Genomic DNA, 57,671 nt, shown 5'->3' with positions numbered 1-57,671 from the left:
ACCTGCTGGATGACAACAATCCACTGGGTCTGAACACCGACGACACCGTGGCTGTAGGTCTGGTTTACCAGTTCTAATCAAGCAATAAATCGTCTGGCGGGGCCTCGGCCCCGCTTTTTTATTGTCTGCACCTTCGCTTTTCTCTGCCTGCCCTTATTCCCTTCCTGACTTGCCCGTGCTGCTAAATAAAACCTGCCGCTTCCCTGGGTAATTTCTTTTTCCGTTTCATAAAATTTCGAGCCATGCCGCAGCGTTCCTGAAAAATTTCCAAAAGTGTTTGTTAGCCACGCGTGAACATGAAAAAATCAGTCTGGATTTAGCTTAAGGAGAGCCAATATGGATAGGGACAGCCCTCTTCTGCTAACGCTGTCAAACCACAGCAACCAGCAGGAAAAAAAAGAAACCGAGACGGAAGCGCGCTTTACCCGTATCGAAATGCATATCGCCTGGCTCAGACATGACGTTAACGATATCAGAAACGAGCTCCATGATATTCGTGGGGAAATAAAGGATGTACGCGGCGAGATAAAGGACGTGCGCGGTGAGATACAGGACGTGCGCGGTGAGATACAGGACGTGCGCGGTGAGATGAAAGATATCCGCAAAGATATGCAGACTGATTTTCGCCTGATGTTTAGCGCGCTGATCGGCGTTGCGCTGGGCCTGGCCTACATTATGGCCAGAGGTTTTCATTGGCTATAGGCCCCGTGCGCCAGGAAAGCGGCCGCGCTTATTTTACCTTTACAGGTGTTTATAGCAGCTGGCTGCCGCTACCTTTATCCAGGGCATTCTTTCACTGTTTTTAGCGCAAACGGTTGGCATTTTTATCATAGTGGCGGTACCCTGAATTCTCATTTCGTTTCAGGTTATAACGGACTTTCATTATGTTTGAACGCATTGCAGCTGCACCCGCAGATCCTATCCTTGGCTTAGCCGACCTTTATCGTGCGGACGACCGTCCTGACAAAATTAACCTTGGCATTGGCGTTTACAAGGACGAAACCGGCAAAACGCCGGTGCTGACCAGCGTGAAAAAAGCCGAGCAGTATCTGCTGGAAAATGAAACGACCAAAAATTATTTGAGCATTGATGGCCTGGCCGATTTTGGCAAATGTACACAGGTGCTGCTGTTTGGCAAAGATAACGCCATCCTGCGTGACAAACGTGCGCGTACAGCGCAAACGCCTGGCGGTACGGGCGCGCTGCGCGTAGCGGCGGATTTTATCGCCGCACAAACCGGTGCCAGGCGCGTTTGGGTCAGCAATCCCAGCTGGCCTAACCATAAAAATGTGTTTCAGTCCGCCGGACTGGAAGTCTGTGAATATCAGTATTACGATGCGCCCAGCCATTCGCTGGATTTCGACGGAATGCTGAACGCGCTGCGTGAAGCGCAGGCGGGCGATATTGTGCTGTTCCACGGCTGCTGCCATAACCCTACCGGCATCGATCCTACGGCCGCACAGTGGCAGGAGCTGGCCGAGATGTCGCTGGCGAAAGGCTGGCTGCCGCTGTTCGACTTTGCCTATCAGGGCTTTGCGCGTGGGCTGGAAGAAGATGCAGAGGGCCTGCGCATTTTTGCTGCCGGACACCAGGAGCTGATTGTCGCCAGTTCTTATTCGAAGAACTTCGGGCTTTATAATGAGCGCGTAGGCGCGTTCACGCTGGTCGCCAGCACGGCCGATATTGCCAACACGGCCTTTAGCCAGGTTAAAGCTACCATCCGCGCGAACTACTCTAATCCGCCTGCGCATGGCGCGGCGGTCGTCGCCACTATCCTGGGCAACGATGCGCTGCGTACCCTGTGGGAGCAGGAGTTGACCGATATGCGCCAGCGCATTCACCGTATGCGTCAGCTGTTCGTTAATACCCTGCAGGAAAAAGGGGCAAAAGGCGACTTCAGCTTTATTATCAACCAGAACGGTATGTTCTCTTTTAGCGGCCTGACCAAAGATCAGGTGATTAGGCTACGGGAAGAGTTTGGCGTTTATGCGGTCAATTCAGGCCGGGTTAACGTAGCGGGAATGACGCCGGACAATATGGCGCCGCTGTGCGAAGCGATTGCCGCCGTGCTGTAAGTGCACATAAAGCGGATGCGAAATATTTTAATCCGTCACGCAATAAAAAAGCCTGCATTACGCAGGCTTTTTTATACGGCAGCTTTATTGCAGAAAAGGATTGGAAATCCGCTCTCTGCCCAGCGTCGAGCTGGGGCCGTGGCCGGGTAAAAAGGTGACGTCATCGCCAAGCGGCAGCAGCTTGTTTTTGATCGCGGCAATCAGGTCGCTATGGCTGCCCTGAGGGAAATCGGTACGTCCCACGCCGCCGCTGAAGATCACATCGCCGGAGATCAGCAGGCGAGAAGCCCGATCAAAAAATACGATATGACCCGGCGTATGGCCCGGACACAGCAGAACCTCAAGCGAGATATCGCCCACGTGCACAACCTCACCCTCTTCCAGCCAGCGATCGGGCGTTAACGGCGCGCATTCAGGAAAACCAAACATCTGGCTCTGCATCGGCAGCCCTTCCAGCCAGAACGCATCTGCTTTATGCGGCCCAACAACCGGTACGGCATAAAAAGCAGCCAGTTCAGCCGCTGCGCCTACGTGGTCCAGATGGCCATGCGTCAGCAAAATTTGCGTAACTGTTACGCCCTTTGCCGTCGTCTGCGTTTTAATTTTTTCCGCGTCGCCGCCAGGATCGACAATGGCGGCCTGCAGCGTCACCGGACACCAGATCAAAGAGCAGTTCTGCGAAAAGGCCGTTACCGGAATAGTTTGATAATTCATAAGGCTCCATTAATTCCGGTCAGCCCGGATTTTCTTACCAGTGCCTTGCCGGCCCGGTATCAATATGCACAAAGTTGCTTTTGGGATAGTATCCTACACCCCCGGCCCGCATGGAAAGAGCCGCTTTGCGTATATTGCTGAGGGCGATCCCCTCAATATGAAAATCCATTGCCTGGCCCAGCGTATGATAGCTGTGCTTGGCTACGCCGGTGCTGCTGCCGCGTTCGCGCAGCGAGTTGTTGGTCGCCAGCGTACGGTAACCGGAAATCAGCTGTACGGGCTTGCGCGTATCTAACAGCGCCTGGAGCCGATACAGCTGATCGAAAAGATGTGGATCGATGCTTTTGATCCTGTTGGCGCGATAATCACGAAAAAAATGGTTAAGGCGCGTTAACTCATCCTTGTCATAGCTTTTCCCGTTGAAAAACTCGGTTTTAAGGCTTTCTCCGGTATGTAAATTATTCAGCGTCAGAATGCGAGGACGTGAGGTGGAAAGCGAAGCGAAAGCCTGGCCAGGAAGCAGCGACAGGCCTAGTGCCGCGCCGCCCAAGGCCAGTAATTGTCGGCGATGAGAGTCGAATTTATCCATTAATCTGTGTTACCCGGCTAAAAAAGTTCTGAAACGGTGGAAACGTTCACCGCCCGGAACCATAACCGGGTAGAAATGTGGCGTCAACCGACGAAACGTGACGGATACGGCAATTCCTGGAGAGGCTGCCGTACCCGTCAGGCAGGCTGGCCGCAGGCCAACATCAGAAAACCTGAAGAATCAACCACTAGAGTAATAATTGACCAGCTTTCGCCAATATCTGCGCCCCGGAGCGCGCCGTCAGGTCATAATTGTAAATATCTGTACGATATTGCGTACGTCCGTCGTCAGCGACCCAGGCGGTCAGGTAATACAGATTGACCGGAATGTGATGACGCACCGGCACATAACGGGTATCACCCTGCTTCAGCGTGCTGGAGATACGCGAATCATTCCAGCCCGCATCCTGTAACAGCAGATTAGCCAAATCAGACGCCTTGTTTACCCTGACGCAGCCGGAACTCAGCGCCCTGATATCCTTCTGGAAAAGATTGTGGTTAGGCGTATCGTGCAGATAGATAGCGTCCGAGCTTGGCATATTAAATTTATAACGACCCAGCGAGTTCGTTGCCCCTGGCGCCTGACGGATACGATACGGGAACGAAGCTGCCGAAACCATCCGCCAGTCAATCATGGAAGGATCGATCACTTCAGCATCGCTGCTCCAGCCGGAAAGCAGCGTGTAGTTGTGCTTATACAGGTAGCTCGGATCCTGTTTTACCTTCGGGATAATATCTTTGCGCACCAGCGTGGTGGGTACATTCCATGGCGGATTAAGCACCACGTTGTTTAAGGCACTGCGCATGAGCGGCGTTTTACGATCCGGACGGCCCACGATAACGCGGGAATCCAGGATCTGATTGCCATTCAGATAATATTTCAGCGAGTAGTTGGCAATATTCACCATGATGCCGTTATGCATATCATCCGGCAGCAGCCTTAGCCGCTGAATGTTCAGCGCCAGCAGCGAGGCCCGCAGCTGCGGAGAAACGTTTAGCCATTCACGCGTTCTTGGCCCGATAACGCCATCGGCCTCCAGGCCCTGCCAGCGCTGAAAGCGTTTCACGCCCGCCACCAAATCTTCAGAATAGATATGGGCAGGATTACTGAGCGTACCACTTTCTACGTGGCCGGCCTGCTCCGGCGTATTCGCCTGCGGAGTTTGCTCAGCGGGAGAGGCCGAAGGGCTGACCGCGATTTCTTCATCTACGAAGGAAGCCGGGACCGGCGTGGTCGGCACCGCATCGTCATCAGGTTTTGGCGTATCGCTGCCGGGCGTCAGCATATTGGTGCGCTGCAAAATCTCTCGCAGCGCAGGCACATCGTCGCTCAGCTGCCCAGGGCGCAGGCTTTGTCTGTCGGTCAGCTGCGGCCAGGCGCGGTTGTCCGCCAGCAAATCTTTTAACGCCTGGTGCATTAAAGGATACTGTGGATGCTGCGGCGCCAAAGAGGCGACAAAAGCATGCGTGGCGCCATGCTCAATTGCCCGCTGCCACTGGTTAATCACCGATAAGGCAGGAACTTCCAGCTTGTAGGGGACATTGCTGTAAAGCCAGGTTTCGCCTTTAGCCGGCACCGTCGAAGCGAATTGCAGATAGCCAAGCATAGCGTCGGAAAGCACGACGTCTCGTTCCAAACCTGTTACCGCAGGATCGGTTAATAATTTAACCCACTGCGTGAACTGCGGCTGTACGCCGGAAATCGCGACTTCCGCCAGCTGCTGCTGAAACTGCTGCACGGCCTGGCGATCCTGCCACAGAGGCTGCATATGCTGCGTAGCATATAACGATGCCAGCGTTTTAAGATAAAAAGGCCGGTAGCCGTTAGTAAACAGCGATTGTAGCTTTACCTGCGCCTGCGAAGCGGAAACGGCGGCCGAATGCGGCATGGCCGCAGCGGCGGGTACGGCTTGCCCCAGCGCTAATGCCAGGCAGCAGGCCAGGCTAAGCTTTGCAAAATGAGTTCCTGTCAGCAACATCCCTTGCCTCCTGTAGCGGGTCTGAACGATCGACGCCTGAATAATGTTATTAGTATAGAAAAGAAAACGGCGCGCGTATGCAGCGGCGCGCCTGAGAGAGTAATTCGGCGGCACGGATTTTGCTATACGTGCCGCCGATTATTTTGTGCTGTTCGACTCAGGAGGAGAGTTCGGCAGGCTCTGCCGAAATATTGGCAGGCTCGGCCGCGAAGCCGCGCAGGCCAACCACGTGAACGTGCTCGCTGTTGTTGATAACCTTACGCACCAGCTTATAGGTCGTGCCTTTCTCCGGGCTGATATTCTCCGGCGCGGCAATAATCAGCTGCATTTCAAGGCGATCGCACAGTTCAAAAAGCGTGGCGATAGATTTGGCATCCAGACGCGCCGCCTCATCCAGGAACAGCAGGCGGCAAGGCGATATATCTTTACCGCGCAGGCGGCGAGACTCTTCTTCCCAGCTTTGCACTACCATCACCAGAATCGACATCCCGGTGCCGATCGCCTCGCCCGTCGACAGCGCCCCGCTTTCCGCGCGCAGCCAGCCATCGGAACCGCGGTTAACCTCCACTTCCATAGAAAGGTAGTTGCGGTAGTCCAGCAGCTCTTCGCCGATAGTTTGCGGCGTGCGCTGTCCCATATCGATCTGCGGATTCAGGCGCTGATAGAGCTTCGCCAGCGCTTCGGAGAAGGTCAGACGCTGGCTCTTGAACAGATCCTGATGCTGTTCGTGCTGCTCTGAAAGCACGTCCAGCAGCGTGGCGTGCGTTTCCCGCACGTTGACGTTCAGCCGCACGCTGTGTACCTGACCAAAGCTGACGCTCTGCAAGCCCTGGTTCAGCTGGCGGATACGGTTCTGCTCGCGCTGGATGGTTTTGCGAATGATGTTCGCCACGCTGCGCGAGCTGATAGCCAGCATCTGCTCACGAGCGGTCAGCTCTTCGCTCAGACGGCTCAGCTCAATTTCCATCTGCTCGATCGCTTCTACCGGATCGTCCGTGCGGATAATATCCTGACGGATACGCTCGCGCAGATGCTGATAAACGGCGATAAAGAACTCAATTTTACGCTCAGGCCGCTTAGGATCTTCCGACTGGCGCAGGATATCACGCAGGTGCTCGTTATCGGCGACCGCCAGACGCAGCGCGCCCAGCGCCTTATCCGACATGGAGCGCAGCTCGTCGCCGCCCAGATAGGCCAGCTCGCGGCGATGCAGACGACGTTCGACGCCGTTATCTTTCACCATGCGCAGAACGGCGACCCAACCGGCTTTGGCGCTGACCACCTGTTCGCGGCTCTGGTGATAATCACGCTCGACGCGCTTCAGTTTTTTCTGCAGCGCGTCCATTTCCGCTTCACAGAAGGTCAGCTGTTTTTCCAGCTGGTTGCGGCGGCTGCGGTTATTGCTCAGCGCCGTATAAAGCTCGTCGCGACGCAGCCGCGCGCGCTCTTCCGCGCTGGCATCCGCCTGCACGCCGATAGCCTGCATTTCCTGCTGTAGCTCCTTCAGCATATCTCGCTTGGCATCATACGAGCTTTTCAGCGAGGCGAGCACCTGGCTGTATTGCGTCAGCTGCGCCTGATGGTTTCTCAGCTGCTCGCGCGCACGCGCACGTTCGGCCTCTGCCTGCTCAAGACGACGACGCAGCTTCTCGTTGAGGTCGCTGTTGCCGTCAAGCATTCCGGCCGAGTCCGCATAGTTGAAATGCGCGCGTCGCTGCACCACTTCGGTGATGGCGAAAGCCTGCTGACGCGCATCGCGCTGCGCCTGCTGCGCCTGCTGATAATCCAGCTTGAGCTGCTCATGCTGTTCCGGGTCGCTTTGCAGCACCGCCACCAGCGGCTCCAGCTTAGCGAGGGCGGCACCGTGCTGCTGCAGGAAGCGTGCGGCTTCCTGCGCTTCGTCCAGGCGCTCCAGCAGCTCTTCGTGACGATCCTGGAGCGTTTCGTCCAGCAGCAGGCTAACGCGCGGCATCAGTCGGTTAAGCTGAGCGACACCCTCTTTCGCCTGGTCAAACTGCTGGCGCTGCTGCTGGTTTTCGCTTTCATGTGAGCTGATGGCGCGCTCAAGCTCGCCGCGGCGGCCGTTCAGCTGACGAATTTCCGCTTCCGGATCCGGCTCGAAGGCCACGCCCAGATGGCCGCCGATAAAGCGGCTGAACGCCTGATGCAGGCGCTGCGTTTTCTGCACGTCGAAGGAGAGCGTGGCGTAGCGTTCCGCCAGCGTTTCGCGCTCGGCACGCAGCAGCTCCAGCTGGTTTTCACGAGCGGCGCGGCCAAACAGCGGGACTTTCGGAAAGCGGGAATAGCGCCACTGACGATCGCCCGCTTTGACCACGACCGCTTTTTGTAACTCTTCAACATTGAAGACGCTGTCGTCGAACGACTGCGGATCCCCTTCGATCAGATAGAGATCTTCCGGGCACTCTTCCAGCCCGTCCAGCTGTTCACGCACCAGCGACAGATCCGGCACCACGATAGCGTGGCGCGCAGGGCCGTACAGCGCGGAGAAGTAAGGCGCGTCCTCAATGGTGACGTCATCATAAATTTCAGAAAGCAGCACGCCGCCGAAACGCTCGGCCAGCTGGTTCAGGCGCGCATCTTCCGATCCGCCCGGCTGGCTCAGCCGATCGATCTGGCTTTCCACCTCGCGTTTGCGGCTGGCGACTTCATCACGCTCAACGGTGGTTTCACGCTCGCGCTCCAGCAGGCGCTGCATATGCTCGGTTACCTGCTGGCCGTTTTCCAGCGCCTCGCCGGTCTGCTCGCGCAGCTGGGTTAAAATTTCCTGCGCGTTCAGCCACTGCGGCGCCTGTCGCGTCAGGCGGGCGATACGTTCACGCACCTGCTCCAGCTCCTGGCGCATCGCCAGACGTCGTTCGCCCGCGTCGGCAACGCTCTCGCCAAGCTGCTCAATGCGCGCTTCCAGCTCATACTGCAATGCTTCCAGCTCTTCTGGCGCGTACTGCTGACCGTGCTTTTTGCAGAACTCGTTCAGCAACCGCTCGGCTTCCTGCTGCTCGCGCAGCCGCTGCTCCATCTCTGAAAGACGCGAGCGCAGCGACTGGAGCTGATCGGCGTGATAGCGCTGATTGCCGGCGTCGCGCAGCAGCTCGCGGCCGGTCTGCCAGGCTTCGCTGCGGCTCACCGGCCCGGCAATACGCGTCACCAGCTCAAACGCCTGCTCGAACTGGCTGTGCGCGGCCTGCGCCACGCTCATTTTCTGCTCCAGCATCAGCAGCCTGTTCGTGGCTTCCTGCTCTTTCGCCCGGAAGGTTTCCTGCCATTCCTGAGCGTTCTCAATCGTCAGCTCGCGGATCTGGCAAATTTCCTGAGCGCGCTGTAAGGCCGCCAGCGCCTGCTGGTACTGAATGGCGCGCGTTTGCTGCACGTCCAGCGCCTGCTGATAGTCGGCCAGCTGGCTTTTCAGCTCGTCCACTTCCAGCTCGGCGGCTTCCGCCCGCGCTTCGTTTTCTTCATGGACTTCGCGCGCTTCAGCGACGACCTCGTTCTGCTCTTCCAGACGATAGGTCAGCTCATCGATATCGCCTTCGTAACGCTCGATTTTTTCCTGCTGGCGCATGGCGGTCTGCACCAGGTTAAGGTGATCGCTGGCGCTCTGGTAATCCGTTTCCAGATCGCTTTCCGCCCCGCTATGCTCCGCCAGCTCGCGCGCCATTTCTACATGGCGATACTGCTCGGCGGCCAGCTGTTTACGGCTGCCGAAAAGCTCGCTACGCTGCAGCATGGCGCCGTCCAGATGAACGCGGCGCTCGTTGGCGTGGCGCATATAGTCGGCGGCCACGTAGCTGGTCGCTTCTGAGATAAGATGCTTAAAGAGATCGCGATCGGACTGCGTTACGCGGATCGCTTCCAGCGTCATCCGGTTTTCACGCAGCGCCGCTTCCATATCCTGGAAAGCCTTACGCACGCCGCCGTTTTCCGGCAGCAGGTAGTCACGCAGCGAGCGCGTAATGGCGCTGGAGATGCCGCCGTACAGCGACGCCTCGATCAGGCGGTAGTATTTGCTGCGATCCGCCGCAGAGCGCAGACGACGCGCCACAATGCCCAGATCGAACATCATCGAGTGGTATTCAGTAATGGAGTTGTACTGCTTGAACTGCACGCTCTCCATCGCTTCGAACTTCTCTTTCAGCTCGCTGAGCGGCAGCACGCGAGCCTGACGAGCGTTAACCGTTTCGGTCAGGATCTCCGTCGGGTTAATGGACGTCGGCAGGCCGTGAATACTGAACGGTCTGATATCCACTTTGCGGTCGCGGCCGGCGATTTGCTGCAGGCGCACGCCGACGATAACGCGCTGGTGCACCGAGTTAACCACGTCCAGCGCCGCATAGCAGACGCCCGGCTTGAGCTTGCCGTGCAGGCCTTTGTCGCGCGAGCCGGAGGTCGCGCCCGCTTCCGTAGTGTTACGAAAGTGCAGCAGCGTCAGATCGGGGATCAGCGCGGTAACGAAAGCGGCCATCGTGGTCGATTTCCCCGCGCCGTTACCGCCGGACAGCGTGGTAACCAGTTCGTCAAGATCGAAGGTTCGGGCAAAAAAGCCGTTCCAGTTAACCAGCGTTAGCGAGCGAAATTTTCCGCGTTCAATCATTCTTCTTCCTCCGCCTGGCCGGCGTCGTTACCCTGCTCTTCTTCGTTCTGGCGGGCCTGGCCGCTTTCCGTAAACATTGCCTCGCCGTCTCTGATCATTCTCAGCTGCGCTTCGCGAGGATCGTCCCCGCTGCGCACGTCGGCGCCAAAGCGGAACACGGATTCGGTGATGCGGAACTTGCTGCTGTCATGGCCCATAAACCACACCATGCCCAGACGACGCAGGCGGCTTAAGGAGGCGCGCATTTTTTCATGCAACTTCTGACGGTCCAGATCCGAACCGGTTGAGCGCTGGTTTACCAGCTTAAGCAGCTTGCTTTCATCCGCCAGCGTCAGCAGTTCGTCGTACAGCTCCTGCTGGGTGAAGATGCCTTCATTGGCCAGCCGCTCGGGGCTGAGGTAAAGCCAGCACAGGACTTTGCCCACCATCATATCCAGTTCGGAAAGCACCGAGCGCGCAATCAGCGTGGTAGAGCGGGGACGCAGATAGAAAAAGCCTTCCGGCGCGCGGATAAGCTCCACGTTATAGCGCAGGTAAAACTCTTCCAGATATTCCTGGTAATCCATCAGAAAAGCATGATTGTCCAGCTCTTCAATACCGATATGGCGGCCCGCGCGCAGCTGGCTGTCGAGCGCGGGAAATAACGGGTTAGCCAGCGCCATCGCCAGCTTAACCGGCATCACTTGTTCAATATTTATCGATGACATGCGCCTGTACCTTGGCTCCGTAATCATTAATGGCCTGCCACTCGGCGGGCAGACCGGAAAAATCAGCTTCGGCGACGCCTAAACGCACGGCCTGGTCGACCACGATCCTTGCCACGTCAAAATGGCGGGCGCGGGGATATTGCGCCAGATAGTCGCGCATCACCACGCCCAGATTCAGCGGTTTTTGCTGGGCTTTATAGATGGCCAATGCCTCTTCGATCATGGCGGCCAGCTGCTCGCGAATTTCGCTCAGCTCTTCGTATTCCAGTTCGGCAGGCAGTTCGCCCATCACCTCTTCGTTACGCAGCGTCAGCTCTTCGTCACGCACGTCAAACAGGCGTTCGGCATTGGCATAGGTCAGCGCCCACGGCGCGTCGAAATAGTTTTGCAGCGACTGACGCAGGCGCTGAGCGAAGACGCGGTTTTTATCCATATCAATCGCGGTACGGATAAATTTATGCACGTGGCGGTCGTAGCCAATCCAGAGATCGATGGCCTGCTGGCCCCAGCTGATAATGCGGTCAAGCTTGTTTTGCAGATCGAACACCAGCTTGTCGATAAAGCCGAGGTCGGGACTGCCCAGAGTGGCGTCCTGGATCCGCAGCAGGTTGGCCTGCAGCTTGTCGCCTGCGGCTTCCAGCGTATCCTGCAGTTCGCGCAGCGTGCCGGAGGTTTCATTCAGCAGCATCTCGCAGCTTTCAATCGCCGCGCGCCAGTCTTTGTTGAGCAGCTGCGCGATATCGTCTTTCACCGCCTGCTGCTGCTCATCCATAATGCGCTGGGTGATATCAATGCTGTCAAAAATCTCGGCAACGGAATATTTTAGCGGCGCGAAGACGTTGCGGTGCCAGTGAAAGTCATCGCCGTCTTCATCCGCCGCATCCGCCGCGCGCTTCAGTTCGCTTGCCACGATAGAAAGCTGCATGGAGAGCCGCAGCGTAGAAAACTCACGCTGGCGAATGTAGTAATCGGTGATGCCGATCGCGAGCGGCGTCAGGCGGTAAATGGCCTGCCCTTCAGCCTGTTCGCTGGTAAAGCGATTAAGCAAACGCTGCCGCACCATGTCGTTGATAGCGTTGTTGGCGCGGACGCTGACGGTTTCGCTGGTCTGTTCAAATCCTTCGCTGACGTGACGGAAGGCGTCCGTAAGTTCGCCTTCGCTCATCTCGCCATCCATGCGCTCGCCGTTAAGCGTGGCGACCGCCAGCAAAAAAGCCAGACGTTCGGTAGGCAACGAGACGGAAAAATCATTTTTTCGCGCCCAGGCAACCAGCTCCGGTACTGTCTGGGAAAATTCACTCATGCTTCGTCCTTTATGGGCTTCCGCGCTGTTACGTGGATATAGCGACCCAAACTTAAAAATGGCTCCTGGCGGCAAAAGCGCTTTTCCAGCGCCAGGATCTCGTCAAATCGTTCTGTTTGCTTGTGCTTATCGCGCATATAGTCGTGAAAAACGCGCACGCCGGCTTTGCTTTCGACGGTGAAGCCGATCTCCGCCAGCCAGCGATAGACCTGCTCCGGGTCGCGCGGATAGTCCGGCGACAGGGTTTTACGTTTGCGCTTGCGCAAATCGGCCTGCATATAGCCAAAGTTGCCCAGCACCAGCGTCTGCATCATCAGCCCGTTGAGGTTGTAAAACATCAGCGAGAGCACGCCGCCGGGCGCCAGCGTATCGTAAAGCGCGGCCAGCACCGCTTCCGGCTCGGCAACCCATTCAAGCACAGCGTGAAACAATACCAGATCGACAGGCTGAACCAAATGCTGACCGACTTCCTGCGCGCTGATTTGTCTGAATTCCATGTGGTCGCTCACACCTTGCTGGCTGGCGTTAAGGCGCGCGCGCTGCAGCATTTCTTCGGATAAATCGCACAGCAGAACCTGATGGCCAAGGCTCGCCAGCCCACAGCTGATTTGGCCTTCGCCGCCGCCCGCATCCAGCACGCTCAGCGGCCTTTGTGGCAGCGTCGCCAGAATCGCCTCCAGCTCCTGCCAGGCGATGGCCTGGCGAATACGGCCTTTGGTGGTGCCGTAGATATTCTGCGAAAATTTTTCCGCAATATCATCAAAGTTGCGATCCTGCATAAGCGGGCTCCGGGCTGGGCAAAAGGGTGAATCCGGCGGCTATTTTGGCATACACTGAGGGAGAATGAACCTTTCCGTCACTGCTTCGCTTTCGGGTGGCGTTTTTTCGGACAAAAGGAAGCTGTTTTTATGCTTTTTACGCTTAAAAAAGCGATTGGCGGCCTGCTGATGCCCTTGCCGCTGCTGCTGTTAGTGATGGCGGTCGGGCTTTTTCTGCTCTGGCGCAGCCGCTGGCAAAAAACCGGGAAAATTATACTCTCTTCTGCCTGGCTAATCTTGTTATTGATCAGCCTTCAGCCTGTTGCTGATAGCCTGCTGTCCCCTGTTGAGAACCGTTTCGCTACGTGGCAGGAGAGCCGGAAGGTGGACTACGTTGTGGTGCTGGGCGGCGGCTATACGTGGAATCCGCAGTGGGCGCCGGGATCGAATATGATCGGCAACAGTTTGCCAAGGCTGGTGGAAGGGATCCGTTTGTGGCGTGAAAATCCAGGATCGACGCTGATCTTTACCGGCGCGGCCGCGCAGAACAATCCCGTCAGCTCGGCGGAAGTCACGGCCAGAGTGGCGCAGTCATTGGGCGTACCGCGCAGCGCCATCATTACGCTGGATAAGCCGCGCGATACGAGCCAGGAAGCGCGGGAGGTGGCTAAAGTGGTTGGCCGCCGCCCTTTCCTGCTGGTGACCTCCGCCTCGCATCTGCCGCGCGCCATGCTGTTTTTTCAGCAGCAGGGGCTGGATCCGCTGCCCGCGCCGGCTAATCAGCTGGCTATCGCTTCGCCGCTGAACGCGTGGGAGAAAGCCATTCCCTCCTCGCTGTGGCTTGGTCACAGCGAGCGCGCCATCTATGAGACGCTGGGACGACTCTGGCAAAAGATAACGTCGCCTTCACTCAAGCCAGGGCAGCAGGGAGCGAGCGGCTAAATCGAAGCGGGCGCGGTTGAAACGGCCGGTATGGATCAGCCGATCCGCTTCTTCCCACAGCATATAGAGCCAGCGTCTGGCGATAAATCCTTCCGCGACGGGCGCCTGTTGCAGATAGCGGAACAGCAGCGCTTCCGCCGGGCCTTCCTCACTCAGGCGAAACAGCTCGTATTCACGCGGCGCCCAGAGCGTTCTGCCGGGATTGATCATTGACAGCAGCTGGTCGCTCCAGGCTTCCTTCAGCATATTGCTGAGCGACAGGTTGCCGTGCACCAGCACGCAGGGATCGTCGAAGTCGTCAAAAAGCGCGCAGAGGTTCTGGCGACAGCGAAAGAGAAAACGGTGATCTTCCATCGTCAGCCGCTCCGGGCGCATATAGCTCAGCGTTGACCACCACACCTCAACCCGCTGTTTATACCAGGCGGGCCAGTTATTCTCCTGCATGCTGTCTACCGTACCGACCAGACCGTGGCTGTCGATGCGATGCCAGGCCAGCAGCGCGGCGACGATCTGATCCTGCAGCTGCTGCCAGCGAGCCGGCGTGCGGGTGGGCGCTTCGACCGAAACGCCGCCCATGCGCTCAATCAGCAGGATCTCATGCTGCGGCGGCAGCTGGCTGACGATCAGCCCGTATACCGTCGGCATACGCACGGTGCTTTCGCGCGCCAGCATCGACAGCTTATAGGCTTCCTGCGAGGCGATTCCTTTGGTATTGAAGTATTTTGCCATCAGCGGCAGAGAGTGGCCTTTCCCATCGTAAAGCGAGTAGAGGCTGGCATAAGGCTGTTCGCTGATGCATTCGAGACGGCTTAGCGTCTCACCCAGCACTATCGAAAGTTCTGAACGAAGATGTTCCATCTGCTGCTCCTGATCGCAAGCGAAGTCGGATTGCCGTTTTTTTCCTGGTAATAGCAAGAAGCAGAGAACCAGGGCCGCTGCCGGCCCTGAAAATAGTTACTGCATGGCTGCCCGCACGCGTTCCAGATCTTCCGGCGTATCAACACCCGCGCCCGGAACGGCCTGCGCCACGTCAACATGGATTTTTTCGCCGTACCACAGTACCCGCAGCTGTTCGAGCAGCTCAATCTGCTCCAGCGGGCTGGTCTGCCAGCTGACATAGCGGCGGATAAAGCCGGCACGATAGCCGTAAATGCCGATATGGCGCAGAAAATGATCGCCAATCGCCTGCTGCGAGACGGCAAACCGCTCGCGGTCCCACGGAATGGTCGCGCGCGAAAAATAGAGCGCGTTGCCCTGCGCATCCCTGACCACCTTCACGGCGTTAGGGTTAAACGCTTCTTCCGCTGACTCGATTGGTACCGCCAGCGTCGCCATACCTACGCTGCTTTTCGCCAGATTATCCGCTACCTGCCGAATGATGACCGGCGGGATCATCGGCTCATCGCCCTGCACGTTGACGATCACCGTCTCGTCAGGGAAACGGTATTTCTCAATCACCTCGGCCAGCCTTTCCGTGCCGGACTGATGATCGGCTCGCGTCATGCAAACTTCGCCGCCCGCTGCTTCTACAGCACGCGCGACGTCATTATTATCCGTAGCGACAATCACGCGCTCGGCTCCTGATTCACGCGCGCGTTCCATAACATGCACGATCATCGGCTTGCCGTGGATATCGACCAGCGGTTTTCCGGGCAGCCTGGTGGAAGCGTAGCGCGCCGGAATAATAGCGACGAAACTCATGGATGCGTCTCTTCCAGCGTCAGCGAGCGCGCTTCCGTTTCAAGCAGAACGGGGATGCCGTCGCGCACCGGATAAGCCAGCCCGTCAGGCTTGCAGATAAGTTCCTGACGATCTTTATTGTAATACAGCTTACCGTGACAAACCGGGCAAGCAACGATTTCAAGCAAACGATGATCCATGGTGTCTCCCTGGTGGATCCGATCAGACAGAACGTTAGAATATCATAGCTCGCGGTTGAGCGGTTAACCTCCCCGTCGGCTTAAAGCGCCCATTCTTTTGGCCAGATCGCGGCCAGTTCCGCAGGCAGGTTTAGCAGATGTACTTTTTGCGCGCCCTGCCAGCGGGCAAAACGGCTGATGGCCTGCTGAAGATCGGTCAGCAGCCCGGCGGTGATCCTCACGCCCGGCTCCAGCCACAGTTGCCTGATCAGCAAAACTTTTTCTTTGCGCTGCATTTTGGCATCCAGCCGCCCTTTTAGCGCGCCGCGATGCAGTATCGGCAAAACAAAGTAGCCATACTGCCGCTTCGCTTCCGGCGTATAGCACTCCAGACGATAGGCGAAGTTAAACAGTTCCAGCGCCCGCTTGCGATCCCACACCACCGGATCGAAAGGCGACAGCAGCGCAGTATGCGTGGCCTGGCTTTTTTGCTCCAGCATCGGCAGCTGTGAGTGATGGAGATAGCACTGCCCTAACGTTTCGACCTCCACCGGCACTACCGTGCCCGCCTCAATCCACTCTGCCAGCTGCTCTTTTACCGGCGCACGCTTCAGCCGATAGTAATCTGCCAGCCACTCGGCCCGGAAAAGCCCCAGACTTTGCGCGCTGTTGTACAACATTTGCCTGACCGCCTCTTTCTCTTCCAGCGCGTGCAGCGCATCATCCCATTCCGGCAGCACCCGCTGACGAAGGTCATAAACCCGCTGGAAATTACGCCGTTCGACCACCATCAATTCCCCGGCGGTAAATAAGTTTTCCAGATGGCGCTTGTGCGGTTTCCACGCCCACCAGCCGGACTGCTGGCCCGGCGGCGCGGCGAAGTCGGCCGATCTTACCGGCCCGTGATCTTTGATATGCGCCAGCAGCTGCGCGACCTCCTGCTGCCGCGTCGCGGCCCACTCCCCGTTATATTTCCAGCCCATAGCCTGCGGCGAAAGCATACGGTGGCGCAGCAGCGGATAATCCTCAGCAGGAATAAAACAGGCCTCATGCGCCCAGTATTCAAACAGCCTGCCGGTAGCCAACGCCTCTTCCAGCCACGCGGACGGATAGTCGCCAAGTCGGCTGAACAGCACCAGATAAGGGCTGCGGGCGACTACATGGATAGTGTCGATTTGCAGCAGAGACATTTGCCGCACGCAATTAAGCAGATCGGTAAATCGTGCTTTGCGCTGCGACGGACGAAGCAGCCCCTGAGCGGCAAGATGAATATGGCGGGCCTGAATTAGTGAGAGAGAAATCGACATAATGCACCTGTATTCACATAGTGCATTCAGTTTAGCGAGTTATTTTTGCGTAAGGGCAATAATGCGGTTCAGCAGCGCGTCAGCCCGATCCGTCGGCAGCGCCGCGTCCACCGGCAGATACCACCAGTTAGCCGCGGCAAAGCGGCTGGCTTTAACCGCATCCTTCTCCGTCATCAGCAGCGCCTGGTGTGCAGTCGCCAGCGGGGCCAGCTGCGCCTCGCTGTAGGCCTGGTGATCGGCGAAAGAGACTTCCTTAATCGGGATAACGCCCAGCTGACGCAGCGTGGCAAAAAAACGCGGCGGATGACCGATACCTGCCATAGCGACCACGTCGCCAAGCGATGCCGCAGGGCGGGTTTCGCCGGTTTGCAGATTGACAGCAAGGCCGGGCGTCAGGCGCATCGCTGTTTCATCAGCCAGCGCCGCGCCGCCGTTAGTAATGACCGCGTCCACCGTTTGCAGGCGTGATGCCCGCTCGCGCATTGGACCGGCCGGCAGCCACCAGCCGTTGCCAAATCGACGCTGACCATCAATAACGACTATTTCAAAATCTCTGGCCAGCGCGTAATGCTGCAGGCCGTCGTCGGTGATAATAATATCCACCTCGCCCTGCGCCAGCAGCGCCTGCACGGCGTCTTTACGGCGGGGTGAAACGGCCACCGCCGCGCCGGTGCGGCGATAGATCAGTATCGGTTCATCACCCGCCTCGCTAGTGGTCGTATTGCCATCAAGCACCAGCGGATAAGCTTCCGCTTTACCGCCGTAGCCTCTGGATACCACGCCGGGGCGCAGACCACGCTGCTGCAGTGCCTGCACCAGCCAAATCACCACCGGCGTTTTGCCGTTGCCGCCAGCCGTCAGATTCCCGACCACGACCACGGGCACCGGCGCGCGCCAGGCCTTTCGCCAGCCCTGACGATAGCTAAAGCGGATCAGGCTGGTGATCAGCCCGTACAGCCAGCTGAACGGCAGCAGCAGCCGCCAGAGGCCGGACCGACCGCTCCAGAGGCGCTCAATCATTGACCAAACTGCATTTTATGAAGCTGAGCATAGGCACCCTGGCGCGCTAACAGCTCGGTATGGCTGCCGCGCTCCACGATATGGCCATCCTCAACCACAACGATTTCATCTGCCTTTTCAATAGTGGAGAGGCGATGCGCAATAACCAGCGAGGTACGGTTTTTTTGCAGCTCATCCAGCGCTGACTGAATAGCGCGCTCCGACTCGGTATCCAGCGCGGAAGTAGCCTCATCCAGGATCAGGATCGGACAGTCACGCAGCAGCGCGCGGGCAATGGCAATACGCTGGCGCTGGCCGCCGGAAAGCAGCACGCCATTTTCACCGATGACCGTATCCAGGCCGTTATCCATTTTACTGATAAAGTCCATAGCGTGCGCCATCGTTGCCGCTTTTTCGATATCTTCCCGGCTGTACTGCTCGTTGCGGGCGTAGGCGATATTATTGGCTACCGTGTCGTTAAACAGATGCACGTTTTGCGAGACTAAAGCGACCTGATTTCGCAGCGAGCTGAGCGTATATTCACGCAGATCGTGACCATCCATCAGAATTTCGCCCTGCTGGATATCGTAAAAACGCGTCATCAGGCTGGCAATCGTGGATTTACCCGATCCAGACCGTCCCACCAGCGCAACGGTTTTGCCCTCCGGGATCGCCAGGTTGATATTATGCAGCGCAGGCGTTTCGCGTCCCGGATAGGTAAAGGTCACATTGCGGAACTCCACATCGCCGCGAGCGCGCTCAATCACGCGCGTGCCCGTATCAACTTCCTGCTCGCTGTCGAGAATGGAGAAAAGCGTCTGGCAGGCGGCCATGCCGCGCTGGAACTGGGCGTTAACGTTCGTCAGCGATTTCAGCGGGCGCATCAAACCAAACATAGAGGTAAAGACGACGGTAATCGTGCCCGGTGTCAGCGTTGCCATTACGCTTGGGAAGCTGGCAGCATACAGAACAAAAGCCAGCGCCAGCGAAGCGATAAGCTGAATAATAGGATCGGACACGGAAGAAGCGGAAACCAGTTTCATCCCCTGCTGACGCATCCGATTGCTGACGCGGTCAAAACGCTGGGTTTCGATTTGCTGTCCGCCAAAGATCAGCACTTCTTTATGCCCTTTCAGCATCTGTTCTGCGCTGGTGGTCACCTGGCCCATGGTGTTTTGCATGCTTTTGCTGATATTACGAAAGCGTTTTGACACCATACGGATTGCAAAGGAGACGACCGGCGCCAGCAGGATCAGGATTAGCGACAGCTGCCAGCTGTAGTAAAACATCATAATAAACAGGCCGATAATGGATGCGCCTTCGCGCACTACCGTTACCAGCGCGCTGGAAGACGATGAGGCGACCTGTTCGGAATCATAAGTAATGCGCGACAGCAACGTGCCGGTAGATTGCTGATCGAAGAAAGCGACCGGCATCCCCATCATATGGCTGAAAAGACGCCGACGCATCGACATCACCACATTCCCCGATACCCAGGAGATGCAGTAGCTTGAGATATAGCTTGATATGCCGCGTACCAGCATCAGGCCGATAACGGCGAGGGGCATCCAGACCAGTACGGAGGAGTCCGCTTTACCAAAACCATCGTCCAGCAGCGGCTTAAGTAAGGACATCATCAGCACGTCGCCCGCTGCGTTAATAATAAGAGCAACGGAGGAGACGGCCAGCCCCGGTTTAAAGGGTTTGATCATCGGCCAGAGGCGTCGAAAGGTCTGCCAGGTGGAGAGATCTTTGTCCTGATGCATGTGTTAACCAGCTTCCAATTGAAATAGCCGCTCATTCTAACTGGAATAACGTGTTACGCCAAACCACTGATGGTACCAACGGGGCATTATTTGCGCTCTTAAGCTTAAAACACGCCAGTTATCCTTAGAAAATTCTACGCTGATTTGCCCTGCCACAGCCGTGTCGTACCAGCTGTAATTGTTCTTCAGATAGCGGGTAATTATCCTTTCCGCCGGTAGCTTCCAGGCGCTATAGCGGGCAGCGGAAGCCAGCGCGGCCTGGCCAGCCACCCTTCGCAGCAGGGGCGGCGAAGACGACGTTCCACTACCGTGATGCGGCACCTGTAATAGATCCGCCCGTAACGCTTCGCCATAGCGCCTGACAAGCTGTAGCTCTGCGGGCGTCTCAATATCCCCGGTCAGCAAAACCCGCCATTTACCATCCGTCACCATTACGACGCAGGACTGATTATTACCGTGCTCTTTCTGCGGTCGCTCCGGCCAGAGAACCTGAAAATTTAACGTCTGCCAGCGCCAGTTTTGGCCCTGATAGCAGGGTAAATGTCCCGATACGCCCAAATCGCTGTGGATTTTCGCTGCGGGAAACGCCTTGTGCAGGCTTTCCAGGCCGCCGATATGGTCGAGATGGCCGTGGCTTAAGATAATGTGTTGTAGGCTTATGCCCTGCCAGCGAAGCCAGGGAATAATCTGGCTTGAGGCCGCGTCGCCCCCTGCCCATCTGTTGCCGGTATCATACACAACCGCATTTCCCCGCTGCGAAATTACTACGGCCAGTCCATGACCGATATCCAGCATATCCATACGCCACTCTGGCTGCCTGACGTGCAGCCGCCAGCACAGCAGCGCCAGACATAAGCTGGCCAGCGTAAAAGGGGAACTTCGCCACCAGTGAAAGCGCCAGGCAAAGAGCAGCAGCAGGCACACGGGACTGAGCCATAATGCCTGCTGGCTGACGGTAAGCCAGCCGTCGGGCAGCTGCCGTAAGGGATAAAAAACCAGCGCCAATGAGCGATCCGCCGCCCACCAGAGCAGCTGGCTTAGCGATGCGACAGGCAGCGATAAAACGGCGCCAAGGATCAGCGGTACCGTAAGCAACGTGACCAGCGGCACTGCCCACAGGTTAGCCAGCAGCGCGCTGACGCTCACGCCGTGAAAAATAAAGATCTGTAGCGGCATCAATAATAAAAACAGCCCGGTCTGTAAGTGCAGCAGCTGTAACGGCAGCCAGCGTTTTTTCCCGATAAAGCGTCCGGAAAGCGGAAACCATTGATACCAGAGAAGTAACCCGGCGACGGCAACAGCTGACAACCATAAGCTGTCCGACAAAATGCTTAAGGGATCGAAAAACAAAATAGCACCGATACACAGCCGCCAAACCTGCCAGCCGCTACAGTTACGCCCCTTCAGGCGCAGCAGGCTCCAGCTAAGCAGCGCCACTATCGCCCGCAGCGCCGGAGGGCTTCCGCCGGAAAGCCAGCAGTAAATCAGCGCCAGCGCGATGCCGCTAAACAGGGGAAAACGATACTCTATCCAGCTGGCGCGGAAGCAAGGCTGGAAAATTCGCGCTATCAGCCAGCCTACGCTCGCAGCCAGGCCTATATGCATGCCTGAAATCGCCATCAAATGCGCCGTCCCGGTCTCCCTCAGCAACGCTTTTGTCTCGCTGCTTAGTTCGCTACGTTCACCAAACGTCAACGCCAGGATAACGCTATGCCAGGGCAAGGCGGCGAAATAGTCACGACTTTTCTGCATGACTTTTTCACGCCAGCCACAGCGGCTGTCGACAATCTGCCATGTCAGCGCCCTGCCCGTCAGCGGCGTGCTGACAGCCAGCGCGAAACGTTGCGCATCGAAGCCGCCCTCGTTAAGGCGCGCATGCACGGGCCGCAGCCTGAGCTTCATACGCCAATGCTGGCCCGGACAAAACGTTTGGGTACCCGGTATAGCGATCAGGGCGTAAACAGGTGGAAAAAGACGTTTCTCCGCCACGCTTTCAATGCGTATTTTGACGCGTTGCGACTGCGGCTGTAGCTGTTCAATGCCCACTACGGCTTCAACAGGAGCCGCTGAGAGAAAGGCGGTTTGTTGTAGAAGCGTTTTTGCCGGGATAACGGCCCAGATAAAAAGCAGCAGAACCAGGGCACTTTCTCTTAACCAGCGCTGTCGGGTTATCAACAGGAGCGCAATCAGCCCCAGCAAAAGCTGGATGGCGGCTGTATCAGGCAGCGCCCGCAACCAACAAAGCGGCAGCGCTGCGATAATCATCCACAGCGAGAGTCGGCTAAGGCTACAGGACATAATGCTACCTCCGTTACGCATGACGGAAGTCTGACGGGGTTTCATTACGGGCGCAGCCAGCATTTCTCAGTCTTCAGAAACGTAGCGCAACATTTTTATCAGGTTGCAGAAAGCAATACAGGGTTTGCGAGGAGGCTCTGGTTAATCCACTATCGGACTGGATCCAGCTATGCTGCAGGCAAAAAAAAACGACACCGAAGTGTCGTTTTATTGCGTGGTAATGCGAAACCTTAGCCGTAGATATTCGCGCGATCGCGTAATTCCTTGCCCGGTTTGAAGTGCGGAACGTATTTACCTTCCAGCTCAACCTTGTCACCCGTTTTAGGGTTACGACCGGTACGGGGAGCGCGATAGTGCAAAGAAAAACTGCCGAAGCCCCGGATTTCGATGCGTTCGCCCTGGGCCAGCGTAGTGGCCATGTGCTCAAGCATCTCTTTTACCGCATCCTCAACGACTTTCGCCGGAATATGAGAGTGCTGGCCAGCAAGTCTTTCAATCAGTTCTGACTTGGTCATAAATCCTCCGGTTAATCCCTGTTGGAAAAAGCTTTGGCAATCACGGCTGGTTCAGGGCAGCTTAAGCCGCCCTGATGCAAACGCAATTACTCGCCTTTAGCTGCTTTAAATGCTTCAGCCATAGCGTTAGAGAAGTTGCCTTCTTCCTGTTTGGTGTTAACAGTATTGATAGCTTCTTTCTCGTCAGCCTGGTCTTTAGCACGAACAGACAGGCTCACTACGCGGTTTTTGCGATCCACGCCAGTGAACTTAGCTTCAACGTCGTCGCCAACGTTCAGAACCAGCGTAGCGTCTTCTACACGGTCGATTGAAGCTTCAGAAGCGCGCAGGTAACCCTCAACGCCGTCTGCCAGTTCAACTGTAGCACCTTTAGCGTCAACTGCAGTTACTTTACCGTTAACAATGGCACCTTTCTTGTTCAGAGAGATGTAGTTGTTGAACGGATCTTCTGCCAGCTGCTTAACGCCCAGGGAGATACGCTCGCGCTCTGCGTCAACCTGCAGAACCACAGCAGCGATTTCGTCGCCTTTCTTGTATTCACGAACTGCTTCTTCTCCGGTAGCGTTCCAGGAGATGTCAGACAGGTGAACCAGGCCGTCGATGCCGCCGTCCAGGCCGATGAAGATACCGAAGTCAGTGATTGACTTGATTTTACCTTCAACGCGGTCGCCCTTGTTGTGGGTTTCTGCGAACTGCTGCCATGGGTTAGATTTGCACTGCTTCAGACCCAGGGAGATACGACGACGTTCTTCGTCGATGTCCAGAACCATAACTTCAACAACATCGCCCACGTTAACAACTTTAGACGGATGAATGTTTTTGTTGGTCCAGTCCATTTCTGAAACGTGCACCAGGCCTTCAACGCCTTCTTCGATTTCAACGAAGCAGCCGTAGTCGGTCAGGTTGGTTACACGACCAGTCAGGCGGGTGCCTTCCGGGTAACGCTTAGCGATTGCGACCCATGGATCTTCGCCCAGCTGTTTCAGACCCAGAGAAACACGGGTACGTTCGCGGTCGAACTTCAGCACTTTAACAGTGATTTCGTCGCCAACGTTGACAATTTCGCTTGGGTGCTTAACGCGTTTCCAGGCCATGTCAGTGATGTGCAGCAGGCCGTCAACGCCGCCCAGATCAACGAATGCACCGTAGTCAGTGAGGTTCTTAACGATACCTTTAACTTCCATGCCTTCCTGCAGGTTTTCCAGCAGCTGATCGCGCTCTGCGCTGTTTTCGGATTCGATAACCGCACGACGTGAAACCACCACGTTGTTACGTTTCTGATCCAGCTTGATTACTTTGAATTCAAGCTCTTTGCCTTCCAGGTGCAGCGTGTCGCGTACTGGACGAACATCAACCAGGGAACCTGGCAGGAACGCACGAATACCGTTCAGCTCAACTGTGAAGCCACCTTTCACTTTGCCGTTGATAACACCGGTAACAGTTTCAGCATCTTCGTAAGCTTTTTCCAGCGTGATCCAGGCTTCATGACGCTTAGCTTTCTCACGGGACAGCAGGGTTTCACCGAAGCCGTCTTCCACTGCGTCCAGAGCAACGTCAACTTCGTCGCCTACCTGGATTTCCAGTTCGCCGGCTGCGTTCTTGAACTGCTCTGCAGGAATTGCAGATTCAGATTTCAGACCCGCATCAACCAGAACTACGTCTTTGTCGATAGAGACAACAACGCCACGAACGATGGAACCCGGGCGGGTTTCGATTGTTTTTAAGGATTCTTCAAATAGTTGAGCAAAAGATTCAGTCATATTGATAATCTTCAGGATTCTTCAATTTAACGTCCACCTGACATCCTGCCGGGTGGGGTTGTTTCACATGCCCTGTGATATCCATATCAAAGGGTTAAAAAAATCGGTTCTGCGATGCTACTGCGGCAGAGAAAGTTTTTCGCGCGCATAATTCAGAGCAGTTTCAATCACCTGCTCGATTGACATGCTGGTTGAATCCAGCACTAACGCGTCTTCTGCCGGTCTTAACGGTGCGATAGCACGGTTGCGATCGCGATCGTCACGCTCTTTTATCTCAGATAAAAGGCGTTCAAAGTTAACACTAAAGCCCTTCTCCTGCAACTGTAGCATACGGCGATGCGCACGCTCTTCAGGGCTGGCATCCAGAAAAATCTTTACCTGGGCGTCCGGAAAAACCACCGTACCCATATCTCTTCCGTCCGCAATAAGGCCTGGCGCTTCCCGGAATCCCCGCTGACGGCGCAGCAGCGCTTCACGTACGCGCGGGAAAGCGGCGACTTTCGAAGCCGTATTGCTGACATCCTGAGTGCGAATTTCGCTTGAGACGTTTTCGCCCTCAAGGATGACTTCCATCTCGCCATCGCTGGGCACAAAGCGAACATCCAGATGCGCCGCGATAGGGACCAGCGCCTCTTCAGAAGTCATGTCTACCTGATGGTGTAACGCGGCCAGCGCCAGCACGCGATAAATAGCGCCTGAATCCAACAGATGCCAGTTTAATGCCTCAGCCATTGCCTTGCACAAGGTCCCTTTACCGGCTCCGCCTGGACCATCAATGGTGATCACCTGGGCTATAGGCGTCATGTCGTTCTCCTGTTGGTGGAATGCCTGCTTAACCTGCTCAGGCAAATAACGCCGCATATTATACGCTGCTCTACTGACGATCGTTACCCCTTAAGCGTAGACGGGCTGAAATTAATCGAGAGCCGCAAAAGGATTTCCCAGGAAACCAATGCCAGGAGCGTGAAGCAGATCGCAACCCGCTGCACAGCTATGCAGCGGGGGCGTTCGTTATGCCGGCTGGCTGAGACGTGCAAACTGCTCGAAATAATCCGGGAAGGTCTTGGCCGTGCATTTCGGATCGAGAATGGTCACTGGCGTAGCAGACAAGGCCACCAGCGAGAAGCACATCGCCATACGGTGATCGTTGTAGGTGCCGATTTCAGCATACTGAATAGTTTCAGGCGGCGTGATGCGAATATAGTCATGCCCTTCTTCGACTTCAGCACCAACTTTACGCAGCTCGGTCGCCATTGCCGCAAGACGATCGGTTTCTTTCACGCGCCAGTTGTAGATATTACGCATTACCGTAGTGCCTTTGGCAAACAGCGCCGCCGTGGCGATAGTCATCGCCGCGTCCGGAATATGGTTCATATCCAGATCGATAGCGTTCAGTTCGCCGCGCGTGCAGGCGATATAGTCGTCGCCCCATTCAATAACCGCGCCCATTTTTTCCAGCACGTCGGCAAAATGAATGTCGCCCTGCATACTTTTTCGACCGATACCGGTGACTTTAACCGTACCGCCTTTGACTGCGGCCGCTGCGAGGAAATAGGAGGCGGAAGAGGCATCGCCTTCCACCAGATAATCGCCTGGCGAGGTATAGTTCTGGTTGCCCCTGATACGAAATACAGCGTAATTATCGTTTTCTACCGTGACGCCAAAGGTCTGCATCAGGTTCAGGGTAATATCGATATAAGGTTTTGAAACCAGCTCGCCCTTAATGGCAATGGTCGTGTTTTGTGGAGCCAGCGGCGCGGTCATCAGTAGTGCGGTCAGGAACTGGCTGGAGACGCTACCGTCGACGGCCACTTCGCCCCCGCTGAAGCCGCCTTTGATATGCAGCGGCGGATAATCCGTCTGTTCAAGATAGTCGATCTGCGCGCCGCCCTGGCGCAACGCATCGACCAGATGACCAATCGGACGTTCTTTCATCCGCGGCTCTCCGGTCAGCACAATATCGTTAGAACCCAGGCAAAGCGCGGCGGCCAGCGGGCGCATCGCCGTCCCGGCATTGCCTAAAAAAAGCTCCAGCGGCTGCGTCGACTGCAGAGGGCCGCCCTGACCAGTCACTTCACACTCTGTGCGGTCTTCAGAAAGCGTAAAGCTTACGCCCAGCGCTTTTAGCGCGTTCAGCATATGACGCACGTCATCACTGTCCAGAAGGTTGGTCAGACGAGTAGTGCCTTTTGCCAGCGCAGCGAGCAGCAAAGCGCGATTTGAGACGCTTTTGGAACCAGGTAGGTTAACGGTACCTTCTACACGCGCGACGGGTTGTAAAGTCAGGGATTCCTGCATGTGAGACTTCTTCTCCAGATAAAATGCAACAAAACCCCGCACCGGGCGAGGTTTTACTATCAAAACCGTACCGGCTAATTAACCGTGACGACGTTCAAAATCAGTCATAAATTCGGTTAGCGCTTTAACGCCTGCCAGCGGCATAGCATTGTAAATTGAAGCGCGCATTCCGCCTACGGCACGATGACCTTTTAACGCATGCAGGCCAGCCGCGAATGATTCTTCGAGGAAAACCTTATCCAACGCTGCATCAGCCAGCTGGAAAGGCACATTCATGCGCGAGCGGTTAGCGTGAGCCACATCGTTACGGTAAAAATCACTGTTATCAATGATACCGTAAAGCAGATCGGCTTTAGCCTGATTCCGCTTGTCCATTTCCGCTACGCCGCCCTGTTCTTTCAGCCATTTAAAGACCAGGCCGGAAAGATACCATGCAAAAGTCGGCGGCGTGTTAAACATGGAGTCGTTTTCGTTTAATACCGTGTAATCCAGGATTGACGGCAGCGCTTTCTGGGCTTTGCCCAGCAGATCTTCACGTACGACCACCAGCGTCAGGCCAGCCGGCCCAATGTTCTTCTGCGCACCGGCATAAAGGACGCCATAGCGGTTAATATCCAACGGACGGGAAAGAATAGTGGAAGAGAGATCGGCCACAGCAATCTTATCGCCGAAGTCCGGCTCTTCATTAATAGCAACACCGTCAATGGTTTCATTTGGACAATAGTGAACATAGGCTGCTTCATCTGAAAGCGCCCACTGGCTCATAGGCGTAATAGCGCGCAGCCCGTCAACGGTTGTTTTCACGTCAATGACGTTAGGCGTACAGTATTTTTCCGCCTCTTTAATCGCGCTGTGCGCCCAGTAGCCGCCGTCGGCATAGTCTGCCGTACTCTGGCTGCCCAACAGGTTCATCGGAACGGCAGCAAACTGCGCGCGCGCGCCGCCGTGGCAGAATAATACTTTGTAATTTGAAGGGATTTTCAGCAGATCGCGAAAATCTTTTTCCGCTTCCACGGCCACCTGCGTAAACTCCTTGCTGCGGTGGCTGATCTCCATCACGGAAGTTCCTGAACCCTGCCAGTTGCAGAGTTCCTGTTCGGCACGACGTAGCACTTCTACCGGCAGCATTGCTGGACCGGAGCTAAAATTGAAAACCTGGCTCATTTCCCCTCACCACTTTCAGATCAATCGATTTCGAGTCTGCTACCGGTTTTATCATTGCCACCCTGGCGCTGCAATGTTTAATCGGGTCAGCCGACCAGTTATGCGGCCTGCGCCGCAACAGCTTGTAGCGTGAAATATAGTGACCACGATATTTTGTGAGGCGTCTTCCGGTTAGCTTTTTTTATGGCCGATCTGCGCAGGCAAAAATGCCACAATAGCCGGGTAAAACAGTTCGTCGGATAGCGAATGGCCGGGAAACCCCGTATCATGGCGCGTTTTCGGCACAACCCAAAAACGAGTGGGCACTATGACGCAAACTTATATTCCAGGCAAAGACGCCGCACTGGAAGATTCCATCGCACGCTTTCAGCAAAAATTACAGGATTTTGGCTTCCATATTGAAGAGGCCTCCTGGCTGAATCCGGTTCCTCATGTATGGTCGGTCCATATTCGCGACCGCGACTGCCCGCTCTGCTTCACCAACGGTAAAGGCGCCAGCAAAAAAGCGGCGCTGGCTTCGGCATTGGGTGAATATTTTGAGCGTCTGTCGACCAACTATTTCTTTGCTGATTTTTGGTTAGGTAACGCGATCGCCAACGGCGATTTCGTGCATTATCCTGACGAAAAATGGTTTCCGCTGCCGGATGACGACAGCCTGCCGGAAGGCATTCTCGATGCGCGACTGAAGGCGTTTTACGATCCTGAGCAGGCGCTTAGCGCCAGCGATTTGATCGATCTGCAGTCCGGCAATGCCGCACGCGGCATCTGCGGCCTGCCGTTTACGCGTCAGTCCGATGGGCAAACGGTTTATATTCCGATGAATATCATCGGTAACCTCTACGTCTCTAACGGCATGTCGGCAGGCAACACGGCCAACGAAGCGCGCGTTCAGGGCCTTTCTGAAGTCTTCGAGCGCTATATCAAAAACCGCATTATCGCCGAATCTATCAGTCTGCCGTCCATCCCGCAGGAGGTGCTTAACCGCTATCCGGGCGTAGTGGAGTCCATTGCTAAACTGGAAGCCGAAGGCTTCCCAATCTTCGCTTACGACGCTTCACTGGGCGGCAACTATCCGGTTATTTGCGTGGTGCTCTTCAATCCGCAAAACGGTACCTGTTTTGCTTCATTCGGCGCGCATCCTGATTTTGGCGTGGCGCTGGAGCGTACCGTGACAGAACTGCTGCAGGGACGCGGGCTGAAAGATTTGGATGTCTTTACGCCGCCAACCTTTGATGATGAAGAAGTCGCCGAGCACGCTAATCTGGAAACGCACTTTATCGATTCCAGCGGTCTGATCTCCTGGGATATGTTCAAGGACGAGGCGGACTATCCTTTTGTCGACTGGAGCTTCGCAGGCACCACGCAGGAAGAATTCGCCACGCTGATGGCCATCTTTAAAGCGGAAGATAAAGAAGTCTATATTGCTGACTATCAGCATCTGGACGTGTATGCCTGCCGTATCATTGTGCCAGGCATGTCAGATATCTATCCTGCGGAAGATTTGCTGCTGGCTAATAACAGCATGGGCGCTTACCTGCGCGATACGCTGTTATCACTGCCCGACAGCCAGTGGGAAAAAGAGGATTACCTGGCGCTGATTGAACGCCTGGACGAAGACGGCCATGACGACTTTACCCGCGTACGCGAGCTGCTGGGCCTGGCAACAGGCAAAGACAACGGCTGGTACACGCTGCGTATCGGCGAGCTGAAAGCGATGCTGGCCCTGGCAGGCGGCGATATCGATCAGGCGCTGATCTGGACGGAATGGACTATGGAGTTTAATGCCTCCCTGTTTTCACCCGCCCGCGCCAACTACTATCGCTGTCTGCAAACGCTGCTGCTGTTGAGCCTTGAGGATGAACGCGATCCTGTGCAATATCATACTGCTTTCGTACGTATGTATGGACAGGAAGCCGTAGACGCGGCATCTGCCGCCATTAGCGGTGAAGCGCCTTTCTACGGGTTGCAGAGCGTGGATGAAGAGCTGCTGGCCTTCCCGGCTCATCAGTCGCTGCTGGCTGCCTATGAAAAGCTGCAGCAGGCGAAACGCCGTTACTGGAAATAATATTTTTGGCCCGCTCGACAAAAGCGGGCCTTTTATCAGGGCCAGTTTTAACGCTAATTAATCCATTAATTTTTCTTAAGGTTAATAAAAAGTAGTTTATTTATTTCCAGGTATTAAAAAATTTATTTATTCGGGATCTATTTTATTGCAGTTGTTAACCAGAAAAGCAGATGCTATTTAAAAAATAATAGATAAATTAAAATAAATTTTAACTAATAAAATCAATAAATTAATTCACCTGACACGCCTGTTTTTTAACTCGTTCCGACAATGTCCGGCGTCAATATGATCCACATCAATTTCTCACCTATACTGCTTTGTTAGTATTTCGTTGTTGATAAACTTCAGGAGACGTTAGTGTGAAAGCTGGCAATCCGTTCGATTTACTTTTACCGTCTGAAATGGCTAAAGTCGCTGAGGAAGCCGGTGTCTATAAAGCTCAAAAGCACCCCTTCACCACGTTTTTTTTGGCGATTACCGCAGGCGTTTTTATTTCCATCGCGTTTGTTTTTTATATCACGGCCACAACCGGGACTGAAACTATCCCTTATGGCGTAGCGAAGCTTATTGGCGGCATCTGCTTTTCGCTGGGGCTGATGCTGGTCGTGGTCTGCGGCGCCGACCTTTTCACCTCGACCGTGTTAACCATGGTAGCTAAAGCCAGCGGACGGATTACCTGGGGTCAGCTGGCGCGCAACTGGCTCAATGTCTATATAGGGAATTTCTTCGGCGCGATGTTTTTTGTCGGGCTGATCTGGTTTGCCGGCCAGTATATGGTGGCAAATGGTGCATGGGGGTTAAATGTTCTGCAAACGGCTGACCATAAGATGCACCATACTTTTATTGAAGCTGTCTGCCTCGGCACCCTCGCTAACCTGATGGTTTGCATGGCGGTCTGGATGAGCTATTCCGGCCGCAGCCTGACGGACAAAATGCTGTCGATGGTGCTGCCCGTAGCGATGTTTGTCGCCAGTGGTTTTGAGCACAGTATCGCCAACATGTTCCTTATCCCCATGGCGATCGTTATTAAAGATTTCGCCGCACCGGAGTTCTGGCAGGCCACGGGAACCACGGCAGCACACTTTTCCAGTCTGACAGTAGGCAACTTCATTGTTGACAATCTTATCCCCGTGACGCTTGGCAACATTATTGGCGGTGGATTGCTGGTCGGCCTGACCTACTGGGTTATCTATTTGCGGGACGGCGATCATCACTGATTGCCGACAACAGGATTAAGCCCTGCTGTGCTGCAGCAGGAACGAAAGAACTTCATTGAAAAGGTGATCACATGAGCGAGCAAAATGTAAACCAGGCTGCTGCCTGGGCAGGCTTTGCAGAGGGCGAATGGCAGAACAGCATCAACGTCCGTGACTTCATTCAGAAAAACTATACGCCTTATGAAGGTGATGAATCCTTCCTGAGCGGCGCAACTGAAGCGACCACTAAGCTGTGGGATAAGGTAATGGAGGGCATCAAGCTCGAAAACCGCACCCACGCGCCGGTCGATTTCGATACCGATTTAGCCTCTACTATTACCTCCCATGACGCTGGCTATATTGACCGCAAACTGGAAACCATTGTCGGCTTACAGACTGAAGCGCCGCTGAAACGCGCGCTGATCCCTTTTGGCGGCATTAAGATGGTGGAAGGCTCCTGTAAAGTTTACGGACGCGAGCTGGACGCCGGCCTGAAAAAAGTCTTTACCGAGTACCGCAAAACGCATAACCAGGGCGTATTCGATGTTTATACGCCGGATATTCTGCGCTGCCGTAAGTCCGGCGTGCTTACCGGTTTGCCAGATGCCTACGGCCGCGGCCGCATCATTGGCGACTACCGTCGCGTTGCGCTTTACGGCATTGATGCGCTGATGAAAGATAAATTCGCCCAGTTTGCCTCGCTGCAAAGCGATCTTGAAAATGGCGTCAATCTTGAAGCGACAATCCGTCTGCGTGAAGAGATCGCCGACCAGCATCGCGCGCTGCAGCAGATTAAAGAAATGGCTGCCAAATATGGCTGTGATATTTCCGGCCCGGCCACAACGGCGCAGGAAGCCGTGCAGTGGACCTACTTTGGCTACCTGGCCGCCGTTAAATCGCAAAATGGCGCGGCAATGTCTTTTGGTCGCGTATCCACCTTCCTGGATATCTACATTGAACGCGATCTGCAGGCGGGCAAAATCACCGAGCAGGATGCACAGGAACTGATTGACCACCTGGTGATGAAGCTGCGTATGGTGCGCTTCCTGCGTACGCCTGAATACGATGAGCTGTTCTCCGGCGACCCAATCTGGGCAACGGAATCGCTGGCCGGTATGGGCGTTGACGGCCGTACGCTGGTAACCAAAAACAGCTTCCGCTTCCTGAATACCCTGTACACTATGGGTCCTTCGCCAGAGCCAAACATGACCATCCTGTGGTCTGAAAAACTGCCGCTGAACTTCAAGAAATTTGCGGCCAAGATTTCAATCGATACTTCATCCGTTCAGTACGAAAACGACGATCTGATGCGTCCTGACTTCAACAACGACGATTATGCTATCGCCTGTTGCGTCAGCCCGATGATCGTCGGCAAGCAGATGCAGTTCTTCGGTGCCCGCGCCAACCTCGCTAAAACCATGCTTTACGCTATCAACGGCGGCGTGGATGAAAAACTTAAAATGCAGGTAGGCCCAAAAGATCCGCCGATGATGGACGACGTGCTGGAATATGAAAAAGTGCTGGATCGCATGGATCACTTTATGGACTGGCTGGCGAAACAGTACGTTACCGCGCTGAACATCATTCACTATATGCATGACAAATATAGCTACGAAGCTTCTTTGATGGCGCTGCACGATCGCGATGTCTATCGCACCATGGCCTGCGGTATTGCCGGTCTGTCCGTCGCTGCCGATTCACTTTCCGCGATCAAATATGCCAAAGTTTCCCCTATTCGCGACGAAGATGGACTGGCCGTTGATTTCAAAATTGAAGGTGAATATCCGCAGTTCGGCAACAATGACTCACGCGTAGATGATATTGCCTGTGACCTTGTTGAACGCTTTATGAAGAAAATTCAGCAGCTGCAAACTTATCGTGATGCTGTCCCGACTCAGTCGGTGCTGACTATCACCTCTAACGTGGTATACGGTAAGAAAACCGGCAACACGCCAGACGGTCGCCGTGCCGGTGCACCTTTTGGCCCAGGCGCTAACCCAATGCACGGCCGCGATCAGAAAGGCGCTGTGGCTTCGCTTACCTCCGTTGCGAAGCTGCCATTTGCCTACGCTAAAGACGGCATCTCCTACACTTTCTCTATTGTGCCAAACGCGTTAGGTAAAGATGACGACGTACGTAAAGCCAACCTTGCCGGTCTGATGGATGGCTATTTCCATCATGAATCCAGCATTGAGGGCGGTCAGCACCTGAACGTTAACGTGATGAATCGCGAAATGCTGTTGGAAGCGATGGATAATCCTGAGAAATATCCTCAGCTGACCATTCGCGTTTCGGGTTATGCGGTGCGTTTTAACTCGCTGACCAAAGAGCAGCAGCAGGATGTGATTACCCGTACCTTTACGCAAACGATGTAAGCCTCAGGGCTCCGGTTCGCCGGAGCCCAGCCTGCTTTGCCAGCCCTCTTCTTCGCAGGCGGCTGGCAAAACAGACTTAACGCAGCTTCAGACTGCGCAGCCGCTACAAGCGGCATGACTATGGAGAATTCACCGCAATGTCAGTTAAAGGTCGTATCCACTCGTTCGAATCCTGCGGGACCGTTGATGGCCCCGGCATCCGCTTTATCACCTTTTTTCAGGGCTGCCTGATGCGCTGCCTCTACTGCCATAACCGGGATACCTGGGATACGCACGGCGGTAAAGAGGTTACGGTGGAAGAGCTGATGAAAGAAGTTGTCACCTATCGTCATTTTATGAACGCATCAGGCGGCGGCGTTACCGCTTCGGGCGGTGAAGCTATCCTGCAGGCTGAGTTTGTCCGCGACTGGTTTCGCGCCTGTCATGCAGAAGGCATTCATACCTGTCTGGATACTAACGGCTTTGTTCGCCGCTACGATCCGGTTATTGATGAACTGCTGGAAGTAACCGATCTGGTGATGCTGGATCTCAAGCAAATCAATGATGATGTTCACCAAATCCTCGTCGGCGTCTCTAACCATCGCACGCTGGATTTTGCCCGATATCTGGCCAAAAAGAATATCCGTACCTGGATACGCTATGTGGTTGTCCCCGGTTATTCCGATGATGATGACTCCGCACACAGGCTGGGCGAATTTACCCGCGACATGGGCAACGTCGAGAAAATAGAGCTGTTACCCTATCACGAGCTGGGTAAACACAAGTGGCTGGCAATGGGTGAGGAGTATAAGCTGGACGGCGTCCATCCTCCCAAAAAAGAGACGATGGAGCGGGTCAAACATATCCTCGAAGGATACGGGCATAAAGTGATGTATTAACGAGCGGTGACCCGCTCGTTATTTTACTTTTCAGCCATCAGGCATGTGCGATCGGCGTGGCATGACGATCGGCCTTGCGCAGCAGCATCATCAGATAAACCAACGCCACGCCCGCAATCATCACAAACAGTACACGGTCAGAATAGCTCTGCATCAACATTGAGGTCAGCGCCGGTCCTGCAAGGCTACCGGTGGTATAGCTCAGCAGCAGCGCCTGATTCATCGCCACCAGCTCATGATGCGCCACTTTTTCGCAGGCCCAGGACATCGCGACAGGGTAAAGCGTAAAGCCTGAACAACCCAGCACAAAGAGCGCGGGTGCCATAGCCGCATTGCTGAGCATCGCTACCGCGCCCAGGATGACGCCAAACACCAGCACGCGCAGCACCAGCAGCCGCCCATAGCGATCGGCCAGGCGCCCTACCGGCCACTGTCCGATAATGCCGGCGCTGACCAACAGCGCCATCCAGTAGCCGACGGCGGAGTCGTTCATTCCCTGATGGGAAAGATACAGCGGCATCAGGCCGTACAGCGATCCCAGCAGGATCCCGGAAATAATGCAGCCGTTGATCCCCAGGCGTGCGCTGCGTCGACGCAGCATAGACCACATGCGCCCGGCAGGAGCTTCTTCTCCCTCGCCGCTGGCGGTAATCCGGGTAAAAACCAGCGGCAGAATAGCCGCTACGATAAAACCGGTTACCCAGGGCAGAGTATGCAGCAGTTCCGTTGACACCTTGCTGACCAGCAGCTGACCAATCACCGTCGCCACATAATAGACAATCATATAGGCTGCCAGCAGCTGACCGCGATTACGCAGGGTGCCGCTGCACAATAAGGCGCTTTCAACCACTACCCATATCAGAGCGCAGCCGATACCCGCGACGAAACGCCAGACGGACCATGCCCAGAAACCGTGTTCGAAGCCCAGCGCGGCCGTAGCCAGGGCAAACAGCGCGGTAGCAATGTAGTAAGCGCGATTAAAGCCCAGCCGCTTGATTAGCCAGCCAGCTATCAGGGTGCCGATCAGGTTTCCCGTAAAATAAGCGGAGCTGACCGTGCCGACCTGCCAGGTAGGCAGAGCCTCATGAGTAAGCCAGAGCGGCACCAGCGTGTTGAGCACGGCGATGGCGATAGTCAGCAGCAGCAGGCCGCAAAGCAGCACAATAACGGGACGGGACCAGGTAGACATAGTCAGAAATGACCAAAATAAAGGAAGATTTTGCGCGCATAATGCCACTGGCCGAATTATTGTCAACGGGGCGTTTTGGGGCACCGCACAATTTGCCGTGCGGTGATTTAATTTTTTTATCCGCAGCTCTGTAAGCACTGATTAAAAGGCAACCCATACCTGTTTAACCCTTTGATAATGAATAGCTAATAACGAAAACGGGTTTCTTTATCGATGATATTTATTGCTGGATAGCCTGCATGGTTAAGGGCTGCTAAAACCGCAGGCAAAAAAAAACCTGTGGGTATGAACCACAGGTTTTTTAGCTGTCCCGAAGATTAGCCGATAAACTCAAGGCCTTTCATATAAGGACGCAGCGCTTCCGGCACCTGAATTCGGCCGTCTGCCTGCTGATAGTTTTCCAGAACGGCAACCAGGGTGCGGCCTACCGCCAGGCCAGAGCCATTGAGCGTGTGCACCAGACGCGGTTTTTTCTCCGTTTTGCTACGGCAGCGCGCCTGCATACGACGAGCCTGGAAATCGCCCATATTGGAACAGGAAGAGATTTCACGGTAGGTATCCTGCGCGGGCAGCCAAACCTCCAGATCGTAAGTTTTGCATGAACCGAAGCCCATATCGCCGGTGCACAGCAGCACCTTGCGGTAAGGCAGCTCCAGCAGCTGCAGCACCTTCTCCGCATGGCCTACCAGCTCTTCAAGCGCCTGCATGGAGTCTTCCGGCCGCGTGATCTGCACCATTTCAACCTTGTCGAACTGGTGCATGCGGATCAGCCCGCGCGTATCACGACCGTAGGCGCCAGCTTCAGAGCGGAAGCAAGGCGTATGCGCGGTCAGTTTCAACGGCAGCGACTCTTCTTCCAGAATTTCATCACGAACCAGGTTGGTCAGCGGCACTTCTGCGGTAGGGATCAGCGCATAATCGCTGGCCGAGGCTTCCTCATCCAGCGGACGAGTATGGAAAAGATCTTCGCCGAACTTCGGCAGCTGGCCCGTTCCGTAAAGCGTGGCGTGGTTAACCAGATAAGGGACGTAAGTTTCCAGATAGCCATGCTGTTCGGTATGCAGATCGAGCATGAACTGGCTAAGCGCACGATGCATCAGCGCAATTTGCCCTTTCATCACCACAAAGCGCGAACCGGTCAGTTTGGCAGCGGCGGCAAAATCCAGACCGGCGGCCATTTCGCCCAGCTCGACGTGGTCACGCACGGCAAAATCATATTTGCGCGGCTCGCCCCAGCGGCTGACTTCCTGATTCTCGCTGTCGTCTTTGCCCAGCGGCACTTCGTCAACGGGAATATTGGGGATCGCTAAAGCGACATCACGAATTTCGTTCTGTAACGCATCCAGTTCCGCTTTGGCCGCATCCAGGCGTTCGCCCAGCGCGTTCACTTCCTGACGTAACGGCTCGATATCTTCCCCACGCGCTTTGGCCTGCCCGATAGATTTGGATCGGGAGTTACGTTCAGCCTGCAGCGTTTCGGTTTCGACCTGCAGAACTTTGCGGCGCTCTTCCTGCGAGCGCAGCGTTTCAACGTCCAGCTTATAGCCCCGGCGTGCCAGTTTTTCAGCGACTGCGTCTGGCTCATTACGCAGCAGATTGGGATCGAGCATGCTTGTCCTGTGATCAGTAAAAAAAGTGGGCGCATTCGCCAGGCGAATGCATTGAATTCCTTGCTAACCTTACCGCAACGCCCGGATCAACGATAGCGTTTTGTCGGGCTATTTTGATCCTGTTCAGCAAGCCAGGCCAGCTTTTCGCCAATCTTTCCTTCCAGCCCGCGCGAGGTCGGCTGATAATAGCGCGTCTGCGCCATTTCCCCCGGGAAATAGTTCTCCCCCGCGGCGTAGGCGCCGGGTTCGTCATGCGCATAGCGGTATTCGGCGCCCAACCCCATCTCTTTCATCAGCTTTGTAGGCGCGTTACGCAGATGGTCAGGCACATCGTAATCCGGCCGATCGCGCGCGTCGCGCATCGCTGCCTTAAAGGCGGTATAAACGGCATTGCTTTTCGGCGCACAGGCAAGATAAACAATCGCCTGAGCAATAGCCCTTTCGCCTTCGGCCGGCCCTACACGCGTAAAGCAGTCCCAGGCGGAAATAGCCACCTGCATGCCACGCGGATCGGCGTTGCCCACGTCTTCGGAGGCGATAGCCAGCAGGCGACGGGCCACATAAAGCGGATCGCCGCCTGCCGTAATAATACGGGCATACCAGTAAAGCGCAGCATCGGGCGCAGAGCCGCGCACCGATTTGTGCAGGGCGGAGATCAGATCGTAAAAGCGATCGCCTTTATTATCGAACCTGGCGCTACGTTCACCGGAAACTTCGTTAAGCAGCTGCGGCGTTAGCAGACGCTCGCCTTTGTCGCTGACCTCGGCCATATCGGCCATCATTTCCAGGGTATTTAACGAGCGGCGAGCGTCGCCGTTGACCAGCTCCGCAATCATTCTGCGCGTAGCATCAGGCAGCACGATGTTTTGCTTGCCGTAGCCCCGCTCGCTGTCTTGCATCGCCTGATCCAGCACGCTTTCTATATCTTCAACGGTCAGAGACTTCAACAGGTAGACGCGCGCCCTGGAAAGCAGAGCGGAATTGAGCTCGAAAGAAGGGTTTTCCGTCGTAGCGCCAATAAAGGTAATAGTGCCGTCTTCAATATGCGGGAGAAAGGCGTCCTGCTGGCTTTTATTAAAGCGATGCACTTCATCGACAAACAGGATAGTGCGACGTCCGGCATTGCGGTTCTGCCGCGCACGCTCAATAGCCTCACGGATCTCTTTTACGCCTGAAGTGACGGCAGAAATGCGTTCGACATCCGCCTGACCGTAGCGACCAATGATTTCTGCCAGCGTGGTTTTGCCGGTACCTGGCGGCCCCCAAAGGATCATTGAGTGCAGGTGCCCTGCCTCAATGGCCCGCGGCAGCGGCTTCCCCGTCGCCAGCAGATGCTGCTGACCGATATATTCCGCCAGCGTGCGTGGCCGCATACGCGCGGCCAGAGGCTGAAACTCGTTATGAGAGAAATCCAGAGAGAGTGTGCTCACGCTGACCTCACTGACGTTGATCGTCCACCGTCACGCCCTTGGGCGGCGTAAAACGGAATTTGTCGGGGCTGACCGCAGTGTTCTGCTGGCTTTTCAGCGTATAGCTGCTGCGCTGCCCGTCCTGTTCAACGGCGCTGAACTGATTGATGGTGCCGCTGGCGGAGACGTTAATCGTAAACTGCTTCAGGTTGCCATCGGCTGATTTTGGCGTCAGCTCGAAGTTATCGCCAAGCTGTTTGATGTTGTACTGCTTCCAGTCGCTGCGCTGGTTGCGGGCAATCAGCATAAACGGCGTATTGCTGGTGGCGTCTTTCAGCCATGTCGCGCTGACCTGCTCGACAAAGGGATTATAGAACCACAGCGTTTTGCCATCCGAGATCAGGATGCTTTCGTCCGGCGCGGTCATATGCCAGTTGAAAAGATCGGGACGTTTAACCCACAGCTCGCCTTCGCCATCCTGCACGGACTGGCCGCTGCCGTCGGTGACTTTTTGCTGGAAGCTGGCGTGAAAACTGGTGACTTTATCCAGACGCAGCTGCAGGTCGGAAGAAGCGTCCGCCATAGCGCTGGCAGAGGCAAAAGTAGCAAGCAGACAGCATGTGATAGTGAGTTTTTTCATTTACGACATCCTTATTGAAACTTTTGTATCCCGATTAGCGGGCAGGCTTAACTGTAGCCAGGCAGCAAAGAAAGCAACAGGGGAATAAGCTGATTGCGATAGATCGGAGATGGGGACAAAGCGCTGAAATTCAACGGGTCGGCATAACCGACCCGCTGCTTTTGACAAAATATTACATCTCGTGCGGCGGTGGCGAAAGCACCTCGCGGTTGCCGTTATGGCCAGGCGGCGACACGATACTTTGCGCCTCCATCTGTTCAATGATACGGGCTGCACGGTTGTAACCGATACGGAACTGCCGCTGCACGCCGGAAATAGACGCACGACGCTTTTCTACCACGAAGGCGACCGCCTGGTCGAACAGCGGGTCAAGCTCTTCATCGCCATCCAGCCCCAGCGACGCGCTTTCGCTCTCTTCGCCAGCGGTAATGCTTTCGATATATTGCGGACGACCACGCGCCTTCCAGTCTTGTACCACGGCGTGAACTTCTTCATCCCGCACAAAGGCGCCATGTACGCGCACCGGCATTGAAGAGTTCGGCGGCATATAAAGCATATCGCCCATGCCCAACAGCGATTCCGCGCCACCCTGATCAAGAATGGTGCGCGAGTCGATCTTGCTGGAAACCGTAAACGCAATGCGGGTTGGGATGTTAGCCTTAATCAGGCCGGTGATCACATCCACCGACGGACGCTGCGTCGCCAGCACCAGGTGAATACCGGCGGCACGCGCTTTCTGCGCCAGACGCGCAATCAGCTCCTCCACCTTTTTACCCACGGCCATCATCAGATCGGCGAACTCATCCACCAGTACTACGATGTAAGGTAGTTTTTCGAGCATCGGCGGCGATGTTTCCATACTGTCGCCCGGCTTCCAGAACGGATCGGGAATAGGCCGCCCCATCTCTTCCGCCAGCTTAACTTTTTCGTTATAACCCGCCAGGTTACGCACGCCCAGCGCCGACATCAGCTTATAGCGACGCTCCATTTCGCCGACGCTCCAGCGCAGCGCGTTGGCGGCATCTTTCATATCCGTGACCACTTCGGTCAACAGATGCGGGATGCCTTCATAGACCGACAGCTCAAGCATTTTCGGGTCGATCATAATAAAGCGCACTTCTTCCGGCGTGGCTTTATAAAGCATGCTAATAATCATGGCGTTAACGCCAACGGACTTACCGGAACCAGTTGTACCGGCGACCAGCAGGTGCGGCATTTTCGCCAGATCGGCCACCACCGGCTGGCCTGCGATATCTTTTCCTAACACCACCGATAGCGGCGACGGATTGTCGCGGAACTTATCGCATTCAAGCACTTCACGCATATAAACGGTCTGGCGATGCTTGTTTGGCAGCTCCAGTCCAACGTAAGGCTTGCCGGGGATCACCTCCACCACACGAACCGCTACGGCAGAAAGCGAGCGGGCCAGGTCGCGCGACAGATTGGAAATACGCGCGGCCTTCACGCCAGGCGCAAGATCCAGTTCAAAGCGGGTAATAACCGGCCCTGGAGAGATACCAACCACCTCGGCTTTAACCCGATAGTCGGCCAGGCGGGCTTCCACCAGGCGGGCAGTCTGCTCAAGAGCAAACATATCGACGGGTTCGGCTTCCGCTGGCGGTGCCGTCAGTAGATCCAGGGTAGGCAGCGGCGTGGTTGGTTTCTCAAGCGGCTGCTCATGACGCACCAGGAATGGATGGAACAGGCTATCCTGTGGTTTGACTTCCGGCTGGATTTGTTCAGCCTGGCGTACAGGTTCCTGAGCGGCTGGCTGCCACGCTGGTGCGGCCGGTTGTGCAGGCTCCTGAGCCGCTGGCTGCCACGCTGGCGCGACAGGTTGTACGGGCTCCTGAGCGGCTGGCTGCCATGCTGGCGCCGCCGGTTGTACAGGCTCCTGAGCCGCTGGCTGCCACGCTGGCGCCGCCGGTTGCGCAGGCTCCTGAGCCACTGGCTGCCACGCTGGCGCCGCCGGTTGCGCAGGCTCCTGAGCCACTGGCTGCCACGCTGGTGCGGCCGGTTGTGCAGGCTCCTGAGCCGCTGGCTGCCATGCTGGCGCGGCCGGTTGTGCAGGCTCCTGAGCCGCTGGCTGCCACGCTGGCGCGGCCGGTTGTGCAGGCTCCTGGGCCGCTGGCTGCCATGCTGTCGCGGCAGGCTGTATGGGCTCCTGAGCGGCTGACTGCCACGTTGGTGCAGCCTGTTTTACAGGTTCCTGAGGCTGGCTGTGCTGCTGCCACTGCGCAGCGGGCCTGCTCTGTTGATTTTCAGGCGGCAGCGTAAACAGCGGTTCGCCTGCGCCATCATCAACCAAATCTTCTTTAGGCGAGAAATCAAATGCGCCACCGGTATCCAGCGTGGAGGCAGGTGCGCTTTGCTGCGGCTGTCCATAACGCTGGCTTTGCTGTCCGGCAAACTGACGGGCAAGCTCGGCCTGATGACGCGCTTCCTCTTCATCTTCCTCAGCGCTTTCTGCTACAGGCGCGCTGTTTGCTGCGCTATCAGGCTCAGCGTAACGCGCCTGCTGCTGAGCGGCAAAAGCGTCGCGCAGATGGCTTTCATCCTGGCCCGGCTCTTCCGCCCCTGTTGGCGCAGAAGCCTGAAGACGCTGCTCCTCTTCTTTCGCTTTTTCTTCCGCTATACGCTGCGAAGGCAGCTTAATACCATAGGAAGCCAGCTCGCGACGCGTAGGCAGCTTAACCGGATTCGGCCGCGGCAAAGCGGGGCCAATACCCTGCTTGACCTGCGGATTAGCCGGAGCCGCCTCGCTGGTGGCGCTGAAGCCTGGCATAAACGCCGTGGAGGCGGCGGCAGATTGCGCCGCGCTGGCCAGATCCTGTGCGACCTGCTGCGGCTGAGCCGGCTGCGTCGTAGAGAAATCGAAAGGTGAGGCATCCGCTTCCCGCCAGTTGCCCATGCGGGGAGCATCATCTTCATCAGCGACAGGAACCGATGGCGCAGGCGTTTCCGCCGGCATCTCGAAGCGATAAAGTTCAGGCTCTGCCGCTGCTGACGGCGTGGAAACCTGTGCAGCAGGCTCGGCCTGTTGCTGAGCGCTCCCGGGCGCTACAGTAACCGTGGAAGCCGGCGTTGCTGTAGTTGCGGACGCTACCGGCGCCACAGGTGCTGCCGTGGAAACCGTCTGTGCAGCGGCAGCGGCTGCCGTCGGGGCTGCCGCAGGCTTGCTCAGCAGCGGATCGTTGTCGTCCTCTTCGGCCGTTGCCGGCACTGCCAGCAGGATATCGTCTTCATCATCGTAGCGGGCACGCTGCTTCGGAACCGGTTTTTCATCCGGCTCATCGTCATAATCATCATATCTGTATTCGTCACTGCGCGAACGCCCGCTGGCGAAAGTCAGCACGCCCATGACAGCCGCGCCAATTTTTTCAGCGATGGTCAGCCAGGACCAGCCGGTATAAAGCGTCAGACCGGCCGCCCACACGCACAGCAGCGTCAGGGTGCCGCCTGCGGCGTTAAACCATGGCGCCATCGCATTGCTGAGCAGGCTGCCAATTACGCCGCCGGAAGCAAAATACCAGATATCGTCAGCGTTTAGCGCCGCCAGGCCGCATGATGTGACCACGAGCGCCAGTACGCCGATCAGGCGCAGCGCCACCGCAAAGTAATCAATGTAATCCTGCGAATGCCGCTGGCGGAAGGTGATCCAGCATAGTCCGAGGATAACCGCAGGAATGGCGTAGGCCATCACGCCAAAAATGAAGAACAGCGTATCTGCCAGCCATGCGCCAATGCCGCCGCCCAAATTATGGATGGGTTCATGCCAGGCAGTTTGCGACCAGCTGGGATCGGAGGGGTTAAAGCTCAACAGCGCCACCATCAAATAGACGGCAAAAAGCGCCACAACAATCAGTAACGCTTCAAGCAGGCGACGACCGCTGCTCAGCGACTGTAGGGAAACATCTTTATCTTCTGTATATTCCTGGCTCAAGAGTACTCTCCAGGTGCCTGTAAACAATGGAGGCAACAGCGTCGGGCAGGCCCGACGCTGAAACTGTATGAATTCACAGGAGTGTACCGAAACCTATCAGGTTTTGCACCTGCCCTGTGTTACCGCGTCTTAATGACTAAGCGGTTACTTTGTTTCACTTCTTCCATGACCACATAGGTCCGCGTATCGTTTACGCCAGGCAGGCGCAGCAGGGTTTCACCCAGCAATTTACGGTAGGCGGACATATCCGGCACGCGCGTTTTCAACAGGTAGTCGAAATCGCCTGAAACGAGGTGACACTCTTGAGTTTCCTCAAGTTTTTGCACTGCGGCGTTAAATTGTTCAAACACGTCGGGCGCGCCACGATTCAGAGTAATCTCAACAAATACCAGCAGCGAGGCATCCAGATAGTGCGGATTCAGCTGGGCGGTATAGCCAAGGATAAACCCCTGTCTTTCAAGACGACGAACGCGCTCAAGGCATGGTGTAGGTGATAAACCTACGCGTTTGGAAAGCTCGACGTTAGAGATACGTCCATCCTTTTGCAGTTCGTTAAGGATATTACGATCGATTCTGTCGAGATCTTTTCCAGGCCGTTTTTTATTGTCTACCATTATTATTGTCTCTCTTAATGCCTTCCCTTTGCCTGCCACACCCTGAACGAAATCATTATCGCAGGGTTGTTCTAAGTGAAGTCTGGAGCCTGTTGCGGTGTTATCACGCCCATCCGTATGACGCATGTTGTCTGTCCACACCATGCGTCATGACCAATGACAGACTGAGTTTATTGAGCCGGATGTCCCAAAACAGGAAAAATCTGTCTTGTAAGCTCAAATGTCCTCTGCTTCCCCCACTGTTTTCGCAAAAGCACAGCCGATTGTCAAAGTAAAACAACCAAAATCAGTACAACATGCCAGATGTTGCGCTGCATGACTGTTTTATAATGAAAAAATTTACTCATTGCACCATTTTACAGCGCGTTTCGCCCTGCTTTGGCGCAGTGGTGCCGTTGCTCCCTAAGGGAAATCGGTTAAACCTTTTGCAACCATCGCTAACAAAATCGCAGAACGCTTTTGTTGCCGACCTAAATTCCCTACAATCGCAACATAGTTGGCAGCTAAATAATGAGGGTCTCATGAGCACGGCCAGACACAGTAAATTACTTATCTTAGGTTCCGGCCCCGCTGGATACACGGCGGCTGTTTACGCAGCGCGCGCTAATCTCAACCCCGTGCTGATCACCGGGCTTGAAAAAGGCGGCCAGCTGACCACCACCACGGATGTGGAAAACTGGCCCGGCGACCCGCACGATCTGACCGGTCCGGGTCTGATGGAACGTATGCATGAACATGCGGTAAAATTTAATACTGAAATTATCTTCGAGCATATTCACAGCGTTGATTTACAGCATCGCCCTTTCCGTTTGATCGGCGACAGCGGTGAATACACGGCAGATGCGTTGATTATTGCTACCGGCGCCTCCGCTCGCTACCTTGGCCTGCCTTCTGAAGAAGCGTTTAAAGGCCGCGGCGTTTCAGCCTGCGCAACCTGTGACGGCTTTTTCTACCGTAATCAGAAGGTAGCCGTGATCGGCGGCGGCAATACGGCCGTAGAAGAAGCGCTGTATCTGGCGAATATTGCGTCGGAAGTGCATCTGATCCACCGTCGCGACAGCTTCCGCGCAGAGAAAATCCTTATCGATCGCCTGATGGAAAAAGTGCGTAACGGCAATATCGTGCTGCATACCAACCAGACGCTGGACGAGGTCATGGGCGATCAGATGGGCGTCAGCTCGCTGCGCCTGCGCTCCACGCTGGACGAGTCGCAGCAGGAACTGAGCGTTGCCGGTCTGTTTGTTGCTATCGGCCACAGCCCGAATACGGCGATCTTTAAAGATCAGCTGGATCTGGAAAACGGCTACATCAAAGTGCAGTCAGGCCTGCACGGTAATGCAACGCAAACCAGCATTCCGGGCGTGTTCGCCGCAGGTGACGTTATGGATCATACCTATCGTCAGGCGATTACCTCTGCCGGCACCGGCTGTATGGCCGCGCTGGATGCGGAACGCTATCTGGATGGTTTAGTTAAAGAATCTCAGTAATCGTTACTGCTTTGATGCGATCTCGGTAAAGGCGACCTGTTAAGGTCGCCTTTTTATTTTCTGCGCTGTACCATTGCTCGCGATTACCCTTACTAAGGGCATGGCATTGCAATTTTACCTGCCCCAACGCGCGGCATATTGGTACAGCATGGATAAATTCCGACAGCAACAGCTCCTTTCCTGGCTAAAAAAACAGCGTATCTACGGCAATTTCTGGTTCAGACTATCGCTGCTAATCGGCATGGTCGGCGCGCTGCTTATTGTTTACCAGGCCTGGCTATTGGCTACCCTGCTGCAAGGGCTGATCGTTGATCATCTTTCTCGCGATGCGCTTCTTCCGCAATTTATTCTGCTGCTTTCCTGTTTTGTGCTGCGCGGCGTATTTCTGTGGCTGCGTGAGCTGGCCGGGTTCGCTTCGGGCCGGGCCATCCGGGAGAAACTGCGCCGCGATATTCTGGACAAGCTGACTAAGGCTGGCCCCGCCGTTATCCAGGGTCAGGCTGTCGGAAGCTGGACCACGCTTTTGCTGGAGCAAATTGATAACCTTCAGGATTACTACGCGCGTTATTTGCCGCAAACGCTGCTGGCCGCGCTCATCCCCTGCCTAATCCTTGCTGTTCTGTTTCCCGTAAACTGGGTGGCAGCGCTGATCCTGCTGCTGACGGCTCCGCTTATTCCGCTGTTTATGGCGCTGGCCGGTATGGGCGCGGCCGACGCTAACCGGCGTAATTTTCAGGCCCTTGCTCGGCTCGGCGGCTATTTTCTCGACCGCCTTCAGGGCATGGAAACGCTGCGGCTGTTTAATCAGGCCGACGCGGAAACCGATCGTATTCGCACCGCTTCGGCCAGCTTTCGTCAACGAACCATGGAAGTACTGCGGCTGGCCTTTCTCTCCTCGGCCGTACTGGAGTTTTTTGCTGCCGTTTCTGTAGCAGTGGTGGCGGTCTATTTTGGTTTTTCCTACCTCGGCGAGCTGAACTTCGGCCATTACGGCACCGGCATCACGCTTTTTGCCGGCTTTCTGTCGCTTATCCTTGCGCCGGAATTTTTTCAACCGCTCAGAGAGCTGGGCACGTTTTATCATGCCAAAGCGCAGGCTACAGGCGCCGCTGACGCGCTGGAGAAATTCCTGACAGCGGAACGGCTTCAGGCATCATCCGGCACGCTGACGCCCAACGTTGAGCAAGGTATGACGCTTACCGCCGCTGATTTGCGGATTATGACGCACGAGGGGATAGAGCTTGTCGGGCCGCTCAATTTTACCCTTAACGCAGGGAAAAGAGTGGCGCTGATTGGGCGAAGCGGCGCGGGCAAAACCTCTTTGCTGAACGTCCTGGCCGGGTATTTGCCCTATCAGGGATCGTTGAAAATAAACGATACGGAGCTGCGTGATATCCTGCCGTCCTGGTGGCAACAGCAGCTTGCCTGGGTGGGACAGAACCCGCATTTACCTGCGCAGACCGTGCGCGAAAATATTGTTGCGCATGGCGAGGGCGATCCGCTCAGGTTACAGCAGGTTTGCGAGCTGGCTGGCGTGGACGAGTTTCTGGCGCGCCTGCCTGAAGGCCTGGAAAGCACGGTCGGCGAACAGGCGGCGGCCCTCTCCGTAGGGCAGGCGCAGCGCATCGCTGTGGCGAGAGCGCTTTACAAGCCTTGTCGACTGCTGCTGCTGGACGAGCCTGATGCCAGCCTTGACGGCCCGGCTGGCGAGCACGTAAACCGGGCGCTGCTGGCCGCCTCTTTCAATCAGACCACGTTGTTTATTACCCATCGGCTCGATCGCTTAGCGGAGTGGGATGAAGTCTGGCTGCTCCAGGCGGGAGAAATCGTCCAGCAGGGCAGTAAAGCGCAGCTGCTGCAACGGCCCGGCCCCTTTAAAGCGCTGGTTGAGGAGGCGCAGGCATGAAGCTAATCCGACCCTGGCTTGCGCTTTTGCGCCCGCATGCTCCGCGCCTGATGCTGGGCATTTTGCTGGCGGTCGTGACGCTGCTGGCGAGCATCGCATTGCTGACGCTTTCCGGCTGGTTTCTTGCGGCCTGCTCGCTGGCGGGCGCCGCCGGGCTTTACAGTTTTAACTATATGCTTCCTGCGGCTGGCGTAAGAGGCGCCGCAATTTTACGCACCGTCGCTCGCTATGCGGAAAGGCTGGTCAGCCATGACGGTACTTTTCGTATTCTGGAAGATTTACGCGTGTTCACTTTTAATAAATTGATCCCGCTTTCGCCCGGCGCGCTGGCTCGTTTCCAGCGGGGTGACCTTCTGAATCGGCTGGTAGCCGATGTGGATACGCTCGATCACCTTTATCTGCGCCTGCTCTCTCCCCTACTCGGCGCGCTTGTCGCGATTGTGACGGTAACGCTTCTGCTCGGCTCGCTGAACTGGCCGCTGGCGCTGATGTTGGGCGGTATCATGCTGGCGACGCTGCTGCTGCTGCCGCCAATCTTTTACTGCCTGGGACGGAAAGAAGGCGAAGCGCTGGCGCACCTGCGCGCCCTGTATCGTAGCCAGCTGACAGGATGGCTGCAAAGCCAGGCGGAGATGCGAATTTATGGCGGCGTGCAGCGCTTTCGCGCCCGGCTTGATAACACGGAAGCGCGTTGGCTGGGCGCTCAGCGCTTCCGCGCCCGTCTTACCGGCTTATCGCAGGGATTGCTGACGATTATTACCGGCGCGACGGCCGTTTTACTGCTCTGGTCAGCCTCAGCGCTGTTTCATGACGCCACGCTCGCTCTGTTCCTGTTTTGCGCGCTGGCGGCCTTCGAAGCCCTGGCTCCGGTTGGCGGCGCCTTTCTGCATCTGGGGGAAGTCTTCGCCTCTGCCCGTCGCGTTAATGAAGTGATTCTGCAAAATCCGGCCGTGAACTTTCCGGCTGAGCAGGGCAAAAGCCCTGCCGGTATCCGACTAAAGCTGCATGATGTCAGCTTCAGCTATAACGAAGGTTTTCCCGTGCTGCGCTCGATCTCCCTGGACATTGCGCAAGGTGAACACGTTGCGCTGCTGGGCAGCAGCGGCTGCGGTAAATCCACGCTGCTTCAGCTGCTCACCCGCGCATGGGATCCGACAAACGGCGAAATCCGGTTAAACGATCGTCCGCTGGCCGCGTGGGATGAAGCCACATTACGCAGGGCTACCGGCGTTGTGACGCAGCGCGTGTATCTGTTTAGCGCCACGTTACGCGATAATTTATTGCTGGCCGCGCCGCATCGCCATGACGACGAGCTGCTCGCCATGCTGCGAAAAGTCGGGCTGACAACGCTGATTAACGCTGAAGGCCTCGATGCCTGGCTGGGCGAAGGCGGCCGTCAGCTGTCGGGTGGCGAGCGGCGTCGGCTGGGGCTGGCCCGCGCGCTGTTGCACGACGGCCCTTTACTGCTGCTCGACGAGCCGACGGAAGGGCTGGACACCCACACCGAACGGCAGATCCTTACCCTGCTGCGGGAAGCCGCCCGCGGCAAAACGATGATCGTGGTCACGCATCGTCCGCAGGGGCTACGCCATTTCGACAAAATTTGCCTTATGGAAAGCGGCACCGTGGTCGAACAGGGAACCCACGTCGAATTAATCTCAAAACGCAGCCGTTACAGCGCTTTCCTGCAGCGGATTACGGTATAGTCATAGCCTTCTCGCATTACTGAGACAGTGACTATGCGCCTGATGCAGCTCTCAAGAGAATCACTTAATTTTCCACCGCCGGAGATGGCGCTGCGTGAACCGAACGGCCTGCTGGCGATGGGCGGCGATTTAAGTCTGCCCCGCCTGCTCAGCGCCTATCAGCGCGGGATTTTTCCCTGGTTTTCGCCAGGCGATCCTATCTTATGGTGGTCGCCGGATCCGCGCGCGGTGCTGTGGCCGGAAAAGTTTCACCTTAGCCGCAGCATGAAGCGTTTTCATCAGCGATCGCCCTATCGCGTGACGCTGAATCAAAGCTTTAGCGAAGTAGTGGAAGGCTGCGCCAGCGATCGTCAGGAAGGCACCTGGATCACGCCCGCCGTGAAGCACGCCTGGCAGCAGCTGTTTGATGCTGGCGAAGCGCAATCCATCGAGGTCTGGCACGACAAAGAACTGGTTGGCGGTATGTACGGCCTGGCGCTGGGACAGATTTTTTGCGGCGAATCGATGTTCAGCCGCTGTGAAAATGCCTCAAAAACGGCGCTGCTGGTTTTCAGCCGCTATTTTCTACAGCAGGGCGGCAGGCTGATCGATTGCCAGGTGCTGAATCCCCATACCGCTTCGCTTGGCGCCGAAGAGATGTCCCGCGCTGACTATCTTAAACAGCTTGATTTGCTGGCCAAACAGCCGCTTCCGCCCGAATGCTGGCGTCAGCAGACCCTTTTTTAAGACCGTACGGTGATGTTTTCCATGCAGACCAGGATAATAATGGTATAATATGAGAGCTTGGTATGCGTGTATAAGCCTTTTTGAAGACCGCACTTTCCCCCCGGTTTTGTACCAACTCTTGATTACGCGTTTCCGTGCGCTGCTTATGCCGCAGGGAGGCCGACGCTGGTGGAATCATCAGCTATTCTTTACATAACGTTCTTAAATCGGCATTATTTGCTGATTCGAGACAAAGGTTATAACACCCAGAGGATTTGATGGCCAAAGAAGATAATATTGAAATGCAGGGTAAGATAGTGGATTCATTACCTAACACTATGTACCGTGTTGAACTGGAAAATGGACACGTCATTACTGCGCATATCTCCGGTAAGATACGCAAAAACTATATCCGTATCTCAACGGGCGACCAGGTTACCGTAGAACTGACCCCATACGATCTGAACAAAGGTCGTATCACCTTCCGTATCCGCTAACCTACTTTACTGCAGATGCTGGCGCCTGATGCGCCGCACGGGTAAAAAAAAGGCCGAAGAATCTTCGGCCTTTAGTTTTTTTACGCCTAATGTACAGAGCCTTCCGTTTTGCGCTTTTCGGCGCTCACGAACTGGTAAGTCAGCTGGTTCTGCTCTTTGTCGAGCGCCACCGAAACCGACCCGCCGTCCACCAGGGAGCCAAACAGCAGCTCGTTCGCCAACGGTTTTTTCAGGTTTTCCTGCACCGTACGCGCCATTGGACGCGCGCCCATCGCTTTATCGTAGCCTTTTTCTGCCAGCCAGTTGCGCGCTTCGTCGCTGACTTCCAGCGAGACGCCTTTCGCATCCAGCTGCGCCTGCAGCTCAACGATAAACTTATCCACTACCTGATGGATAACCTCGCTGTCGAGGTGTTTGAACCAGATAATGTTATCCAGGCGGTTACGAAACTCTGGCGTAAAGATCTTTTTGATCTCTTCCATCGCATCGGTGCTGTTGTCCTGATGGATCAGACCAATAGATTTACGTTCGGTTTCACGTACGCCAGCGTTCGTGGTCATCACCAGCACCACGTTGCGGAAATCGGCTTTACGCCCGTTGTTATCGGTCAGCATCCCGTTATCCATCACCTGCAGCAGCAGGTTGAAGACGTCCGGATGCGCTTTCTCGATCTCATCAAGCAGCACCACGGCGTGCGGATGCTTGATCACCGCGTCCGTCAGCAGCCCGCCCTGATCGAAACCGACATAGCCCGGAGGCGCGCCGATCAGACGGCTGACGGTATGGCGTTCCATATATTCCGACATATCGAAACGCAGCAGCTCAATGCCCAGCGCTTTCGCCAGCTGTACGGTGACCTCTGTTTTACCCACGCCCGTAGGGCCGGCAAACAGGAAGGAACCAACAGGCTTGCGATCCTGCCCCAGACCGGCGCGGCTCATCTTGATCGCTTCGGTTAAGGCTTCGATAGCGTTGTCCTGACCAAACACCAGCATTTTCAGCCGGTCGCCGAGGGTTTTCAAAGTGTCGCGATCCGTGGCGGAAACGCTCTTCTCAGGAATACGCGCGATACGGGCAACCACGGATTCAATATCCGCCACGTTAACCGTTTTCTTGCGCTTGCTGACCGGCAGCAAACGTGCGCGCGCGCCCGCTTCGTCAATCACGTCAATCGCTTTATCCGGCAGATGACGGTCGTTGATATATTTCACCGCCAGCTCAACCGCTGCACGTACTGCTTTTGCGGTATAGCGGACGTCATGGTGCGCTTCATACTTCGGCTTGAGGCCGTTCAGGATCTGCACCGTTTCATCTACCGTAGGCTCGGTAATATCGATTTTCTGGAAACGACGCGCCAGCGCGCGATCTTTCTCAAAGATATTGCTGAATTCCTGATAGGTGGTGGAACCCATCACGCGAATTTTGCCGCTGGAAAGCAGCGGTTTGATCAGGTTGGCGGCATCTACCTGCCCGCCGGAAGCGGCACCGGCGCCGATGATAGTATGGATCTCATCGATAAACAGAATGCTGCTGTTATCCTGCTCAAGCTGTTTCAGCAGCGCCTTAAAGCGCTTCTCGAAATCGCCGCGGTATTTAGTACCGGCAAGCAGCGACCCGATATCCAGCGAGTAGATGGTGGCGTCTTTCATCACTTCAGGCACGTCGCCCTGCACGATACGCCACGCAAGCCCTTCGGCGATCGCGGTTTTACCCACGCCCGATTCGCCCACCAGCAGCGGATTGTTTTTCCGGCGGCGGCAGAGAACCTGAACGGTACGCTCCAGCTCTTTATCCCGCCCGATCAGCGGATCGATACCGCCTACGCGAGCAAGCTGGTTAAGATTGGTGGTGAAGTTTTCCATACGTTCCTCCCCGCCTGCCTGCTCTTCGTTAACAGGGTTTTCTGCGCCCGAAGCGGGCCCCTGCTCATCTTTGCGCGTGCCGTGAGAAATAAAATTAACCACGTCAAGGCGGCTGACTTCATGCTTGCGCAGCAGATAGGCAGCCTGGGATTCCTGTTCGCTGAAGATAGCGACCAGCACGTTAGCGCCCGCTACTTCACTGCGGCCGGATGACTGCACATGGAAAACGGCGCGCTGTAGAACGCGCTGAAAGCTGAGCGTAGGCTGTGTGTCGCGCTCTTCTTCGCTGACCGGCAACACCGGGGTTGTTTGTTCAATGAAGGCTTCGAGCTCCTGCCGCAGAGCCACAATATCCACCGTGCAGGCTTCAAGGGCCTCTCTTGCTGATGGGTTACTGAGCAACGCCAACAGCAGATGCTCGACGGTCATAAACTCATGTCGGTGCTCGCGCGCTCTGGCGAAAGCCATATTTAAACTGAGTTCCAGTTCTTGATTGAGCATAGGCACCTCCCCCATTAGATCGCCTTATTCAGGCTTTTTCCAGCGTACACAGCAACGGATGTCCGTTCTCCCTCGCATATTTATTGATATGCGCGACCTTGGTCTCCGCCACTTCGGCGGTAAAGACACCGCAGATTGCCTTTCCCTGGTAGTGAACCGTCAGCATCAGTTGCGTTGCACGTTCAACATCATAAGAAAAGAACTTTTGCAGTACGTCAATAACAAATTCCATAGGTGTATAATCGTCATTATTCAGAATAACTTTATACATCGAAGGCGGCTTGAGACCTTCGCGGAGTTTGTCTTCTGCAAGATGTTCAAAATTAAGCCAATCGTTAGTGTTTCCCATACGTACCCAATATGAAAACGTTGCCTGCCTGCATCAGACTAACACCCTTAAGCGTAAGTTTAGCACGCCCGAAATGCTGTCCGAAGCCGGTGAATTTTTGCACCAACCTGCAACTACGCGACCTTCATCACAAAAATAGCAATAGCGTTAACTGCTTCAAATTTTGATGAATTCATCCCGGCATCTCCTCTTCATTCGCTTGACGCCTGGTACGATTTCTCTACAGTACAGGCGTATGCTGGATGCGTTTTAACCAGCCTGGAGGCCAATGCCTCACTACCTCACCCATTTGAATGTCTTGCGAGGGATCCAAAAGCATGGAGACGGGTACTGTTAAATGGTTCAACAATGCCAAAGGCTTCGGCTTTATCTGTCCGGTCGGTGGCGGCGAAGATATCTTTGCTCATTATTCCACTATCCAGATGGATGGCTACCGAACGCTGAAAGCCGGGCAGCAGGTTCAGTTTGATGTGCACCAGGGGCCAAAAGGCAATCACGCCAGCCTGATTGTCCCCGTTAATGCCGAAGCGGCAGTTGCTGTCAGCGCCTGACCGCTTAGTGATATTCTGACCAACCTTGCAATAAAATGCCAGCCAGCGTCGCTGGCATTTTTATGGGCAACTTTTACCAACCTTAGTAAAGTGGCGCCGTCCTGTCATTTTTCAAGCCCCCTTTTTGCACGAAATTAATTTTCATCCTCGCTTCTTGCCCTCCGCCGCGTTTCAGCGCAGTAAATTTGCGTTAAATCAACCTGGCTGCGTTTTTTCAGGACAGATTATGTCCTGAAGGATTAATGTTGCATTTTAAATGCAACTTTAAAGGATAAGGCTATGTTTTGCGTGCAATGTGAACAAACTCAACGCCGTCTTACGGGTAACGGCTGTACCGGCGTGCGCGGCGCCTGTGGGAAACTGGCACAAACGTCAGATTTGCAGGATCTGCTGATTGCCACGCTTCAGGGGCTTTCCGCCTGGGCGCTGGTGGCGCGACAGCAGGGTATTATTCTGCATGATATCGACAGTTTCATACCAAAGGCGCTGTTTGCCACGCTAACTAACGTCAATTTTGATTCCTCACGCATCGTAGCGCTTGCCCGTCAGGCCATCAGCTATCGGGAACAGCTAAAAGCGTGCTGCAAGCTTCCTTGCAGCGCAGAAAATTATCCTGCGGCGGCAATAGTCCTGGAAAGCGATGACCCTGGGCAGCTACAGCAACAGGCGCTGGCGTGGCGCCCCAATCGCGGCCATGCGCATGAGGATATTATCGGTCTGCGCCTGCTGTGCCTGTATGGCCTGAAAGGCGCGGCGGCCTATATGGAACATGCCCATGTTCACGGCTACTTCGATAACACCATTTACCAACAGTTTCATCAGATCATGGCCTGGCTGGGCGCGCAGCCGGACAGCGCCAGCGATCTGCTGGCGGCGGCGATGAATATCGGCAAAATGAATTTCGCCGTCATGGCGATGCTGGACAAGGCGCAGACCACCACTTACGGTTCGCCGCAGCCCGTGGCGGTTAATACCCGGCCGGTGGCGGGAAAAGCGATCCTGATTTCCGGGCACGATCTGCGGGATCTGCAACTGTTGCTGGAACAAACCGCAGGCAGCGGTATCAACATTTACACGCATGGCGAAATGCTGCCGGCACATGGCTATCCGCAACTGAAGCGCTATGCGCATCTGGTCGGCAACTATGGCAGCGGCTGGCAGAACCAGCAAAAAGAGTTCGCCGCCTTTCCCGGCCCGATCGTTATGACCTCCAACTGCATTATCGATCCTTTCAGGGGCGATTATCAGCAGCGTATCTGGACCCGCAGCATTGTCGGCTGGCCCGGCGTGAATCACCTGCACGACGACGACTTTTCTGCCGTTATCGCGCAGGCGCAGCAGATGCCGGGCTTCTCCACCAGCGAGATCCCCCGCACCATTACTACGGGCTTTGGCCGCCAGACGCTGCTTGACGCCGCCGACAGCGTGATTGAGCTGGTGAAACAGCATCAGCTGAGGCATATCTTTCTGGTAGGCGGCTGCGACGGCAATCGCGTGCAGCGCAGCTACTTTACCGATTTGGCCACCGCCATTCCCGATGACTGTCTGATCCTGACGCTGGGCTGCGGTAAATATCGCTTTAACAAACTGGCTTTCGGCACGCTGGGCGGCCTGCCTCGTCTGCTGGATGTGGGCCAGTGCAACGACAGCTATGCGGCTATCGTGCTGGCGGTCAGGCTGGCGGAAAAATTAAACTGCGACATTAACGATCTGCCTTTATCGCTGGTGCTCTCCTGGTTTGAGCAGAAAGCGATTGTCGTGCTGCTGACGCTCTTGTCCCTTGGGGTAAAAAACATTTACACCGGCCCGACGGCGCCGGGTTTTCTCACGGATAATCTTCAGGCGCTGCTGAAAAAAGAGTTTGGTCTGCGGCCGACATCTTCCGTACCCGCAGATCTGGCAACGGCGCTGCATTGATGCCTTGCCGCATTATTTTCGCCTGCGGCGCGCGCCGTATAATGCCCTACCCTTTGCTCAGCCTCGACTATGCTTTTTGCTGAAGATCTCTCCCTTCGGGACACTGATTAAAGCTTTAAAGGAGCAGAAATGAAGCAAACGCTAGCCGCACTGGTGGCGAAAACACTTGAAAACGCCGGCGTAAAACGCATTTGGGGCGTAACCGGGGACTCGCTTAACGGGCTGAGCGACAGCCTGAACCGCATGGGCACCATCGAATGGATGCCGACTCGTCATGAGGAAGTCGCCGCTTTCGCTGCCGGGGCCGAAGCGCAAATCAGCGGTCAGCTTGCCGTCTGCGCCGGTTCGTGCGGGCCGGGCAACCTGCATCTGATCAACGGCCTGTACGACTGCCACCGCAACAACGTGCCGGTGCTGGCGATTGCCGCGCATATTCCCTCCAGCGAGATCGGCAGCGGCTATTTCCAGGAAACGCATCCGCAGGAGCTGTTTAAAGAGTGCAGCCACTACTGCGAGCTGGTTTCCAATCCCGAGCAGCTGCAACAGGTGCTGGGCATCGCGATGCGTAAAGCTATTATCAATCGGGGCGTGTCGGTCGTGGTTATTCCTGGCGACGTGGCGCTACAGCCCGCGCCGGAAAACGCTCGCGCCGAATGGTATCCGCCGCAGTTCCCTATCGTGCAGCCGCCCGCCAGCGAACTGGACAAGCTGGCGCAGCTGCTTAATGAATCAAAAAATATCACGCTGATGTGCGGCTACGGCTGTGCGGGCGCGCATACGGAAGTGGTGCAGCTGGCGGAAACGCTGAAAGCGCCCATCGTTCACGCGCTGCGCGGCAAAGAATATATTGAGTACGACAACCCTTACGATGTCGGTATGACCGGCCTGATTGGCTTTTCATCCGGCTATCACGCCATGATGAATGCCGATACGGTGATCCTGCTGGGAACGCGTTTCCCTTACCGCGCTTTTTATCCTGAAAAAGCGAAAATTATCCAGATTGATATCGATCCAGGCAGTATCGGGTCGCATTGCCATGTGGATATGGCGCTGGTCGGCGACGTTCGGGCCGCCCTTTGCGCGCTGCTGCCGCGCCTCGAAGTAAAAGAGGATCGCGCGTTTCTGGATAAGGCGCTGAAGCATTACCAGGAAGCCAGAAAGAGTCTGGACGAGCTGGCGACCGCCAACGACAAACAGGCGATCCACCCGCAGTACCTGGCGCAGCAGCTTAGCGAGCTGGCCAGCGAAGACGCGATTTTTACCTGTGACGTCGGCACGCCTACCGTCTGGGCCGCACGCTATCTGAAAATGAACGGCAAACGTCGTCTGCTGGGATCGTTCAACCACGGTTCCATGGCCAACGCCATGCCGCAGGCGCTGGGAGCGCAGGCTATTGACAGGCAGCGCCAGGTGATAGCGATGTGCGGCGACGGCGGCTTCTCTATGCTGATGGGCGATTTCCTGTCGGTAGCACAGCTTAAGCTGCCGGTGAAGCTGGTGGTGTTTAATAACAGCGTGCTGGGCTTTGTGGCGATGGAAATGCAGTCCGGCGGCTATCTGACCGACGGCACCGAACTGCAAAACCCGGCATTTGCCGATATCGCCAACGCCTGCGGCGTGAAGGGCATTCGCGTGGAGCGCGCTTCCGAGCTGCCTCGCGCTATCGAAGAGATGCTGGCGCACGACGGCCCGGTGCTGCTGGATGTGGTCACAGCCAGCGAAGAGCTGGTGATGCCGCCGCAGATCAAGATGGAGCAGGCGAAAGGCTTTAGCCTCTATATGCTGCGCGCGCTGATCAATGGTCGCGGCGACGAAGTGGTCGAGCTGGCTAAAACCAACTGGCTGCGGTAAAACATTGGTCTGTCTCACGGACGCTGCGGCGTCCGTTTTGCCCTTTAAGGAGCGCAACGGTGATCGACTTACGCAGTGATACGGTAACCCGCCCTTCCGCCGCGATGTTGTCCGCAATGATGGCGGCGGAAACCGGCGACGATGTTTATGGCGACGACCCTACGGTTAACGCGCTGGAGGCCAAAGCGGCCGCACTCAGCGGGAAAGAGGCCGCGCTTTTTCTGCCGACCGGCACCCAGGCCAACCTGGTGGCGCTGCTCTGCCACTGCCAGCGCGGCGAAGAATATATCGTCGGCCAGCTGGCGCATAACTACAAATATGAAGCTGGCGGCGCGGCGGTGCTGGGCAGTATTCAGCCGCAGCCGATCCTTGCAGCAAAAGACGGTACGCTGCCGCTGGACGTGGTCGAACAGTTTATCAAGCCGGATGATTTTCATTTTGCAATGACCCGGCTGCTGAGCCTGGAAAACACCCATAACGGTAAAGTGCTGCCGCTGGCCTATTTGCAGGAAGCCTGGGCATTCACGCGCAGCCATAAGCTGGCGCTGCATGTGGACGGCGCGCGCATTTTCAATGCGGCCGTGGCGCTGGGCGTCACGCTGCGCGATCTTACGCAGTATTGCGATACGCTGACAATCTGTTTGTCGAAAGGTCTGGGTACGCCGGTCGGCTCGCTGCTGTGCGGCAGCAAAGACTATATCGAGCGCGCGAAGCGCTGGCGCAAAATGACCGGCGGCGCCATGCGGCAGTCGGGCATTCTGGCGGCGGCCGGGCTTTAC

General features: G+C 55.8%; 44 protein-coding genes (2 of these 44 only partly in view). 17 read left to right on the top strand and 27 right to left on the bottom strand.

The window, feature by feature from the left end:
• From ompF to ACVWZ0_RS08285, 3 genes are all read left to right on the top strand, one after another.
• A protein-coding gene (gene ompF / locus ACVWZ0_RS08295) for a porin OmpF (RefSeq protein WP_301251204.1) crosses the window boundary here: on the top strand, positions 1 to 77 show its final stretch. The gene continues 1,075 nt to the left of window position 1, outside the view; the window shows 77 of its 1,152 coding nt (coding positions 1,076-1,152); its start codon lies beyond the left edge, outside the window; it ends in the stop codon at positions 75 to 77.
• 259 nt (positions 78 to 336) lie between these two features.
• A complete protein-coding gene (locus ACVWZ0_RS08290) occupies positions 337 to 702 on the top strand; it encodes a coiled-coil domain-containing protein (protein ID WP_253454692.1) in 366 nt (121 codons plus the stop codon).
• A 182-nt stretch (positions 703 to 884) separates the two neighbouring features.
• Entirely contained in the window at positions 885 to 2,075 is a 1,191-nt protein-coding gene (locus tag ACVWZ0_RS08285; protein WP_253454693.1) for an amino acid aminotransferase, read from the top strand.
• 84 nt (positions 2,076 to 2,159) lie between these two features.
• Here the strand turns inward: ACVWZ0_RS08285 and ACVWZ0_RS08280 are convergent, their stop codons facing one another.
• From ACVWZ0_RS08280 to cmoM, 7 genes are all read right to left on the bottom strand, one after another.
• Positions 2,160 to 2,789 carry an MBL fold metallo-hydrolase gene (locus tag ACVWZ0_RS08280; RefSeq protein WP_253454694.1) on the bottom strand — a complete coding sequence of 210 codons (630 nt, stop codon included), beginning with the start codon at positions 2,787 to 2,789 and terminating at the stop codon, positions 2,160 to 2,162.
• A 34-nt stretch (positions 2,790 to 2,823) separates the two neighbouring features.
• A complete protein-coding gene (locus ACVWZ0_RS08275; protein WP_253454695.1) occupies positions 2,824 to 3,378 on the bottom strand; it encodes a YcbK family protein in 555 nt (184 codons plus the stop codon).
• Positions 3,379 to 3,565: 187 nt separating this feature from the next.
• The gene (ldtD, locus tag ACVWZ0_RS08270; RefSeq protein ID WP_301289547.1) at positions 3,566 to 5,356 is read right to left on the bottom strand and encodes a L,D-transpeptidase; all 1,791 of its coding nucleotides are present in this window, start codon (positions 5,354 to 5,356) and stop codon (positions 3,566 to 3,568) included.
• A 157-nt stretch (positions 5,357 to 5,513) separates the two neighbouring features.
• Positions 5,514 to 9,965, bottom strand: a complete 4,452-nt coding sequence (mukB, locus tag ACVWZ0_RS08265) for a chromosome partition protein MukB (protein ID WP_253454697.1) — start codon at positions 9,963 to 9,965, stop codon at positions 5,514 to 5,516.
• Complete coding sequence (mukE, locus tag ACVWZ0_RS08260) at positions 9,962 to 10,672, bottom strand: chromosome partition protein MukE (RefSeq protein WP_125288712.1); 711 nt, start codon at positions 10,670 to 10,672, stop codon at positions 9,962 to 9,964. Before mukE ends, mukB begins: the two co-directional genes overlap by 4 nt.
• Positions 10,653 to 11,975, bottom strand: coding sequence for a chromosome partition protein MukF (mukF, locus tag ACVWZ0_RS08255; RefSeq protein WP_125288713.1), 1,323 nt, complete (start codon positions 11,973 to 11,975; stop codon positions 10,653 to 10,655). The genes mukE and mukF overlap by 20 nt, the downstream gene beginning before the upstream one ends.
• Positions 11,972 to 12,754 (bottom strand): tRNA uridine 5-oxyacetic acid(34) methyltransferase CmoM, encoded by a 783-nt coding sequence (gene cmoM / locus ACVWZ0_RS08250; protein WP_253454699.1) that lies wholly within the window; start codon positions 12,752 to 12,754, stop codon positions 11,972 to 11,974. Before cmoM ends, mukF begins: the two co-directional genes overlap by 4 nt.
• Positions 12,755 to 12,883: 129 nt before the next feature.
• Between cmoM and elyC the strand changes: the two genes are divergently transcribed.
• A complete protein-coding gene (elyC, locus tag ACVWZ0_RS08245) occupies positions 12,884 to 13,675 on the top strand; it encodes an envelope biogenesis factor ElyC (protein ID WP_253454700.1) in 792 nt (263 codons plus the stop codon).
• On the opposite strand, the gene ACVWZ0_RS08240 is transcribed toward elyC, so the two are convergent.
• The 12 genes from ACVWZ0_RS08240 to serC all read right to left on the bottom strand — a co-directional run bounded on the left by ACVWZ0_RS08240 (position 13,640) and on the right by serC (position 27,641).
• Positions 13,640 to 14,533 (bottom strand): YcbJ family phosphotransferase, encoded by an 894-nt coding sequence (locus tag ACVWZ0_RS08240; RefSeq protein ID WP_253454702.1) that lies wholly within the window; start codon positions 14,531 to 14,533, stop codon positions 13,640 to 13,642. The two genes, elyC and ACVWZ0_RS08240, sit on opposite strands and share 36 nt — an antisense overlap.
• 96 nt (positions 14,534 to 14,629) lie before the next feature.
• Positions 14,630 to 15,376 (bottom strand): 3-deoxy-manno-octulosonate cytidylyltransferase, encoded by a 747-nt coding sequence (kdsB, locus tag ACVWZ0_RS08235; protein WP_253454703.1) that lies wholly within the window; start codon positions 15,374 to 15,376, stop codon positions 14,630 to 14,632.
• Entirely contained in the window at positions 15,373 to 15,555 is a 183-nt protein-coding gene (locus ACVWZ0_RS08230; RefSeq protein ID WP_125288718.1) for a Trm112 family protein, read from the bottom strand. The genes kdsB and ACVWZ0_RS08230 overlap by 4 nt, the downstream gene beginning before the upstream one ends.
• Before the next feature lie 80 nt (positions 15,556 to 15,635).
• The gene (locus ACVWZ0_RS08225; RefSeq protein WP_253454705.1) at positions 15,636 to 16,841 is read right to left on the bottom strand and encodes a winged helix-turn-helix domain-containing protein; all 1,206 of its coding nucleotides are present in this window, start codon (positions 16,839 to 16,841) and stop codon (positions 15,636 to 15,638) included.
• 39 nt (positions 16,842 to 16,880) lie between these two features.
• Entirely contained in the window at positions 16,881 to 17,861 is a 981-nt protein-coding gene (lpxK, locus tag ACVWZ0_RS08220) for a tetraacyldisaccharide 4'-kinase (protein ID WP_253454707.1), read from the bottom strand.
• On the bottom strand, positions 17,858 to 19,606 hold the full coding sequence (msbA, locus tag ACVWZ0_RS08215) for a lipid A ABC transporter ATP-binding protein/permease MsbA (RefSeq protein WP_253454708.1): 1,749 nt from the start codon (positions 19,604 to 19,606) through the stop codon (positions 17,858 to 17,860). Before msbA ends, lpxK begins: the two co-directional genes overlap by 4 nt.
• Before the next feature lie 36 nt (positions 19,607 to 19,642).
• The gene (locus ACVWZ0_RS08210) at positions 19,643 to 21,904 is read right to left on the bottom strand and encodes a ComEC family protein (protein WP_253454710.1); all 2,262 of its coding nucleotides are present in this window, start codon (positions 21,902 to 21,904) and stop codon (positions 19,643 to 19,645) included.
• Between the two features lie 230 nt (positions 21,905 to 22,134).
• Positions 22,135 to 22,419 (bottom strand): integration host factor subunit beta, encoded by a 285-nt coding sequence (gene ihfB, locus ACVWZ0_RS08205; RefSeq protein ID WP_013201528.1) that lies wholly within the window; start codon positions 22,417 to 22,419, stop codon positions 22,135 to 22,137.
• A gap of 86 nt (positions 22,420 to 22,505) precedes the next feature.
• The gene (rpsA, locus tag ACVWZ0_RS08200) at positions 22,506 to 24,179 is read right to left on the bottom strand and encodes a 30S ribosomal protein S1 (protein WP_125288723.1); all 1,674 of its coding nucleotides are present in this window, start codon (positions 24,177 to 24,179) and stop codon (positions 22,506 to 22,508) included.
• A gap of 117 nt (positions 24,180 to 24,296) precedes the next feature.
• Positions 24,297 to 24,983, bottom strand: a complete 687-nt coding sequence (gene cmk / locus ACVWZ0_RS08195; protein WP_125288724.1) for a (d)CMP kinase — start codon at positions 24,981 to 24,983, stop codon at positions 24,297 to 24,299.
• A gap of 207 nt (positions 24,984 to 25,190) precedes the next feature.
• The gene (gene aroA, locus ACVWZ0_RS08190; RefSeq protein ID WP_253454711.1) at positions 25,191 to 26,477 is read right to left on the bottom strand and encodes a 3-phosphoshikimate 1-carboxyvinyltransferase; all 1,287 of its coding nucleotides are present in this window, start codon (positions 26,475 to 26,477) and stop codon (positions 25,191 to 25,193) included.
• Between the two features lie 78 nt (positions 26,478 to 26,555).
• Positions 26,556 to 27,641 carry a 3-phosphoserine/phosphohydroxythreonine transaminase gene (gene serC / locus ACVWZ0_RS08185; protein WP_253454712.1) on the bottom strand — a complete coding sequence of 362 codons (1,086 nt, stop codon included), beginning with the start codon at positions 27,639 to 27,641 and terminating at the stop codon, positions 26,556 to 26,558.
• Between the two features lie 307 nt (positions 27,642 to 27,948).
• Between serC and ycaO the strand changes: the two genes are divergently transcribed.
• The 4 genes from ycaO (at position 27,949) to pflA (ending at position 34,155) form a co-directional block, all read left to right on the top strand.
• The gene (ycaO, locus tag ACVWZ0_RS08180; RefSeq protein ID WP_253454713.1) at positions 27,949 to 29,706 is read left to right on the top strand and encodes a 30S ribosomal protein S12 methylthiotransferase accessory factor YcaO; all 1,758 of its coding nucleotides are present in this window, start codon (positions 27,949 to 27,951) and stop codon (positions 29,704 to 29,706) included.
• A gap of 359 nt (positions 29,707 to 30,065) precedes the next feature.
• Positions 30,066 to 30,923, top strand: a complete 858-nt coding sequence (gene focA, locus ACVWZ0_RS08175; RefSeq protein WP_253454714.1) for a formate transporter FocA — start codon at positions 30,066 to 30,068, stop codon at positions 30,921 to 30,923.
• Positions 30,924 to 30,994: 71 nt separating this feature from the next.
• On the top strand, positions 30,995 to 33,277 hold the full coding sequence (pflB, locus tag ACVWZ0_RS08170) for a formate C-acetyltransferase (protein WP_253454715.1): 2,283 nt from the start codon (positions 30,995 to 30,997) through the stop codon (positions 33,275 to 33,277).
• Positions 33,278 to 33,414: 137 nt separating this feature from the next.
• Positions 33,415 to 34,155, top strand: coding sequence for a pyruvate formate lyase 1-activating protein (gene pflA, locus ACVWZ0_RS08165; RefSeq protein ID WP_253454716.1), 741 nt, complete (start codon positions 33,415 to 33,417; stop codon positions 34,153 to 34,155).
• Positions 34,156 to 34,192: 37 nt separating this feature from the next.
• Here pflA and ACVWZ0_RS08160 read toward each other — a convergent pair whose 3' ends face one another.
• The 6 genes from ACVWZ0_RS08160 to lrp all read right to left on the bottom strand — a co-directional run bounded on the left by ACVWZ0_RS08160 (position 34,193) and on the right by lrp (position 43,560).
• Complete coding sequence (locus ACVWZ0_RS08160; RefSeq protein WP_253454718.1) at positions 34,193 to 35,344, bottom strand: MFS transporter; 1,152 nt, start codon at positions 35,342 to 35,344, stop codon at positions 34,193 to 34,195.
• 317 nt (positions 35,345 to 35,661) lie between these two features.
• Positions 35,662 to 36,954, bottom strand: coding sequence for a serine--tRNA ligase (serS, locus tag ACVWZ0_RS08155; RefSeq protein ID WP_125288732.1), 1,293 nt, complete (start codon positions 36,952 to 36,954; stop codon positions 35,662 to 35,664).
• 86 nt (positions 36,955 to 37,040) lie between these two features.
• Complete coding sequence (locus tag ACVWZ0_RS08150) at positions 37,041 to 38,384, bottom strand: replication-associated recombination protein A (protein WP_253454720.1); 1,344 nt, start codon at positions 38,382 to 38,384, stop codon at positions 37,041 to 37,043.
• Positions 38,385 to 38,391: 7 nt separating this feature from the next.
• Complete coding sequence (gene lolA, locus ACVWZ0_RS08145; RefSeq protein WP_253454722.1) at positions 38,392 to 39,003, bottom strand: outer membrane lipoprotein chaperone LolA; 612 nt, start codon at positions 39,001 to 39,003, stop codon at positions 38,392 to 38,394.
• A gap of 172 nt (positions 39,004 to 39,175) precedes the next feature.
• A complete protein-coding gene (locus ACVWZ0_RS08140; protein ID WP_253454723.1) occupies positions 39,176 to 42,946 on the bottom strand; it encodes a DNA translocase FtsK 4TM domain-containing protein in 3,771 nt (1,256 codons plus the stop codon).
• Positions 42,947 to 43,065: 119 nt separating this feature from the next.
• Positions 43,066 to 43,560 carry a leucine-responsive transcriptional regulator Lrp gene (gene lrp / locus ACVWZ0_RS08135; protein WP_006118610.1) on the bottom strand — a complete coding sequence of 165 codons (495 nt, stop codon included), beginning with the start codon at positions 43,558 to 43,560 and terminating at the stop codon, positions 43,066 to 43,068.
• Between the two features lie 521 nt (positions 43,561 to 44,081).
• Between lrp and trxB the strand changes: the two genes are divergently transcribed.
• From trxB to infA, 5 genes are all read left to right on the top strand, one after another.
• Positions 44,082 to 45,047 (top strand): thioredoxin-disulfide reductase, encoded by a 966-nt coding sequence (gene trxB / locus ACVWZ0_RS08130; protein WP_253454724.1) that lies wholly within the window; start codon positions 44,082 to 44,084, stop codon positions 45,045 to 45,047.
• A 148-nt stretch (positions 45,048 to 45,195) separates the two neighbouring features.
• Positions 45,196 to 46,953: a heme ABC transporter permease/ATP-binding protein CydD gene (gene cydD, locus ACVWZ0_RS08125; RefSeq protein ID WP_253454726.1), complete on the top strand. Its 1,758-nt coding sequence runs from the start codon at positions 45,196 to 45,198 to the stop codon at positions 46,951 to 46,953.
• A complete protein-coding gene (gene cydC / locus ACVWZ0_RS08120) occupies positions 46,950 to 48,659 on the top strand; it encodes a heme ABC transporter ATP-binding protein/permease CydC (RefSeq protein ID WP_253454728.1) in 1,710 nt (569 codons plus the stop codon). The genes cydD and cydC overlap by 4 nt, the downstream gene beginning before the upstream one ends.
• Positions 48,660 to 48,692: 33 nt before the next feature.
• Positions 48,693 to 49,385: a leucyl/phenylalanyl-tRNA--protein transferase gene (gene aat, locus ACVWZ0_RS08115; RefSeq protein ID WP_253454730.1), complete on the top strand. Its 693-nt coding sequence runs from the start codon at positions 48,693 to 48,695 to the stop codon at positions 49,383 to 49,385.
• Between the two features lie 257 nt (positions 49,386 to 49,642).
• A complete protein-coding gene (gene infA / locus ACVWZ0_RS08110; RefSeq protein ID WP_125288739.1) occupies positions 49,643 to 49,861 on the top strand; it encodes a translation initiation factor IF-1 in 219 nt (72 codons plus the stop codon).
• Positions 49,862 to 49,947: 86 nt separating this feature from the next.
• Here infA and clpA read toward each other — a convergent pair whose 3' ends face one another.
• Entirely contained in the window at positions 49,948 to 52,224 is a 2,277-nt protein-coding gene (clpA, locus tag ACVWZ0_RS08105; RefSeq protein ID WP_125288740.1) for an ATP-dependent Clp protease ATP-binding subunit ClpA, read from the bottom strand.
• Positions 52,225 to 52,252: 28 nt separating this feature from the next.
• The gene (gene clpS / locus ACVWZ0_RS08100; RefSeq protein ID WP_125288741.1) at positions 52,253 to 52,573 is read right to left on the bottom strand and encodes an ATP-dependent Clp protease adapter ClpS; all 321 of its coding nucleotides are present in this window, start codon (positions 52,571 to 52,573) and stop codon (positions 52,253 to 52,255) included.
• A gap of 317 nt (positions 52,574 to 52,890) precedes the next feature.
• Between clpS and cspD the strand changes: the two genes are divergently transcribed.
• The 4 genes from cspD to ltaE form a co-directional block, all read left to right on the top strand.
• Positions 52,891 to 53,124 carry a cold shock-like protein CspD gene (gene cspD / locus ACVWZ0_RS08095; protein ID WP_125288742.1) on the top strand — a complete coding sequence of 78 codons (234 nt, stop codon included), beginning with the start codon at positions 52,891 to 52,893 and terminating at the stop codon, positions 53,122 to 53,124.
• A gap of 279 nt (positions 53,125 to 53,403) precedes the next feature.
• Positions 53,404 to 55,041, top strand: coding sequence for a hydroxylamine reductase (gene hcp, locus ACVWZ0_RS08090; RefSeq protein WP_253454732.1), 1,638 nt, complete (start codon positions 53,404 to 53,406; stop codon positions 55,039 to 55,041).
• A gap of 129 nt (positions 55,042 to 55,170) precedes the next feature.
• Positions 55,171 to 56,892, top strand: a complete 1,722-nt coding sequence (gene poxB, locus ACVWZ0_RS08085) for a ubiquinone-dependent pyruvate dehydrogenase (RefSeq protein WP_253454734.1) — start codon at positions 55,171 to 55,173, stop codon at positions 56,890 to 56,892.
• A gap of 59 nt (positions 56,893 to 56,951) precedes the next feature.
• Positions 56,952 to 57,671 carry the 5' portion of a low-specificity L-threonine aldolase gene (gene ltaE, locus ACVWZ0_RS08080; protein ID WP_253454736.1) on the top strand. Its footprint extends 291 nt past the window's final position, so 720 of the gene's 1,011 nt are visible here — the first part of the coding sequence; the start codon lies at positions 56,952 to 56,954; its stop codon lies off the right edge, out of view.

Source organism: Erwinia sp. TECH1 (genome assembly GCF_054057575.1).
The sequence above is the reverse complement of the archived record's forward strand: the minus strand, read 5'-3'. Positions and strand labels throughout refer to the sequence as shown.

Bases quoted from the DNA above. Each gene is read 5' to 3' on its own strand.
- ACVWZ0_RS08290 (WP_253454692.1), top strand. From the start codon at position 337: ATGGATAGGGACAGCCCTCTTCTGCTAACGCTGTCAAACCACAGCAAC.
- ACVWZ0_RS08285 (WP_253454693.1), top strand. From the start codon at position 885: ATGTTTGAACGCATTGCAGCTGCACCCGCAGATCCTATCCTTGGCTTA.
- ACVWZ0_RS08280 (WP_253454694.1), bottom strand. From the start codon at position 2,789: ATGAATTATCAAACTATTCCGGTAACGGCCTTTTCGCAGAACTGCTCT.
- ACVWZ0_RS08275 (WP_253454695.1), bottom strand. From the start codon at position 3,378: ATGGATAAATTCGACTCTCATCGCCGACAATTACTGGCCTTGGGCGGC.
- ldtD (WP_301289547.1), bottom strand. From the start codon at position 5,356: ATGTTGCTGACAGGAACTCATTTTGCAAAGCTTAGCCTGGCCTGCTGC.
- mukB (WP_253454697.1), bottom strand. From the start codon at position 9,965: ATGATTGAACGCGGAAAATTTCGCTCGCTAACGCTGGTTAACTGGAAC.
- mukE (WP_125288712.1), bottom strand. From the start codon at position 10,672: ATGTCATCGATAAATATTGAACAAGTGATGCCGGTTAAGCTGGCGATG.
- mukF (WP_125288713.1), bottom strand. From the start codon at position 11,975: ATGAGTGAATTTTCCCAGACAGTACCGGAGCTGGTTGCCTGGGCGCGA.
- cmoM (WP_253454699.1), bottom strand. From the start codon at position 12,754: ATGCAGGATCGCAACTTTGATGATATTGCGGAAAAATTTTCGCAGAAT.
- elyC (WP_253454700.1), top strand. From the start codon at position 12,884: ATGCTTTTTACGCTTAAAAAAGCGATTGGCGGCCTGCTGATGCCCTTG.
- ACVWZ0_RS08240 (WP_253454702.1), bottom strand. From the start codon at position 14,533: ATGGAACATCTTCGTTCAGAACTTTCGATAGTGCTGGGTGAGACGCTA.
- kdsB (WP_253454703.1), bottom strand. From the start codon at position 15,376: ATGAGTTTCGTCGCTATTATTCCGGCGCGCTACGCTTCCACCAGGCTG.
- ACVWZ0_RS08230 (WP_125288718.1), bottom strand. From the start codon at position 15,555: ATGGATCATCGTTTGCTTGAAATCGTTGCTTGCCCGGTTTGTCACGGT.
- ACVWZ0_RS08225 (WP_253454705.1), bottom strand. From the start codon at position 16,841: ATGTCGATTTCTCTCTCACTAATTCAGGCCCGCCATATTCATCTTGCC.
- lpxK (WP_253454707.1), bottom strand. From the start codon at position 17,861: ATGATTGAGCGCCTCTGGAGCGGTCGGTCCGGCCTCTGGCGGCTGCTG.
- msbA (WP_253454708.1), bottom strand. From the start codon at position 19,606: ATGCATCAGGACAAAGATCTCTCCACCTGGCAGACCTTTCGACGCCTC.
- ACVWZ0_RS08210 (WP_253454710.1), bottom strand. From the start codon at position 21,904: ATGTCCTGTAGCCTTAGCCGACTCTCGCTGTGGATGATTATCGCAGCG.
- ihfB (WP_013201528.1), bottom strand. From the start codon at position 22,419: ATGACCAAGTCAGAACTGATTGAAAGACTTGCTGGCCAGCACTCTCAT.
- rpsA (WP_125288723.1), bottom strand. From the start codon at position 24,179: ATGACTGAATCTTTTGCTCAACTATTTGAAGAATCCTTAAAAACAATC.
- cmk (WP_125288724.1), bottom strand. From the start codon at position 24,983: ATGACGCCTATAGCCCAGGTGATCACCATTGATGGTCCAGGCGGAGCC.
- aroA (WP_253454711.1), bottom strand. From the start codon at position 26,477: ATGCAGGAATCCCTGACTTTACAACCCGTCGCGCGTGTAGAAGGTACC.
- serC (WP_253454712.1), bottom strand. From the start codon at position 27,641: ATGAGCCAGGTTTTCAATTTTAGCTCCGGTCCAGCAATGCTGCCGGTA.
- ycaO (WP_253454713.1), top strand. From the start codon at position 27,949: ATGACGCAAACTTATATTCCAGGCAAAGACGCCGCACTGGAAGATTCC.
- pflB (WP_253454715.1), top strand. From the start codon at position 30,995: ATGAGCGAGCAAAATGTAAACCAGGCTGCTGCCTGGGCAGGCTTTGCA.
- pflA (WP_253454716.1), top strand. From the start codon at position 33,415: ATGTCAGTTAAAGGTCGTATCCACTCGTTCGAATCCTGCGGGACCGTT.
- ACVWZ0_RS08160 (WP_253454718.1), bottom strand. From the start codon at position 35,344: ATGTCTACCTGGTCCCGTCCCGTTATTGTGCTGCTTTGCGGCCTGCTG.
- serS (WP_125288732.1), bottom strand. From the start codon at position 36,954: ATGCTCGATCCCAATCTGCTGCGTAATGAGCCAGACGCAGTCGCTGAA.
- lolA (WP_253454722.1), bottom strand. From the start codon at position 39,003: ATGAAAAAACTCACTATCACATGCTGTCTGCTTGCTACTTTTGCCTCT.
- lrp (WP_006118610.1), bottom strand. From the start codon at position 43,560: ATGGTAGACAATAAAAAACGGCCTGGAAAAGATCTCGACAGAATCGAT.
- trxB (WP_253454724.1), top strand. From the start codon at position 44,082: ATGAGCACGGCCAGACACAGTAAATTACTTATCTTAGGTTCCGGCCCC.
- cydD (WP_253454726.1), top strand. From the start codon at position 45,196: ATGGATAAATTCCGACAGCAACAGCTCCTTTCCTGGCTAAAAAAACAG.
- cydC (WP_253454728.1), top strand. From the start codon at position 46,950: ATGAAGCTAATCCGACCCTGGCTTGCGCTTTTGCGCCCGCATGCTCCG.
- aat (WP_253454730.1), top strand. From the start codon at position 48,693: ATGCGCCTGATGCAGCTCTCAAGAGAATCACTTAATTTTCCACCGCCG.
- infA (WP_125288739.1), top strand. From the start codon at position 49,643: ATGGCCAAAGAAGATAATATTGAAATGCAGGGTAAGATAGTGGATTCA.
- clpA (WP_125288740.1), bottom strand. From the start codon at position 52,224: ATGCTCAATCAAGAACTGGAACTCAGTTTAAATATGGCTTTCGCCAGA.
- clpS (WP_125288741.1), bottom strand. From the start codon at position 52,573: ATGGGAAACACTAACGATTGGCTTAATTTTGAACATCTTGCAGAAGAC.
- cspD (WP_125288742.1), top strand. From the start codon at position 52,891: ATGGAGACGGGTACTGTTAAATGGTTCAACAATGCCAAAGGCTTCGGC.
- hcp (WP_253454732.1), top strand. From the start codon at position 53,404: ATGTTTTGCGTGCAATGTGAACAAACTCAACGCCGTCTTACGGGTAAC.
- poxB (WP_253454734.1), top strand. From the start codon at position 55,171: ATGAAGCAAACGCTAGCCGCACTGGTGGCGAAAACACTTGAAAACGCC.